Consider the following 57,671-nt stretch of genomic DNA (forward strand, 5'->3'; position numbering starts at 1 on the left):
GGGTGCGGGGGAGGGTTAGGCGGGGAGTTCGCCGCGGCCGGCGGCGTCCAGGGCGGCTTGGGCGGTGCGGGGCATGTGGATCACCCCGGCGCGCTCCAGTTTGGCGAGCTCGGAGCGGGCCATCGAGTACGCGGTCAGCCGCTCGGCGTCGCTGTCGGAGTCCCGTGCCGTGGTCAGCAGCTTGATCACCCGCTCCACGGTGCCCCGCTCGGCCGGCGACAGCCCGGAGAGCCGGATCCGCTCAGCGGCGTCGCGCGCGGCGCGCCAGGCCCGCTCGGCGCGGTCGACGGCAGCGACGAACGCGGCCGCGTGCGCCTGGGCGGGGCGGGCGTCGGTCTCCAGCGCCTGCGCCTCGGCGAACGCCTCGACGAACCGGCCGGTGCTCGGCACGGTCACGTCGGCGAGCGCGGGCAGCCGCAGCACCTGCATCGGGTCGCACTCGTAGGCCGCGTATTCCTGACGCAACCGGTCGAACCGGGCGCGCGCCTGCGGCCAGGGCGGGGGGACGGGCCGCGGCGGTGGCGGCGGGTAACGCCGCCCCAGCGGCGCCATGCCGGCCGCACCCGAACGGCGCAGCGCCGCATGCCGGCGCCGATTATGGGCGATCAACCCGGCGGTCGTGCCCGCCACCAGGACGGGTACCGCGACCCAGGCCAAGATCGCGATGACGGCCAGGATCATGATGAACGCCATCGCGGAGCCTCCGATCACGAGGGCGGCCGGCACCAGGAACCACGCCACCGGGACGTCCCCCGGGGTGGCCCGCGGCGCCCCGCCCCACGATCGGCCGTCCCACGGCGCGCTCCGTCGCCCCGGCCCGAGGACTCCGGGCCAGGGGCCGCCGAACGGCCCGTCCGGGTGGTGGTGATGGGCCGTCCCACGGCGTCCGGGCATGCCACGGCGTCCCGGTGGACGTCCCCACCCGCGTGTCATGACTCCTTGGTACCCGAACCCGGTCGGGGCGCGCACGGGGCCGATCGAGTGCGTCGCATGTAGCGTTCGCCGCGGATCGCCGGATGGCGAATCGCATGCCGGCAGGACGAGAGGGGTCGGGAGTGTTCCGCAAGGTGCTCGTGGCGAATCGTGGCGAGATCGCCATCCGGGCGTTCCGGGCGGCGTTCGAGTTGGGTGTCTCCACGGTCGCGGTCTTCCCCTACGAGGACCGCAACTCCCTGCACCGCGCGAAGGCCGACGAGTCGTACCAGATCGGCGAGGAGGGCCACCCGGTCCGCGCGTACCTCTCGGTGGACGAGGTGATCAAGGCAGCACGCAAGGCGGGTGCGGACGCGATCTACCCCGGTTACGGCTTCCTGTCGGAGAACCCGGACCTGGCCGAGGCGTGCGAGGAGGCCGGTATCACCTTCGTCGGTCCGCCGGCGCGGGTGCTGCACCTGACGGGCAACAAGTCGCGCGCCGTGGCCGCCGCCCGCGAGGCCGGAGTGAACGTGCTGCGGTCGACCGAACCCTCCGACGACGTCGACACCCTGCTCGCGGCGGCCGACGAGGTCGGCTTCCCGATCTTCGTCAAGGCTGTCGCCGGTGGTGGTGGGCGCGGGATGCGCCGGGTCACCGAGGCCGGCGAGCTGCGCGAGGCCGTCGAGGCGGCGATGCGCGAAGCCGAGTCGGCCTTCGGCGACGCGACCGTGTTCCTGGAGCAGGCCGTGGTCAACCCGCGGCACATCGAGGTGCAGATCCTCGCCGACGCCGAGGGCAACGTCGTGCACCTCTACGAGCGGGACTGCTCGGTGCAGCGCCGCCACCAGAAGGTCATCGAGATCGCGCCCGCGCCGAATCTGGACCCGGAGCTGCGCGACCGGATCTGCGCCGACGCCGTCGCCTTCGCCACGCACATCGGCTACGTCAACGCCGGCACCGTCGAGTTCCTGCTCGACGAGAACGGCCATCACGTGTTCATCGAGATGAACCCGCGCATCCAGGTCGAGCACACCGTCACCGAGCAGGTCACCGACCGTGACCTCGTGATCGCGCAGCTGCGCATCGCGTCCGGCAAGACCCTGCCCGAGCTGCGGCTCAACCAGTCCGACGTCACGCTGTCCGGGGCGGCGTTGCAGTGCCGGATCACGACCGAGGACCCGTCCAACGGGTTCCGTCCCGACACCGGGACGATCAGCGCCTACCGCTCCCCGGGCGGGCCCGGGGTGCGTCTCGACGGCGGTACCACGCACACCGGTGCCGAGGTCAGCGCCCACTTCGACTCGATGCTGGTCAAACTGACCTGCCACGGCCATGACTTCAGCAACGCCGTGCGCCGCGCCCGCCGGGCGATCGCGGAGTTCCGCATCCGCGGTGTCGCGAGCAACCTGCCGTTCCTCGCCGCCGTGCTGGACGACCCCGATTTCCAGGCCGGCCACGTGACGACGAGCTTCATCGACGAACGCCCGGAGCTGCTGCGCGCGCGCCAGCCCGCCGACCGCGGCACCCGGCTGCTCACCTACCTCGCCGAGACCACGGTCAACAAACCCAACGGGGCGCGGCCCAAGGTCGTCGAGCCGGTGGACAAGCTGCCGGCGTGCGACCTGGAGGCGAAGGCGCCGGACGGGTCCCGGCAGCTGCTGCGTGAGCTCGGCCCGGAGGGCTTCGCCGCGCGGCTGCGCGAGCAGTCGGCGGTCGCGGTCACCGACACCACGTTCCGCGACGCCCACCAGTCACTGCTGGCGACCCGGGTCCGGACGCGGGACCTGCTCGCCGTCGCCCCGTACGTTGCGCAGACGACGCCGCAGCTGTTCTCCCTGGAGTGCTGGGGCGGCGCGACCTACGACGTGGCGCTGCGGTTCCTCGCCGAGGACCCGTGGGAGCGGCTCGCCGCGCTGCGCGAGGCCCTGCCGAACATCTGCACCCAGATGCTGCTGCGCGGGCGCAACACCGTCGGCTACACGCCGTACCCGGTGGAGGTCACCGACGCCTTCGTCGAGGAGGCCGCGCAGACCGGGATGGACATCTTCCGGATCTTCGACGCGCTCAACGACGTCGAGCAGATGCGTCCGGCGATCGAGGCCGTCCGCAACACCGGGACGGCCGTCGCCGAGGTCGCGCTGTGCTACACCGCCGACCTCGCCGACCCGTCCGAGCCGCTCTACACGCTGGACTACTACCTGCGGCTGGCCGAGCAGATCGTGGAGGCCGGCGCGCACGTCCTGGCGATCAAGGACATGGCCGGGCTGCTGCGCCCGCCCGCCGCGCGCGCGCTCGTCACCGCGCTGCGGGAGCGGTTCGACCTGCCGGTGCACCTGCACACCCACGACACCGCGGGTGGCCAGCTCGCGACGCTCGTCGCGGCGATCGACGCCGGGGTCGACGCCGTCGACGCTGCCGTCGCGAGCATGGCCGGGACGACCTCGCAGCCGTCGCTGTCCGCGCTCGTCGCGGCAACCGACCACACGGAGCGCGCGACCGGGCTGGACCTGCAGGCGGTGTCGGACCTGGAGCCCTACTGGGAGGCCGTCCGCAAGGTCTACGCGCCGTTCGAGTCCGGGCTGGCCTCGCCGACGGGGCGGGTCTACCACCACGAGATCCCGGGTGGGCAGCTGTCGAATCTGCGCCAGCAGGCCATCGCGCTGGGCCTCGGCGACCGCTTCGAGCTGATCGAGGACTGCTACGCCGCCGCCGACCGGATGCTCGGCCGGCTGGTCAAGGTGACGCCGTCGTCGAAGGTCGTCGGCGACCTCGCGCTGCATCTGGTCGGGGCCGGTGTGGAGCCCAAGGACTTCGAGGCCGAGCCCGGCAGGTTCGACGTACCGGACTCGGTGATCGGGTTCCTGCGCGGCGAGCTGGGCGACCCGCCGGGTGGCTGGCCGGAGCCCTTCCGCACCCGCGCGCTGGAGGGCCGCTCGCCGGAGAAGGAGACCGCCGAGCTGTCCATCGACGACCGCCGCGGGCTGCGCGACGAGCGGCGCGCGACCCTCAACCGGCTGCTGTTCCCCGCGCCGACCAAGGAGTTCGACGCGCACCGGGAGAGCTACGGGGACACCTCGGTGCTGTCGAGCAAGGACTTCTTCTACGGGCTGGAGCCCGAGATCGAGCACACCGTCGACCTCGAGCCCGGGGTGCGGCTGCTCATCGAACTGGAGGCGATCTCCGAGGCCGACGAGCGCGGCTACCGCAGCGTGCTGACGACGCTGAACGGGCAGCTGCGGCCGGTGTCGGTGCGCGACGAATCGGTGGCGACCGACGTCAAGGCTGCGGAGAAGGCCGAACGCGGCAACGACCGCCACGTCGCGGCGCCGTTCGCCGGGGTGGTGACCCTGCAGGTCGCCGAGGGCGACACGGTGGAGGCGGGGCAGACCGTGGCGACCATCGAGGCGATGAAGATGGAGGCGTCGATCACCGCGCAGCAGGGTGGCACGGTGGGCCGGCTGGCGATCGGGAAGGTGCAGCAGGTCGAGGGCGGCGACCTGCTCTTGGAGCTCGAATGACAGGTCGTGCGCGGAAATCGTCGCCTGAACAGCGTTATCCGCGCACAGGCGCATGCGCATAATCGCCGGGCGGGTCGGCGGGCGACGGCTCGCCGTCCCGCCCAAGGGCACCCGGCCCACGTCGGACCGGGTGCGGGAGGCGTTGTTCAGCGCGCTGGAGAACGACCCCGGGCTCGACGACGCCGCAGTGCTCGACCTGTGCGCGGGCTCGGGTGCGCTCGGGCTGGAGGCCCTGTCCCGGGGCGCCGGGCACGCCCTGTTCGTGGAGTCCGACCGGCGGGCCGCCGCCGTGCTCAAGCGCAACGTCGCGGACCTGGGGCTCGGCGGCGAGGTGCGGGCCGCCCCGGCCGGCACCGTGCTGGCCGGGCCCGCCGACCGCGCCTACGACCTCGTGCTCGTCGACCCGCCCTACGCCGTCACCGATGCCGAGGTCGCCGGTTGGCTCGCCGCTGCGTACGCGCACGGCTGGCTGGCCCCGGACGCCACGGTCGTCGTCGAGCGTGCGGCGCGCAGCGGACCGTTCGACTGGCCGGAGCCGATCCGCGCGGTCCGTGAAAGACGTTACGGCGACACCACCCTGCACGTCGGGCTTTGTTACGGTCCGGGTTCGTGAGCTACTCCCTGGTGGTGGCGTGATGAGGCGTGCGGTCTGTCCCGGTTCCTTCGACCCGGTGACCCTCGGCCACCTCGACATCATCGGGCGTGCCGCGGGCCTGTTCGACGAGGTCGTGGTCGCGGTCCTGGTCAACAAGAACAAGAAGAGCCTGTTCTCGGTGGACGAACGGATCGCGATGCTGGCCGAGACCACCGCCGACATGCCGAACGTCAGCGTCGACTCCTTCCACGGCCTGCTCGTCGACTACTGCAAGGCGCACGACGTGCGGGCGATCGTGAAGGGTCTGCGCGCGGTCACCGACTTCGACTACGAGCTGCAGATGGCGCAGATGAACCAGCGTCTCTCCGGGGTCGACACGCTGTTCATGTCGACGAACCCGGAGTTCAGCTTCCTGTCCAGCTCGCTGGTCAAGGAGGTCGCGACCTACGGTGGTGACGTCGCGCACCTGCTGCCCGCGACGGTGCACCGCCAGCTGCTGGAGCGCATCGCCGAACGGGCCTGAGCCCCGGACGGGCGCCCTTACCCGGGGGGTCAGGCCCCAGAACGTCGATCACCCGGTCGGAACTTGACACGCGGGCGCCACGCCGAATACGGCCAATCGGTGCGTACCGGTGGCAGGATCCGTCGCGTGTACCGGGTCTTCGAGTCGCTGGACGCGCTGGTCACGGTCGTCGAGGAGGCGCGCGGCGTCCCCATGACGGCCAACTGCGTGGTTCCCCGCGGTGACGTCCTCGAGTTGCTCGACGACGTCCGGGAGGCGTTGCCGGGCGAGCTGGACGACGCCCAGGACGTGCTCGATCGCCGCGACGAGGTCCTCTCCGAGGCGGAGCGCGAGGCCGAGGAGGCCCGCTCGTCGGCGGAGGCCGATGCCGAGCAGATGCTCGCCGATGCCCGCGCGGAGGCGGAACGGACCATCTCCGCGGCCCGCGAGGAGGCCGAACAGATGGTGGCGCAGGCCCGGCACGAGGCCGAGCGTGCGATTGCCGAGGGCCGCCGGCAGTACGCCGAGCTCACCGACCGGGCCCGCGACGAGGCCGACCGGCTGGCCCACGCCGGGCGGGCGGCCCACGACCGCTACGTCGCCGACGGGCAGGCCGAGCAGGCCCGGCTGGTCTCGCAGACCGACGTGGTGCACGCCGCGAACAGCGAGGCCGCCCGGATCGTCGACGCCGCCGACGCCGAGGCCGACCGGCTGCGCCGCGAGTGCGACAGCTATGTCGATGCCAAGCTCGCCGAGTTCGAGGACGCGCTGACCAAGGCGCTGCGCACCGTGAGCCGCGGCCGCAGCCAGTTGTGGCGTGGCGGCTCGCCCGGCGGGATGTCGAGCGGGGCGCCGAACGGGCGGTCCGGGACGGGGATGGATCTGATCGACTGACCCGGCGGATCGTCCGGGTCATCACTTTTCGATCACCATCGTTCTGACCCAGCGTGCTCGTCGCGCTACTCTGCGCACGTGGCGCGCCGCGTCGAACCCGATCCGCTGACGTGGTGGGAGAGGTACGGCCACCGGCTCTCCGCCCGCCCGGAGACCGCTGTGGATCCGGGGCCGGACGCCACCTCACCAGCGCAGCCAGGGGGAACGGTGGAGCCGTCGCAGGTCCGGAACGAGGCCGAGCTGGCGACGGCGGCGCAACTGCGGGACGACGCGATCCTGCGGGCGCGTGCCGATGTGCCGTCGCAGGGCTGGCGCCGGCTCGTGCACGCGGCCAGCCGCGGGGTCGTCAACCCCGGCCCCGGGCCGGGGGAGCAGGAGCTGCGCGCGCTGCTCGAACGGATCCGCAGCCCCCTGGAGTCCCCGCGCCGGATCGCGGTCAGCTCGATCAAGGGCGGCGTGGGCAAGACGACCGTCGCCAGCTGCCTGGGGCTGGTGCTGGCGGAGCACCGCGGCGACCGGGTGATCGCGCTGGATGCGAACCCGGACGCCGGCACGTTGGCCGACCGGCTCACCGGCGAGTCCGCGGTCACCGTGCGCGACCTGCTCGACGACCTCGACCACGTCGGCTCCTGGACCGACGTCTCGCGCTACACCAGCCTGGCGGGGCGGTTGCAGGTACTCGCGTCCGAGCAGGACCCGGCGGCCAGCGAGGCGTTCAACCGCGACGAGTACGAGCGGGTCTGCGAGGTGCTGGTCCGCTTCTTCACCATCGTCATCACGGACTCCGGGACCGGGCTGGTGCACTCGGCCATGAAGGGGACGCTCGAGCTCGCGGACAGCCTGATCGTGGTGGGCGCGCCGACGGTCGACGGGGCCAGCCGGGCGAGCAAGACCCTCGACTGGCTGCTGGCGCACTCCTACGGCGATCTGGTCGCCGACGCGGTCGTGGTGCTCTCCTGCGACCGCAGCAGCGCCGAGATCGACCGGACCCGTATCCGGGAGCATTTCGAGTCGCGCTGCCGGGCCGTCGTCGAGGTGCCGCACGATCCGCATCTGGCAACCGGCGGCCGGGTGACGTTGGGCCGCCTGCGACCGGCCACCCGGGACGCCTTCTACGAACTCGCGGCGCTGATTGCGGACGGCTTCACGCCGGGAGACTGATAGGCCGGTCACCCGGCTTTCGAATCGATCACGTTCCACTACAGGGGGAGATTGCCGGTGAGCGGCAAGGAAAGTGAGCCGGTGACCGACGCCGGCCCGGGCGAGCGCGAGCCGGGCGCAGGCGGTGACGCCGGCGACGGCTGGATCGCCGGCGCGTGGTCGGCCGAGGGCTGGGTCTCGGCCACCACGGTCGGGCCCGACCCCGAGCCGGAGGACGACGAGACGCCGGTCGCCGCCCCGCGGGGCGCGGACGCCGCGTCCGAGCCCGGGGAGTCCACGATCGGCGAGACCGCGGACGACGCCACGGCTGGTGACCTCGCGCCCGACGCCGCCGTCGACGCCGCCGTCGACGCCGAGGCAGACGCGACCGACAGCGCCGTCGACAACGATGCCGACGGCAAGGCCGACCGCACAGCCGACGGCGACACCGATGTGGACGTCCCGCCGGTCGCTGCCGAGCCGGTGATCGCGCGGCACGCTGCCGCGGCGGGGGCGGCCGCCGGGACGACGCCGACCGCGCTGTCGGGCGAGCCCACACCCGCACCGGCTCGGGAGAGCCGGCCCACGCCGGCCCCGAGCCGGCCGCGGCCCCGGCCCGACGCGGCGACCGCGGCCGAGCTGACCGAGGACGCGATCGTCCGGTTCCGGGGCGACCGGCCGACTCAGGGCTGGCGCGGCACGCTCTACGGTCTGACCGGGGGCCTGATCAATCCCGGCATCGGCCCCGTCGAGCGGGCCCGGCAGGAGCAGCTGCGCCGGATCCGCCGACCGCTGCCCGGCTCGCACCAGATCGCGGTCAGCTCGATCAAGGGCGGGGTGGGCAAGACCAGCGTCGCGGCCTGCCTGGGGCTCGTGCTGGCGGAGAACCGCGGCGACCGGGTGATCGCGCTCGACGCGAACCCGGACGCGGGCACCCTGGCCGACCGGCTCACGTCGGAGGTCTCGGTGACCGTCCGGCACCTGCTCGACAACATCGAGGCCACCCACTCGCTGACCGACGTCGCCCGCTACACGAGCCTGGCCGGGCGGCTGCAGGTGCTGGCCTCCGAGCAGGACCCCGCGATGAGCGAGGCCTTCAATCGCGAGGAGTACGAGCGGGTCTGTGAGGTGCTGACCCGGTTCTACAACATCGTGATCACCGACTCCGGGACCGGGCTGGTGCACTCGGCGATGGAGGGCACCCTGGCCCTGGCCGACAGCCTCGTCGTGGTCGGCGCGCCGACGGTCGACGGCGCGAGCCGGGCCAGCAAGACGCTGGACTGGCTGATCGCGCACGGGCACGCCGCCCGGGTGGCCAACGCGGTCGTGGTGCTGTCCTGCGACCGGGTCAGCCGCGAGGTCGACCGGGCCCGGGTCCGGGAGCACTTCGAGGCCCGCTGTCGCGCGGTCGTCGAGGTGCCGCACGACCCGCACCTGGCCACCGGCGGACGGATCGAGCTCTCCCGGCTGAAGCCGGCCACGCACGACGCATTCCTGGAACTGGCCGCGCACCTGGCCGACGAGTTCGGTGCCGGGCAGCGGCCCGTGGAGGTCTCCCGCGCCACGGTGCCCAGCTACCCCTGATCCTTGCGGGCCGGCGTCACCGCCGTCCGGGCCCGGCACCAGTCGACCACGGCGCGGACGACCTGCGGGGCGATCGGGTCGCGCAGTTCGGCCTTGTACTTCCTCAGTGACGGGGCGCCGGGCTGGACCCGCAGGGTGTGGCTGACGCCCCGGGCGAGGTGGATCTGGACCGGGCCCGGTACCTGCCGGGCGATCTCGTCGAGATCGGCGGGATCGACCTGCAGGTCGTTGCTCCCGGTGAGCGCCAGGACCGGGACCCGGACCCGGGCCAGGTCGGTGCGGGGATCGTAGGCGAGGAACTCCCGCAGCCAGCGCGCGTTCAGCCGCGCCAGGCCCAGCCGGGCCACGTCGGTGGTGGTCGCCTTGATCTTCGCATGGTTCTTCGCGACCTTGGCGCGCACGTCGATGTGCAGCAGACGCAGCAGGCCGCGCACCGGGCCGGGGAGGGTCGCTCCGATCCGGTCGGCCTGCCAGAGCAGCAGTTGCTCTCCGGGCGTGGCGCTCCCGCTGAGCAGGACCAGCCCGGCGACCGGCGCGCCGCGCCCGGCCATCGCGGTGACCAGCAGCGCGCCCTCGCTGTGCCCGGCGGCGAGCACCCGTCCGGCGTCCACCTCCGGGCGGGCGGCGAGGGCGGCCAGCGCGGCGCCGGCGTCGTCGACGTTGTCGAACAGGCCCGCCTCGCGCCAGTCGCCCGGGCTCTCGCCCACGCCCCGCTTGTCGTAGCGCAGCGATGCCAGGCCCGCCGCCGCCAGGGCGTGCGCGAGCTGGCGGGAGACCTCGAAGCGCATCGTGCGGTGGTCGGAGTTCCGGTCCAGCGGGCCCGACCCGGAGACCAGCAGTACCGCGGGGAACGGTCCGTCGCCCTCGGGGAGGGCCAGCGTGCCGGCCAGTGTGTGGCCCGCGGAGTCGAAGCGCAGCGACGTCTCATGCATCAGCGGCTCGCCGCGGTCAGCCGGTCGACGAGCCCGGCGGGGTCGGCGACGTCGAGCAGGAGCGTGTCGTAGTGCTGCCCGGTCAGCGACACGCGCACGGCCGGGCGGTCGCGCCGGACGCTGACGAGGGCCTTCTCGCCGGGGCGCCGCCAGGTGCCGATCTTGCGGACGCCGGGCAGACTCAGCCCGGGGGCGCGCAGGCCGTGGGTCGCGCCGAGGCCGTCCGCGACGACCTCGGCGCCGCGGACGGCGGACAGTGGGATGCGGATGTCCCGGACCAGTCCGGCGAGCTTCTCCCCGGGAGTGAAGGTCACTTCGAGCGCGTCACTGGTCACCTGTGCGGTGGTCATGGCACTATCGTTCTCAGAGACGAGAACGATGTCAATAGTGAGAATGATGGGAGTCCGTCGTGGGGTCAGCCGACGTGCTGCTGCACCCGGTCCGGCTGCGGATCGTGCAGGCGTTCCTCGGTGACCGGTTGCTCACCACCTCCGACCTGCGGGAACAGTTGCCGGACGTGCCGGTGGCGACGCTCTACCGGCACGTCGCGGCCCTGGTCGCCGGGGACGTGCTGCAGGTGGTCTCCGAGCGCCGGGTCCGCGGCAGCGTCGAGCGCACCTACCGGTTGCCGGTTGGTGCCGGGTCGGTCGGCCCGGAGGAGGCGGCGACGCTGAGCGTCGAGGAGCACCGGCAGGGCTTCTTCGCCTTCGTCGCCGGCCTGCTCGCCGACTTCGACCGCTATCTCGAGCGCGGCGACGTCGACCTCGGCCGCGACCTGGTCGGCTACCGGCAGGCCGCCCTGTACCTCTCCGACGACGAACTGCGTGAGCTGATCACCGAACTCGGCGCGGTGCTGGCGCCGCGGCTGGCCAACAAGCCGGCCGGCGGCCGGGTCCGGCGGATCTTCAGCACGGTGCTGATGCCGGGCGGGTGAGCGTCGCTCACCCGCCGTCGGGCCGGTGCCCGGGCACGGGCTGCAGCGGCAGGTGCACGTCCGCGACGCGTTCGACGGCCGCCGGGTCGCCGCGCAGGGCCGCGATGCGCCGTCGCGCGGCGCCACCGAGCATCACGATCGCCGCCAGCAGCACGACGATCCCGGCGGACCCGGCCGCCAGTCGACCGGTCCGGCCGAGCAGGTCCGCGCTACCGGCGAGAGGCGCGAGCGCGATCCGCTCGCCACGGTCCGGTGCAGGCTCGGTGGGCGGCGTGGCCACGTCGACGGCGGTCAATGCGCGAAGGGGGTCGACGACGCCGGCGCCGGCGATGTCGTCGGGCCTGCCGCCCCGGCTGGACTCCTTGGCGGGTTGCCCGTTCTCGTCCAGGGACGCGACGGCGAGGACCGAGGGGTAGGCGGCCGGCCACCACGTCCGGCCGGGTGCGGTCTCGTTCTCGTTGCCGGCAGCCGCGACCACCACGACGTCCCGGGATACGGCGTACTCGATGGCTGCGGCAATGCGTGAGTCGGTTCCGGAGACGGAGAACGAGAGGTTCATGACCCCGCCGGGAGCGCGGTCGGCTCGGTCACGGATCGCCCGGGCGATCCGGTCGAGTGGTGCGGTTGTGACGTCCCCGGCGTAGCGCACCGGCACGACGACCGCGCCCGGGGCCACGCCGACGATGCGGTCGTCGTCGGTCGGCCGGGCGGCGACGATGCCGGCGATCGGCGCGCCGTGGTTCTCGCAATCCTCGAGGGGCGTGTCGCTTCCCCGGGGCCTGGGTCCAGCACCTCGCCGTCGGCGACGTCGCCCTCGTGCGGGGCCGCCACCTCGTCGGGCGGGACGGGCCGTTGACCCTGGTGACCGAACGTGCTGTCGGCAAGTGCACAACGTGAGAATCATCTCCGCGAGCCTGGCCAGCCGGTTTGCCTCATCGACACCGCTTCATCACCCGGAGGGTGATTCGTCGTCGATGCCCGCGTGCAACGTCCGGGGCGCTCCGTGCCCGCAACCCGTGAGGAAGCCGTGTCTGCGCCGACCACGATCGGACCGCCGCCCACCCCCACCCGGACCGACCCAGAGCCGTTCCGGCCGGCCCACCTGACCCGGCCCGAGCACCTACGGACCGCAGCGCGCGGCGCGGGATGGATCCTGCTCGTCGTCGTCTGCTACGAACTGTCCGAATTCGGCGAGGCGCTCGGTGCTCCCGCCCCCGACCTGCTGGCCGGGTTGCTCGCCGGTCTGGTCCTGGCGCTGTCCGGGCTGGTCAACCGCTCGTTCCCGCGGGCCGCCACCCGCGCCTCCCAGGCCCTCGTGGGTGTGATCATGGGCAGCTACCTCGACACGGGCAGCGCGATCCCGGTCGGGGCGGCGCTGCCCCTCGTCGCGATCACCGCGGCCACCATCCTGCTCAGCCTCGGGGCCGCCGCGGTGCTGGCCCGGATCGGCAAGCTCGGCATGACCGACGCGACGCTGGGCATGGTCCCCGGCGGCTCGGCCGCGATCATCTCCTGCTCGGACGATCTCGGTGCCGACAGCAGACTCGTCGCGTTCGCGCAGTACGCGCGGGTGGGGCTGGTCGCCACGACCGCCCCGGCCGTGGTCATGGGTTTCGCCGCGATCGGCACCCGGCAGCCCGACGACGCCGCCGTTCAGTCGCTGCTGCCGATGCTGGACCGGCTGGTCACGGAGCCGGCCAACCAGGCCGGGCGGCTCGTCGTCCTCGTCGCGGTCTGCATGGTCGGGGTGAGCGTCGGGCGTCACCTGCGGCTGCCGGCCCCGCTGCTGCTCGGGCCGATGGTGGTCACCGCGCTGTTCGCCGTCACCGACGCGTCCAGCGGCTTCATCCCGGACGGCCCGCTCAAGGACATCGTGTTCGTCGTCGTGGGGCTCGAGGTCGGCCTGCGGTTCACCCGGAGGTCGGTACGGCACGCCGCCGGAGTACTGCACCACATCCTCGCCGCCATCGCGGTGGTCTGCCTCGCGTGCGCCGGGCTCGCCTGGCTGCTCGGCGCGCTCGTCGGCATCCCGTTCATCGAGGCCTATCTCGCCACCACCCCGGGCGGGATCAACGCGGTGCTCGCGACGGCGGAGTCGACCGGGACGAACGTGCCGCTGGTGTCGACGGTGCAGGGCCTGCGGCTGTTCGTCGTCTGCCTCGCCGTGCCGCCGATCATCCGCTGGCTCGACGCGGCCCGGCGCAGGGCGGCCGAGCGGGCCGGTGACACGGACCGTCAGCCGGTCGGCGCCACCACGTAGGGCGAGCGCGGCCGCACCTCGTCGCGGTGGACGCCGCTGCGGTCCTGCGGGTGCCCGGTCCCCGGGCATCCGCGGGGACGCGGGGGTCCCGCCGTTGCGGGGGTTCCGGGCGGGTTCGCCGGTCGTTGACGGCAAACCGCACGCCCAGGCCTATCCTGGATGAGGTCATGAACACGCACCGCACCCCTGCTGCTCAGCAGCCCCGCCCCGACACGGCCAGCCCGTGGGTCTTCAGCACCCGCGAACTGGGCCGTCGGCCCGGGAACATGCGCACCGTCGCCCGTACCGTCGCCGCACCCGACGCGCCCGCGCAGATCGGGCTGGAGAACGTCATCGTCGTGCCCGCCGGGTCGCCGGTCGAGCTCGACCTGCAGTTGGAGTCGGTGACCGAGGGCGTCTACGTCTCGGGGCGCGCATCGGCCGGGCTCACCGGTGAATGCTCGCGCTGCCTCGACGGGCTGACCGACACCGTCGAGGTCGAGATCGCCGAGCTGTTCGCCTACCCGGACAGCGTCACCGACGAGACCACGGACGCCGACGAGATCCCGCGGCTGGTCGACGAGTATCTGGACGTCGAGCAGGTGGTCCGCGACGCCGTCGTGCTGGCCCTCCCGCTGGCCCCGCTGTGCGATCCCGACTGCCCCGGGCTGTGCCCGGAATGCGGCGGCCGACGGGCCGATCTCGGCCCCGGGCACGGGCATGAGACACTGGATCCCCGATGGGCCGCTCTGCGTGAGCGGCTGCCGTCTGCCGATTAGCCCCCAAGCATTTCAGGAGATTCGCCGTGGCCGTACCCAAGCGCAGGATGTCGCGGTCCAACACGCGCTCGCGCCGGGCGCAGTGGAAGGCCGCTGCGCCGACCCTGGTCGCCTGCTCGAACCGCGCCTGCCGCGAGCCCAAGCCGCCGCACGTCGCGTGCCCGACCTGCGGCACCTACGACGGCCGCCAGGTCGTCCGTCCGGCCTGATCTCGACCGCGTGGCGGAGCGTGGCGTTCGAGGGCCCGTGGAGGACCGCGGGCCCCTGTTGCGTGCACTCGGCGTCGATATCGACGCCGAGTTGCTCACGCTTGCGCTGACGCACCGGTCCTACGCCTACGAGCACGGTGGGTTGCCCACGAACGAGCGTCTGGAGTTCCTGGGCGACTCGGTGCTCGGCGTGATCGTCACCGAGCGGCTCTACCGGGACCACCCGGATCTGCCCGAGGGGCAGCTGGCCAAGCTGCGGGCCAGCGTCGTGAACATGCACGCGCTGGCCGGGGTGGCCGCCGAGCTGAGCGCCGAGGAGGACCTGGGCCTCGGGGCGTACCTGTACCTCGGACGCGGTGAGGAGCTCACCGGTGGGCGGACGAAGGCGAGCATCCTGGCCGACGCCACCGAGGCCCTGATCGGCGCCGTGTACCTGCAGCACGGCCTGGAGACCGCCCGCCAGGTCGTGCACCACCTCTTCGACGGGTTGCTGCGCAGCGCCCCGCTGCTCGGCGCCGGTCTGGACTGGAAGACCAGCCTCCAGGAGCTCACCGCCTCGGCCGAGCTCGGCGTCCCCGAGTACCGGATCGCCGAGGACGGCCCCGACCACCTCAAGGTGTTCACCGCGACCGCCGTCGTCGGCGGGCGCGAGCTGGGTTCGGGCGACGGGCGCACGAAGAAGGAAGCCGAGCAGAAGGCCGCCGAGCTGGCCTGGCGCACCCTGACCGCCGAGGCCGACGGGTCGGCCAACGGCTCGGGCCCCGGGGGCTCCGTCATCCCCGGCAGAGGCTCCGGCGCCGCGCACTCCTAGCCGGTCCGCGCCGCCCATGCCCGAACTTCCCGAGGTCGAGGTCGTCCGTCGCGGCCTGGCCGATCACGTACTCGACCGGCGCATCGCCTCGGTGTCCGTCGAGCATCCCCGCGCCGTGCGCCGCCACCTCGCCGGCTCGGACGACTTCGCGGCCCGGTTGACCGGTCGCACGATCACCGCCGCCCGCCGCCGCGGCAAGTACCTCTGGCTGGAGCTCGACTCGGCCGGGGCCGGTGACGATGCGATCCTCGCTCATCTCGGGATGAGCGGGCAGATGCTGGTCGCCGACGCCGGCCGGCCGCGGGAGAAGCACCTGCGGATCCGGTTCGACTTCGCCGACGGCGGGCCCGAGCTGCGGTTCGTCGATCAGCGCACGTTCGGCGGGCTGAGCGTGCACCCGCTCGCCCCGGCCGCCGGCGGCGGTCTGCTGCCCGAGCCGGTGGCGCACATCGCGCGGGACCCGATGGATCCGGTGTTCTCCCTGGACGACGCCGTGGCCGGCATCCGCCGCCGGCGCACCGGCCTCAAACGCGCCCTGCTGGACCAGACCGTGGTCTCCGGTATCGGCAACATCTACGCCGACGAGGCACTGTGGCGGGCCAGGCTGCACTGGGCGCGGCCCACCGAGACACTGACCCGGGCGCAGGGCCGCAGGGTGCTGTCCGCCGCGGCCGAGGTCATGAACGAGGCCCTCGAGCAGGGCGGGACGTCGTTCGACACGCTCTACGTCAACGTCAACGGCGCCTCGGGCTACTTCGACCGGTCGCTCGACGTCTACGGCCAGGCCGACCGCGCGTGCCGGCGGTGCGGCACCCCGATCCGCCGGGACCCGTTCATGAACCGGTCGTCGTTCAGCTGCCCGCGCTGCCAGCCGCGCCCGCGCCGCGCGCACTCCTGACTCGCGTATCGATTCCCGCGCTGCCCATCAGGAACGCGTCAAGATCCGGGGGGCGGTGCGCCCGCGGGGACACGGTCGGCCGGTTCGGTACGCGGATCGGCGGGGGCAGCGATGGCGGCGAAGGTGGCCGGCAGGGGCCGGGCCGGTACGGCGCCGGCCGAGGATGTCCGATCCGGCGAGGACAAGCACCGGTTGACGGCCGTCACCGGCCTGGCCGCGCTGGGGCTGGATGCGCTGGCGTCCTGCGCGTACGGCCCGGAGGCGATCGTGCTGGCGCTCTCCGCGGGCGGGCTCGCCGCCATCGGCTACGCGCTGCCGGTGACGCTGGTGATCGTCGGGCTGCTGGCGGTGCTGGTGGTCTGCTACCGGCAGGTGATCGCCGCCTACCCCGACGGCGGCGGTGCCTACACGGTGTCCCGGGACAACCTCGGCATGCGCGTCGGCCTGGTCGCGGCGGCGTCGTTGATCGTGGACTACGTGCTCAACGTCGCGGTCTCGGTGGCCGCCGGGGTGGCCGCGCTGACCTCGGCGTTCCCCATGCTGTTGCCCTGGACCGTCGAGCTGTGCCTGCTCGTGCTGCTGCTGGTCGCCGTGGTGAACCTGCGTGGCGTGGTGGCCGGCGGGCGGCTCTTCGCGGCCCCCGCCGCCGTGTTCGTCGCCGCCCTGGTCGTCGTGATCGTCGTCGGGTTGCTGCGCGGTGCCCCGGTGGAGCCGTTGCCGCCCATCGATCCGATCGTCGCGCCGGAGACGGTCGGGGTGCTGCTGCTGCTCGCGGCCTTCGCCAACGGGTGCGCGGCGCTGACCGGTGTCGAGGCCATCGCGAACGCCACCCCGGCCTTCCGGCGACCGCGCCGGACCCGGGCCCGCCGGGCCGAGGCCGGGCTCGGTGTCGTGCTGGGCTCACTGCTCATCGGGCTGGCCGTGCTGGTCCAGCACTTCCACGCCGGCCCGGTGTCCGGCCGCACTCTGCTCTCGCTGCTGGCCCAGGGCTCGGTCGGGACGGGCTGGCTGTACCTGGTCGTCCAGCTCTCGACGATGGTGCTGCTGTGCCTGGCCGCGAACACCTCCTACGGCGGCCTGCCGGTGCTGGCCGCGCGGGTGGCTCAGGACAACGCGCTGCCGCACGTGTTCGGGCTGCGCGGCGACCGGCAGGTCTACCGGGCATCGATCCTCGTGCTGACGGTGCTGGCCGCGGCGCTGCTCGTGTTCTCCGCGGGCGTGGTGCAGGTGCTCGTGCCGCTGTTCGCCATCGGGGTGTTCATCGGCTTCGCGCTGTGCCAGGCCGGCATGTTCCGGCACTGGTGGACCGTGCGGGGCCCGCGGTGGCGCAACCGGGCGGCGCTCAACGTGCTCGGCGCGCTGCTGACCGGGGCCGCTGCGCTGATCGTCGGGGCGGAGAAGTTCCACGCGGGGGCGTGGATCATCGTGCTGGTCATCCCGCTGCTGTACACCATGTTCCTGTTGGTGCGCCGGGCCTACCGGCGCATCGGGGCCGTGCTCGAGGTGGGCGCGTGCCCGCCGCGGCCGCGGCCGGCCGCCTCGGTCGTCGTGGTGCCGGTGGTCAGCATCAGCCGGCTCGCCGAGGAGAGCCTGTCGACGGCGCTGTCGATGGGTGACCGGGTGGTCGCGGTGCACGTCGTGCTCGGGCTGGAGGCCGACGACCTCGCCGCGACGGCCGAGCTGGAACGCCGGTGGCGGGAGTGGGCACCCGACGTCACGCTCGTGCTGCTCAGCGCCACCGACGACGCGGGGCGGCCCAGCCGGGTGGTGGCCCCGGCCGTTTCGGCCTACCTGCGGAAGCTGACCGCGAGCGGCCGGGAGCGGGTCATCCTGCTGATCGGGGAGGTCACCCCGGACCACTGGTGGCAGGCGGTCCTGTTCAACCGGCGCGGTGGTGCGGTGGCCCGGCACGCGGGGCGCAACAGCAGGGCGGTGGTGTGCCGGTTCCGCTTCCGGTTGCTGCCCCGCACGACCGGGACGGCGATGGGCCCGCGGCGTTCCCGGGTGCTCGTGCTGCCCCGCGGCGCCGACGACCCGCGGCTCGGCCCGTGGTGAGGCCTACAGCCAGCCGCGCCGCTTGAACACCAGCCACAGCAGGAACCCGAGTACGACCATCAGGCCGATGGCATAGGGGTAGCCCGCGGGCCAGTTCAGCTCCGGCATGTCATGGAAGTTCATCCCGTAGATCGAGGCGACCGTGGTGGGTGCGAAGAGGATCGCCGCCCACGACGAGATCCGCTTGACCTGCTCGTTCTGGTCGTAGCCCGCCTCGGTGAGCCGGGTGATCTCGTCATTCTGACGCTGGGCGACCAGCGCGGTGTTGACGGTGAGGATGTTGGTCAGCAACTGCCGGAAAGCCTCGGTGCGCTCGCGTACGCGGGTCGCGTGGTCGGCGACGTCGCGGAAGGCGCGGCGCAGCTCCGGATCGGTGGCGTCGCCATCCTTGCCGAGGCGTCCGCGCAGCTCCGTGAAGATCTCGGTGAGCGGCTCGACGGCCCGCTGGAACTCGATGACCTCACGGGTGAGCTGGTAGATCCGCCGGGAGGCGTTGGGGTCGCCGTCGAAGACCTGCACCTCGATCTCGTCGATGTCGTTCTGCAGGCCGTCGAGCACCGGCGCGTAGTCGTCGACGACCTTGTCGAGGACCGCGTAGAGCACCGCGAACGGGCCGTGGGCGAGCAGTTCGGGATTGTTCTCGAGGCGGTGCCGGACCTCCGCGAGGTCGGGTTCCTCGGCGTGCCGGACGGTGACGACGAAGTCGGGGCCCAGGAACAGGTGCACCTCGCCGATCTCGATGACCTCGACCGGGTCGACGTAGCGGGCCGGGCGCAGCACGGCGAACTGGATCTGGCCGTAGCGCTCGAACTTGGGCCGCTGGTGGGCGCTGATCGTGTCCTCGACGGCCAGCTCGTGGAGGTGGAACTCCTTCGCCACCGAGTTGATCTCGTCGACGCTCGGCCGCAGCAACCCGATCCAGCCGAAGCTGCGACCGTCGCCGGGGCAGCGGCGCAGCTCGGCGTAGGCCTGGTCGAGCGATGCCGGCTCCACGGCGCGGCGCCCGTCGACGTAGACCGCGTTGTCGACAACGGTCACGGCGGGCTCCTCGCTCAGTCGGCGGCGGGAACCCTCCTGCTCGGAGGCGCCGGGCCGGTGCCCGGACCAGGGGGTCCGCCGGGAGCAGGGTAGCTGCGCCGCCGGCGGGAGGGGCGCTGTGCTGTCCGGAGCGCCACGGCGAACCGGGCGATCAGCGCAACGAGGCATACGGCGCCCAGAACGACGAGCTCCGGTCGGGTGCCGCCGAGTTGGCCGAACCGATTGACCTCGAACCCGTCGTAGACCGCCCAGCACTGCGCGGCGGCCGCGAGCGCGCCGGGTGCGGTGGTCAGCAGGGCGACACCTGCCGCGGCGGCGGCCGCGAAAACCAGACCGGTGACACGGGTGTCGCCCAACGTCGACGCGACCACGGCGGCCACCACGCCGACGGGCAGCCCGAGCGCGCCGCCGGCCGGGCCGCTGATGACCGCGGGCTGGTACCACGGCCGCCGTCCGGGATCGCCGGGACGCCGGCCGTGGGGTACGGGACGGGGGACCAGCACGGGATACACACTGCCCCCGGCCGGACGGCTGACGGTGATTCCTGACGCGATCCTGGCGCCGGTCGGCCGGGTGTTGACGGGGCGGTGGCGTGGTCGAGCCGGGGTGCGAGCAGGACCGACCGTCACCGACCGTCATCGACCGGTGTTCCCGGCCCGCGACGATGCGGGCCAGGGTGGCGGCACCGCATCGCCTTCGCGATCGGAGGCGGCCGCGCCGTGCACGAGGTGAGCATCGAGTGCCACGAGTGCCTCGTACCGGCGGTCCACGTCCGCCCGGTCGGATTCGTCGGAGACCGAGGACAGGCACGCCCGGCGGATCTTCGTCGCCTGGTCGAGCAGAACCTGCTTCTGCCCGGCGTGCGAGGTCTGCTCCATGATCTTGGCGAGCGCATCGAGCTGCCTGATCATCACCGCCGGCATCCCGTGCCCGGCCTGCCGGATCTTCTCGAACGAGCGCTCTACGAGGCGGTCGTAGCTCGCCTGGTCCGAGATGACCCTGACGAAGCCGTGCCGATCGCGGTGCACACCGTTCGGGCGCCATACGTTCGCGATCTTGCACAGGCAGTCGCCCAGCCAATCGATGCAGGTCAAAGCGGTGAACGTGTCATTGACTGCGGAAGACAGTGCCCGCAGGGCGATCTCGACGAGCTGGTCGAGGCCGAACGACACATCCTGGGTGAGCATGCGGTACGGCCCGATGACCTGAGCGCGTTCCAGATGGTGGCCCACGTGCGCGGCCGCCGCCGCCGGCAGCACGACGGCCAGCGGGTGTCCCCGCACCATGAAGTGCCCGGGCCGATAGGGCAGGTGGATCACCGCGTCGACCTCCGCCGCGATACCCACGAGCGTCCGGTGGCGGATGAACTGCAGGTAACCACTCGCCGGTGTCGCGATGACCCCGCCGAACCGATCCATCGCGCGGATCAGATCGTCGACGGACGGTCCGCTCTCCTGCTCCGGGACGGTTGATTCGATGCTGTCGGCACTCTGTGCCTCGAGCGCCGTGGACAGGTCCTTGGCGATGCCCGCGATCACGTGCGGCAATTGGATCTGGTTCGCGATGTGGTTGATGAAATAGATGAGAACCGCGAGATCGGCGACCGCCAGCACGAACGACACGAGGATCGAAATGTGCGGGACGAAGTCCCCGTGCCGGCCCGGGCTGATCGACACCAGCACCAGGATGGCGTAGACGAAGGTCGCCACGAAAGTGCCGAGCGTGACCTGGGTGCCACGGTCCCGGATGAAGTTGCGCAGCATTCGGGGCCCGAACTGGGTCGAGGCGAGCGTCAGCGTGACGATGGTGATCGAGAAGACGATGCCCACGACGGTGATGACGGCCGCGGCGATCGTCGTCAAGATCTGCCGGGCTGCGTCGGCCGTCCCGTTGACCATCCAGCTCGGCGAGGTCAGGATCCCGTCGTACACGGCGCGGTCCAGCTCCACGGTCGCGGCGAACAGGGCGGTCGCGGCGAGGACCTCGAGGGTCGGGACGAACCACAGGTTCGTCCGCAGCGCCTCCCGGCGCCACTCCGACTCGAACCACAGGTTCGTCCGCAGCGCCTCTCGGCGCCGCGCCGACGTGACGGGGAACCGGCGGGTCACCGGCGGGATCTCGTGACTGGGCGTCCACGCCGACGGCTGGATGCGACCCGATCAGCGGTACCGAACAAGGTGAACCTCGCAGAGATCGCTCAGGATGCCGACCAGGCTTCCCGGCTCACCGAGGGCTCACCCTACCAGGTGATCTGTGCGCCACAGCGCATGTCGCGGCCCGGGTGACCGCTTGCGGGGCGTGAATTCGGGGCGATCGCGCGCGACCGCGGAATCATCACCTGCCGGCCGCAGCACCTTCTGCCGGAAATGGGCGAATGCGCCGTGGCGATGGTCGGTGGGAGGTGGGACCGCCGGGTGGCGTGACCGCCGCTGCGGCGGCGTCAGTGTCGGCCCGCGCCGCATCTGGGTCGCGTCAACATCGGTCACCGGGCGTGGCATCACGGGCGTCGAGGGGCCATATCTGTCCTGTCGGCGTCCGGGAGCGGGCGCCAGAGAACGTCGGAGGCTGCGGTGATCCTGCCCGGGCGCCACCCGCGCGGAACCGGCCTCGCCGTGCCCGGCCCGCGGTGGGCCGACCCGTGATCCCGATCCTGGTGGTGGACTCCGAGGGGCTCGCACCCTCGCTCGCTGTCAGGGTGCTGCGCCGCGGCGGCTTCGCCGTCGAGACCGTCCGCACCCTGCCCGAGGCCACCCTCGTGCTACGGCGCCGGGCGGTGCACGCGGCCGTCCTCGATACCGGTGTCACCGGCGCAGCCACCGCCGTCGCGCGCCTGCGGCTGCACACCTCCGTCCCGGTGCTGGTGCTGGTGCCGGCCGCACACGACGCTGCCGCCGAGACGATCGCCATCCTCGATGCCGGCGCCGACGACGTCCTGGTCGAGCCCGTCGACGTGGCGGAGTTCCTGGCCCGGCTGCGGGCGGCATTGCGGCGGACCGCTTACCGCGACCAGCCGCCACCGGTGGTCACCGACGACTTCGTCATCAACACGGCCGCCCGCCGGGTCCGGCTCACCGGCGGCGCCGAGATCCGGCTGACCGCCAAGGAGTGGCGTCTGCTCGGCGCCCTCGTGCATCGCGCGGGGCAGGTGATCGCCCCCGACCAGCTGCTGCGGGAGATCAGCGGTGGCGACGTCGTCGGCGGGGGCAGATGCCTGCGGGCGTGCCTGTGCAGCCTGCGGCGCAAGCTCGAACCCGATCCGGCCCACCCCCGCTACCTCATCTCGCACCCGGGGCTGGGGCTCGTCTTCGTCGCACGCGACCGAGGGGCGACGGGCGGGCGCGCGCCCGCCGGACCCGGCGCCACGTGACGCCACCGGCACCGTGTCACCGGCATCACACCCTCCGTGCCCGCCGCTAACAGCACGTCAAGATCGGGCATCTCGGGCGTCAAGCGGGCGTCTCGACCGCGCCCACCGCGCGTGGGTGGGCGCACGCTGCCTCGACCCGCCGGAGGTACCGGCGGACGGTTGCGAGGAGTGCACTGTGGCCGACCTGCTGTTCGCGCTGCTGCTGATCGGGGGTTTCGCGGTGCTGGTCCTGATCCTGCGCGGGTTGGAGCGGCTGTGAACAACCTGGCCAACGTGGTCGGGGGCGTCGTCGCCCTCGGGCTGCTCATCTACCTGTTCATCGCCCTGATCCGTCCGGAGCGCTTCTGATGTCCGACACCGCGGCCGGCCTGTTGCAGGTGGCGGCGCTGCTGGTGCTGCTCGCAGTGGTCTACGTGCCGTTCGGCAACTACCTCGCGCGGGTCTACACCGGTGCGAAGCACTGGCGGGTGGAGAAGGCGCTGTACCGCTTGGCCCGGGTCAACCCGGACGCCGAGCAGCGCTGGACCACCTACGCCAGCGGCGTGCTCGGCTTCTCGTTCGTCTCGATCGTGCTGCTCTACCTGCTGCAGCGGTTGCAGCCGTTCCTGCCGTTCGCGTTCGGCCGCGGGTTCGACGGCGACACGATCCCGCCGGCGATGGCGTTCAACAACGCCGTCTCGTTCATGACCAACACGAACTGGCAGTCCTACACCCCGGAGCAGGTCGCGGGCCACAGCATCCAGATGCTCGGCTTCACCGTGCAGAACTTCGTGTCGGCGGCGGTGGGCATGGCGGTCGCGGTGGCACTGTTCCGCGGGTTCGCGCGCTCGGGCACCGATCGGCTCGGCAACTTCTGGGTCGACCTCGTACGCGGCACCGTGCGGGTGCTGCTGCCGATCGCGTTCGTCGCCGCGATCGTGCTGGTGGCATCCGGCGTGGTCATGTCGCTGCGCTCGGGTGTCACGGTCACCACCGTCGACGGCAGCCGGCACACCCTGGCCCTGGCGCCGGCGGCGTCCCAGGAGGCGATCAAGGAGCTCGGCACGAACGGCGGCGGGATCTTCAACGCCAACTCCGCGCACCCGTTCGAGAACCCCGGCGCTCTCACCAACCTGCTGGAGATCTTCCTGCTGCTGTGCATCCCGGTGTCGCTGACCCGCACGTTCGGCAAGATGGTCGGCAACGCCCGGCAGGGCACCGTGCTCGTCGCGGTGATGGGCGTGCTCTGGGGCTCGCTGCTCGCCATCTCCTGGTGGGCGGAGACCCATCCGAACCCCGGTGCGGTGGCCACCCGGGCCGCCGGATCGGCCCTGGAGGGCAAGGAGGTCCGCTTCGGGATACCGGCCTCGTCGCTGTTCGAGATCTCCACCACCGGCACCTCGACGGGTGCGGTGAACTCGATGCACGACAGCTTCACCGGCGCAGGGGGCGGCGCGGCGCTGCTCAACCTGCTGCTCGGGGAGATCGCTCCGGGCGGGGTCGGCACCGGGATGTACGCCATCCTGATCTTCGCCGTGATCGCGGTGTTCCTGGCCGGGCTGATGGTGGGGCGCACTCCGGAGTACCTGGGCAAGAAGCTGGGCCGGGTGCAGGTCACCACGGCCGCCGTGTCGATCCTCGCCATGCCGACCCTGGTGCTGCTCGGCGCGGGCCTCGCCATCGCACTGCCGAGCACACTCAACGCGCTGAACAACAGCGGTGCGCACGGCTTCTCCGAGGCCCTCTACGCCTACGCCTCGGCGTCGAACAACAACGGCAGCGCTTTCGCCGGCATCACCGTGACCAGCGACTTCTTCCAGTCCACGCTCGGCATCGCGATGCTGTTCGGCCGGCTGATCCCGATCATGGCGGCACTCGCCCTGGCCGGTTCGCTCGCCACCCAGAAGCGGCTCGAGCCGGGGGCGGGCAGCCTGCCCACCGACGGTCCGCTGTTCGGTGTACTCGTCGGCGGGACGATCCTGCTGGTCGGGGCACTGGTCTTCTTCCCGGCCCTGGCGCTGGGCCCGATCGCAGAGGCTCTCTCATGAACACCGACACGACCGTCGCCCCGAAGCGGCCGGAGCAGACCGCCGTGGAGCGGTCGTCGCGGGCCGCGGTGTCCGCCGGGGCCTTCAGCGTTCGACAGATGCTGGCCTCGACCCCGGACGCGCTGCGCAAGCTCAACCCGCGCGCCCAGCTGCGCAACCCGGTCATGTTCGTCGTCTGGGTCGGATCCGCGCTGGTCACGGTGCAGGCCATCGTCCAGCCGTCCACCTTCGCGTGGTGGATCGCGGTGTGGCTGTGGTTCACCGTGCTGTTCGCCAACCTGGCCGAGGCGGTGGCCGAGGGCCGGGGCAAGGCGCAGGCCGAGTCGCTGCGGCGGACCCGGAAGGAGACCGTCGCGCGGCGGCTGCGCCCGGACGGTTCGGAGGAGCAGGTGCCCGGCACCGAACTCACGATCGGTGACCGGGTCGTGGTCGAGGCCGGCGAGACGATCCCGGGCGACGGCGACATCATCGAGGGCATCGCGACCGTCGACGAGTCGGCCATCACCGGCGAGTCGGCGCCCGTCATCCGGGAGTCCGGCGGCGACCGCAGCTCGGTCACCGGCGGCACGACGGTGCTCTCCGACCGGATCATCGTGGAGATCACGACCAAGCCCGGGGAGTCGTTCGTCGACCGGATGATCGCGCTGGTCGAGGGGGCTTCCCGGCAGAAGACACCCAACGAGATCGCACTGACGATCCTGCTCGCCGCGCTGACGATCATCTTCTTGCTCACGGTCGTCGCGCTGCAGCCGATGGCCGGCTACGCCGGTGCGCAGCAGTCGCTGATCGTGCTCACCGCCCTGCTCGTCTGCCTGATCCCGACGACGATCGGCGCGCTGCTCTCCGCGATCGGCATCGCGGGCATGGACCGGCTCGTGCAGCGCAACGTGCTGGCCACGTCCGGGCGGGCCGTCGAAGCCGCCGGCGACGTCGACACCCTGCTGATGGACAAGACCGGCACCATCACCTTCGGCAACCGGCAGGCCACCGAGCTGATCCCGCTCGACGGGGTGTCGATCGCCCGGCTGGCGGCGGCGGCCCGGTTGTCCAGCCTGGCCGACCAGACCCCGGAGGGCCGCAGCATCGTCGAGCTCTGCGCGCGCGAGCACGGCCTCCCGGCCGAGGCGACCGCCGATGAGGCGGTCGCGGAGTTCGTGCCGTTCTCCGCACAGACCCGGATGTCCGGGCTGGACGTCGACGGCCGCTCGATCCGCAAGGGTGCGGCCAGCGCGGTCGCGGCCTGGGCGTCGGGCAACGGAGCCCGCGCCACGAGTTCACCGGAGGTCACCCGGCTCGTCGACGAGATCGCCGAGCAGGGCGCGACCCCGCTCGTCGTCGCCGAGGCCGGCACCGCCGCCGGCGGGGACGGTGCCCGGCTGCTCGGCGTCATCCGGCTCTCCGACGTGGTCAAGCCCGGTATCGCGCAGCGCTTCGCGGAGCTGCGGGTGATGGGCATCCGCACGGTGATGATCACCGGCGACAACCCGCTCACCGCCCGCGCGATCGCGGTCGAGGCGGGCGTGGACGACTACCTCGCGGAGGCCACGCCCGAGGACAAGATGGCGCTGATCCGCAAGGAGCAGGAGGGCGGGCGGCTGGTCGCGATGACCGGCGACGGCACCAACGACGCGCCCGCTCTGGCCCAGGCCGACGTCGGCGTCGCGATGAACACCGGGACGGCCGCGGCCAAGGAGGCCGGCAACATGGTCGACCTGGACTCCGACCCGACGAAGCTCATCGAGATCGTCGAGATCGGCAAGCAGCTGCTGATCACCCGCGGGGCGCTCACCACGTTCTCGGTGGCCAACGACCTGGCCAAGTACTTCGCGATCCTGCCGGCCATGTTCGCCGTGATCTACCCGGGGCTCGCCACGCTGAACGTCATGCACCTGGCCACGCCGAGGTCCGCGATCCTGTCCGCGGTCATCTTCAACGCGCTGATCATCGTGGCGCTCATCCCGCTGGCCCTGCGCGGGGTCCGCTACCGGCCCTCGAACGCCGCATCGCTGCTGCGCCGCAACCTGCTGATCTACGGGCTGGGCGGCGTGGTGTCGCCCTTCGTCGGGATCTTCCTCCTCGACCTGCTGGTCCGACACATCCCGGGGATCTGACGATGCTCACGACGCTATGGCGGCAGACCGCCACCGGGCTGCGGCTGCTGATCCTGCTGACGGTGCTGTGCGGGGTGGTCTACCCGCTGGCGGTGTGGGGCGTGGCGCACCTGCCGGGCCTGTCCGGGCGGGCCGAGGGGTCGGTCGTCACCGCGGGCGGCGCCCCGGCCGGCTCGTCGCTGATCGGGGTGGACCCGGTGGCCGCCGACCCGAACAACGACCCGTTCTTCCACACCCGCCCGTCCGCCACCGCGCAGGACGTGCTCGGGCCCGGGGACACCACGACCTCGGGCGGGTCGAACCTGGCCGGTGACTCGACCAAGCTGCTCCAGCAGGTCGCGCAACGCCGGGCGGCGATCGCGGCCCGCGAGGGCGTGGCTCCCGAGCAGGTGCCGCCGGACGCCGTCACGGCCTCGGCCTCCGGGCTCGACCCGGACATCAGCCCGGCGTACGCCGCGCTGCAGGTGCCGCGGGTCGCGCGGGTCAACGGGCTGCCGGTGGGGCGGGTGCAGGCCCTGGTCGCGGAGGCCACCGACGGCCGGGCCCTCGGGTTCCTCGGCGAACCGACGGTGAACGTCACCGAGCTGAACCTCGCGGTGCAGCATGCCGTGAGCGGTAAGTAGTGCTCCGGCACCACCTACCGCTCACGGGCGCGTCAGCGCTGCGGCTCGAGGATCACCACCGGGATGTCCCGGTCGGTCTTCGTGGCGTACTCGTCGTAGGCGGGCCAGATCTCGGCCATCTTCGGCCAGAGCCGGGCCTTCTCGTCGGCGTCGGCGGTGCGCGCCTTCGCGGCCAGCTTCTGCGGCCCGACCTGGATCTCGACGTCGGGGTCGGCCTGAAGGTTGAGGTACCAGACGGGGTGGTCCGGAGCGCCGCCCTTGGAGGCGACGATGACGTAGTTGCCGTCGTCCTCGCCGTAGATCAGCGCGGTGCGCCGCGGCGTGCCGGTCCTGCGGCCGGTCACGGTGAGCAGCAGCGTCGGGACGCCGTTCCACTCGTGCCCCTCGGTGCCGCCCGACTCGTCGTACTGCTTGATGTGTTCGTTGACCCAGCCGACCGGGCTGTCGACCGGCTCGCCCTGCGGTTCACTCATGATTCCTCCTGCGACACGGATGCCGGGCATGATCGTTCCCGAGCCTACGGCCGGGTGCGCGGCCGGGCACGACGATCACTCGGTCCCGGCCTCCGTGGGCGCCGACAGCCGGACCTCCTCCACGTCGTCCGCCCCGCGTCGCCCGGATCGGCCACCTGCAGCCCGTGCGCGTTCTCCGTGGACGCACCCCCTGCCCCTCACCGGGTGACGGGGCATCGCGCGTGACGGGAACGACGCTCGACAAGGGCGTTGCGCGACGGAGAATGGCATCGTGACACGGCGCGGTGAGCTGCGCATCTACCTCGGGGCCGCCCCCGGGGTGGGGAAGACCTACGCCATGCTCGGCGAGGGACGGCGGCGGGCCGAACGCGGCACCGACGTCGTCGTCGGCCTGGTCGAGACGTACGGCCGGGCCAAGACGGTGGCGATGCTGGAGGGCCTGGAGACGGTGCCGCGGCGCACGTTCGCGCACCGCGGCACGCAGCTCGAGGAGATGGACGTCGACGCGGTGCTGGCCCGCCACCCGACGGTCGTCCTGGTCGACGAGCTCGCCCACACCAATGCCCCGGGCTCGCGTAACCCCAAGCGCTGGCAGGACGTCGAGGAGCTGCTCGAGGCCGGCATCGACGTGCTGAGCACGGTCAACGTGCAGCATCTGGAATCGCTCAACGACGTCGTGGAACGCATCACCGGGGTCCGCCAGCGCGAGACGGTGCCCGACGAGGTGGTGCGCCGCGCCGGGCAGCTCGAGCTCGTCGACATCACCCCGGAGGCGCTGCGCCGCCGGATGGCGCACGGCAACATCTACGCCGCGGAGAAGGTCGACGCCGCGCTGGCCAACTACTTCCAGCCCGGCAACCTCATCGCGTTGCGTGAGCTCGCGCTGCTGTGGGTGGCCGACGAGGTGGACGAGGCGCTGCAGCGCTACCGCACCGACAAGCGGATCACCGATGTGTGGGAGACCCGGGAGCGGGTGGTGGTCGCCCTCACCGGCGGGCCGGAGAGCGAGACGGTGCTGCGCAGGGCCGCCCGGATCGCCAAGCGTGCCGGGCAGGCCGATCTGCTCGCCGTGCACGTGCTGCGCGGCGACGGGCTGGCCGGCCCGCCGGTCGGGGCGGTGTCCGGGCTGCGCCGGCTGGCCGACGGGGTCGGCGCGACCTTCCACACCGTCGTCGGCGACGATGTCCCGGCCGCGTTGCTCGACTTCGCCCGCGGGGTCAACGCCACCCAGCTCGTGCTCGGTACGTCGCGGCGCTCCCGGCTGGCCCGGTTGTTCGACCAGGGCATCGGCGCGCGTGTCGTGCAGGAGTCCGGACCGATCGACGTGCACATGGTGACCCACGACGCCGCCGGTGGCGGCCTGCATCTGCCGGCGTGGCGCAGCGGGCTGGCGCCCGGGCGGATCTGGGTCGGCTGGGTGCTCGCCGTGCTGGCGCCGGCGCTGGCCACCGGACTGGGCACCCTGCTCGACGGCGTCATCGGGCTGTCCACCGACGTCGTGCTGTTCTTCCTGGCCACGGTGCTCGTCGCCGTGGTCGGCGGGCTCGGCCCGGCGCTGCTCGCCGCGCTGCTGGGCGGGCTGCTGCTCAACTTCTTCCTGACCCCGCCGCTGTACTCGTTCACCATCGGGCAGAGCGCGAACGTGATCACGGTCGCCGCGATGCTGGTCGTCGCCGTGCTCGTGGCGCTGCTCGTCGACCGGGCCGCCCGGCGCGCCGAACAGGCCGCCCGGGCCCGCGCGGAGGCCGCCCTGCTGGCGTCGTTCGCGCGCAGCGTGCTCACCCGCACCGACCCGCTGCCACGGCTGCTGGAGAAGGTCCGCGAGGCCTTCGGGCTGCGGTCGGTCGCGCTGATCGAGAGGACCGCCGGCGGCGGGCCCGGCTGGACCCGGGTGGCGGTGTCCGGCCCGCCCGACTGCGGACGGCCCGACGAGGCCGACGTCGACGTCGAGGTGGAACCCGACCTGCACCTGATCGGCACCGGCCGGTCCCTGCCCGCGTCGTACACGCGGCTGCTGGAGACCGTCGGTGGTCAGGCGCTGCTGGCGTTGCGCAGCCAGCGCTCCGCCGCGGAGGCGGAGAGCGCCCGGCGCCGCGCCGAGGCCACCGAGACGCGCAGCGCCCTGTTGTCCGCGGTCGGGCACGACCTGCGCAGCCCGCTCACGTCGATCAAGGCCGCCGCCGGCAGCCTCCGCGACCCGAACCTGCTGCTCTCCGAGGACGACCGCGCGGACCTGCTGGCCACCGTGGAGGAGTCCGCCGACCGGCTCACCGGGTTGGTGGACAACCTGCTGGACTCGTCGCGGCTGGCCGCCGGCGCGGTCACGCCGCTGCTGGCCCCCGTCGGCTACGACGAGGTGGCCGCGCGGGCGCTGGTCGGGGTGGACGGTGCGGCCCGGGTGAGCGTGGAGATCCCCGAGGACCTGCCCGACGTCGTGGCCGACGCCGGGCTGCTGGAGAGAGTGGTGGCCAACGTGGTGGACAACGCGCTGCGGCACGGTGACGGGGCGCCCGTCGCGCTGCGCGCGAGCGCCTACGGCGATCGGGTCGAGCTGCGGATCGTCGACAGCGGGCCGGGGGTGCCGCGGGGGTCCCGCGACGGGCTGTTCGTGGCGTTCCAGCGGCTCGGCGACCGGGACCCGACGACCGGCGTCGGGCTCGGCCTCGCCGTGGCCCGCGGGTTCACCGAGGCCATGGGCGGCACCCTGTGCGCGGAGGACACCCCGGGTGGCGGGCTGACCGTCGTGGTGTCATTGCCGATCGCCGCCGCCCCGGCCGTACCGGCGGACGCCGCGGGGCCGCTGCGGTGACCAGCGATGCGGCGGGGACCGGGGTGCGGGTGCTCGTCGTCGACGACGATCCGCAGATCCTGCGCGCCCTGCGGATCAACCTGACCGCGCACGGCTACCACGTGCTCGTCGCCGCCGACGGTGCCGCGGCGCTGCGGGTGGCCGCCGACGGGCATCCCGACGTCGTCGTGCTGGACCTCGGTCTGCCCGACCTCGACGGCATCGACGTCATCGAGGGGCTGCGCGGCTGGACCGCGGTCCCGATCATCGTGCTGTCGGCACGCACCGACTCCTCCGACAAGGTGCGTGCCCTCGACGCCGGTGCCGACGACTACGTGACCAAGCCGTTCGGGATGGCCGAGCTGCTGGCGCGGCTGCGGGCGGCGGTGCGGCGTGCGTCCGCGGGCTCGGTCGACGGCGACGCGGTGGTGGACGTCGGGGCGTTCCGGGTCGACCTGGCCGCCAAACGGGTGGCCCGCGGTGACCAGGAGGTGCACCTGACGCCGACCGAGTGGGGCATCCTCGAGATGCTCGTGCGCCACCGCGGCAAGCTGGTCGGCCAGCGCGAGCTGCTCCGCGAGGTATGGGGCCCCACCTACGGCAAGGAGACCAACTACCTGCGCGTCTACCTCGCCCAGCTGCGCCGCAAGCTCGAACCGGAGCCGTCCCGGCCGCGGTACCTGATCACCGAGCCGGGGATGGGGTACCGGTTCGACGGGTGACGCCTCATGATCGCCGGTTTCGGGACATGCGCGGCCATGGGCGGCCGCAATGTCCCGGATGTGCTGATCATGCGGCGGCCGTGAGCGTGGCGCGGACCTCGTCGAGGACTCTCGCGGGTTCGTTCGCGAGGTCGTGCCAGGTGAAGCGCAACAGGTCCCAGCCGGCCCGGACCAGCGCGTTGCCCTTACGGCGGTCGGTGCGGAAGCGCTCGGCGTCGACGTGCCAGGCCCAGCCGTCGACCTCGACGGCGACCCGCACGGCGGGAAAGGCCAGGTCGATGCGGTAGGCCCCGAAGGGGTGACCCGTGGTCCAGCCGGTGATTCCGGCGTTGCGCAGGATCGTGACGAGCAGCCGCTCGGCGGCAGAGTCGGCCCGGTCCGCCGCGGCGATCAGCAGGTCACCGGCCGCGCATGAGCCCCGGCGGCCCATGTTGCGGCAGAACGCCCGGTAGACCGCGGGGAACCGGACGTGACGCTGCAGCGCGCGGTCCAGGAATATCGATCCGCTGCGGGACAGTGCGACGGCCGTCTCCAGGGCGGTCAGCGGGGCGTCGGTGAGCCAGACGTCCCGGAGCCCGATCAGATCCGGCGGCGGCAGGTCGCGCCGCCGGATCCGGATCCCGGGTTGGGGACGGGGCTTGGCCCGCGCCGGGACCGTCACCTCGATCACCGCGGGCGCCTTCGGCAGCATCCCGTGCCAGTACGCTGCGGCCGGCCCGGACACCGCGGCGTTCTCACCTGCCCACAGGCCTGCCGCGCGGACCCGCACCTCGTCGGTCAGCCGGTGCCCACCGAGCAGGTAAACGCCGGTGTGCAGGGCCCGCCACCGGCCGGAGGCGACGCGGCGTCGCACTGTGCGGCCCGACATGCCGTGCTCAAGCGCCTGCCCGAGGCTCAGCACACCGGCCTGGCGTCTCAGCAGATGATCGATGGACATGCGGCCAGGATCGGGTGACCCGGCTTCGGGCGGGCCCGATTCGGTGAAATCGCCGCCCATGATCGGCGTTCCCGGGACCTCCCGGCCAGGGATGGCCGGAACGTCCCGCAAAAGGCGATCTTGGCGGGCTTCAGCGGCCGAAGTCCTGGGTCCAGTAGTCGCCGCGGGAGTCGTAGCCGACGCCGATGGTGGTCAGTGAGCAGTCCAGGATGTTCGCGCGGTGGCCGGGCGAGTTCATCCAGGCGTCGACGACGGCGGCGGCGTCGGGCTGGCCCTGGGCGATGTTCTCCGCGCCGGGCGCGGGATAGCCCTCGGCCTGCAGTCGGTCGCCGAACGAGCTGCCGTCGCTCCCGGTGTGCGAGAAGTAGTTGTTCGACGCCATGTCGGCGCTGTGTTGCTGGGCCGCGGCGGTGACGCGGGCGTCGACCTGCAGTGCGCCGCAGCCGGCCCGGGCGCGCTGCGCGTTGGTCAGCGCGACGACCTGGGCGGCCGGGGTGCCCGCCGGTGCGGCGGCCGGGGCCGGAGCGGGCCGCTGCGCGGTGGTCCGCACCGCGGCCCGGGTCGTCGTGGCCGGGACCGGGGTGGTGGTACCTACCGGCGCCGTCGTCGTCGGCGGCGCGGTAGGCGTGGCCGCCGGCGTGGTCGTGGCCGGCGGTGGCGCGGCGAGCGCCGGCGGCGGAGCCGGGGCCGCGGTGACCCGGGCGGCGGGGGTGAACGTGGGTGCCGGCGTCTCGGCGCCGGCCGGCCCGCCGAGCGCGGCGGTCCAGGACCCCGGGAGCGCCGAGGCCCCGACGGTGGCGCCGAGTCCCGCGAGGAGGGCGCCCATGGTGAGCCCGACCAACAGCACCCCGCCGCGCATCCATGATCGAGTCACGGCGCGGTAACGTAGCAGCACTGTGAGTATCAACTCGGATTCCGCCGTTCGGCTCACCGCATGGGTCCACGGGAAGGTACAGGGAGTGGGTTTCCGCTGGTGGACCCGCTCCCGCGCGCTCGAGATCGGCCTCGTCGGACAGGCCCGGAACCTCCCCGACGGGCGGGTCGCGGTGGTTGCGGAGGGTGATCGGGCGGCGTGCGAGCGGCTGCTCGAGGCGCTGCGCAGCGGCCACACCCCGGGCCGGGTGGACCAGGTCGTGGAGCAGTGGACGCGGGCGCGCGGGGGGTTCTCCGGATTCGTCGAGGCCTGACACCGAGCCGAGAACGGCGCGCTACTCGGCGTCCGGACGCCGCCCGGTAGCCTTCGTGGCCACCTGCCCCCCGGGAGACCACGCACCGTGTACCTCAAGAGCCTGACGTTGAAGGGCTTCAAGTCCTTCGCCTCGGCCACGACGCTGCGCCTGGAACCGGGCATCACCTGCGTGGTCGGGCCGAACGGCTCGGGCAAGTCCAACGTCGTCGACGCGATCAGCTGGGTGCTCGGCGAGCAGGGTGCCAAGGCGCTGCGCGGCGGCAAGATGGAGGACGTGATCTTCGCCGGCACGGCCGGCCGGGCGCCGCTGGGCCGCGCCGAGGTCACCCTGACCATCGACAACTCCGACGGCGCGCTGCCCATCGAGTACTCCGAGGTCTCGATCACCCGCCGGATGTTCCGCGACGGCGCGGGCGAGTACGAGATCAACGGCTCGAGCTGCCGGCTCCTCGACATCCAGGAGCTGCTCAGCGACTCCGGCATCGGCCGCGAGATGCACGTCATCGTCGGGCAGGGCCAGCTCGACTCGGTGCTGCAGTCCAAGCCCGAGGACCGTCGCGCCTACATCGAGGAGGCCGCGGGCGTCCTCAAGCACCGCAAGCGCAAGGAGAAGGCGCTGCGGAAGCTCGACGCGATGCAGGCCAACCTGACCCGGCTCACCGACCTCACCGCCGAGCTGCGCCGCCAGCTCAAGCCGCTGGGCCGGCAGGCCGAGATCGCCCGGCGCGCTCAGGCCGTGCAGGCCGAACTGCGGGACGCCCGGCTGCGGATCGCCGCCGACGACCTGGTCACGCTGCGCGACTCCCTCGCCCGGGAGGAGGCCGACGAGGCCGCGGCCCGGGCCCGGCGCGCGGAGGTCGAGGAAGAACTCGTCGTGGCCCGCGAAGCGCAGGAGTCGTTGGAGGAGGCGCTGGCGGCGGACGCGCCGCGGCTGGCCGCCGCCCAGGACGTCTGGTACCGGCTCTCGGCGCTGGCCGAGCGGTTGCGCGGCACCGTGCGGCTGGCCCAGGAGCGCGCCCGGCACCTGGCCGACGCCGCCGCGGAACGGGCCCCGGGCCGCGATCCCGACGAGCTGGAGCGCGAGGCCGACGCGGTCGCCGAGCAGGAGGAGGAGCTGGTCGCCGTCGTCGCGGAGGCCCGCCGCCGGCTGGCGGAGGTGCTGGAGGAACGCGCCGAGCACGAGCGCACCCTGGCCGCGGCCGAGCGGGCCCACCTGGCCGCGGTGCGGGCCATCGCCGACCGCAAGGCCGGGCTGGCGACGCTGGCCGGGAAGGCCGAGGCGCTGCGCAGCGGCGCGGCGGCCACCGCCGAGGAGATCGAGCGGCTCTCCGACGCCCTCGGTGAGGCGCAGGCCCGTACCGAGCAGGCCGTGGCCGAGCTGGAGGCCGCCCGCGACGAGTTGGGCGTGCTCGACGACGGCGACTCCGACCTCGGCGATCGCGTGGCCGCCGCGGCCGAGGTGCACCAGAGCGCCCGCGAACGTGTCGCCGAGTTGGTGAAGCGGGAGCGCGAGGTCGAGCAGCAGCGGGCGCACTGGCGGGCCCGGGTCGACGCGCTGTCGGTGGGCCTGGCTCGCAAGGACGGCAGCGGGGCGTTGTTGTCCGGCGACCTCGACGGAGTGCTCGGCGCGGTGTCCGGGCTGCTCAGCGTCGACCCGGCGGCCCGCACCGCACTCGCCGCCGCGCTGGGCGAGCTCGCCGAGGGCGTCGCCGTCGACTCACCGGACGCCGCGGTCGCGGCGCTGCGCAGGCTGCGCTCCACCGACGCGGGGAGCGCGACGCTGCTCGTCGGCGCCCCGGGCGAGGCGGCCGCGGCCGGCGAGCCCCCGGCCGGGCGATGGGCGTCGGCGCTGGTCACGGCGGCGGAGCCGCTCGCAGGCGCGGTGCGCCGGGTGCTGCGCGACGTCGTCGTGGTCGACGACCTGGACGCCGCCCGCGCGCTGGTGGACGCCCGCCCGGAGCTCACCGCGGTGACCCGGGACGGCGACGTGCTCGCCGCCGGCCGGGCCCGCGGCGGCTCCGGCGCGGCGTCGAGTGCGCTGGACGTGCAGGCCGCGGTGAACGAGGCGCTGGAGGCCCGGGAGAAGGTCGAGCAGGAGCTGGCCCGGCTGCGCCCGGCGCTGGACGGGGCACGCGCCGAGGAGGCCGCCCGGCAGACCGACCTGGAGGCCGCCCGGCAGACGCAGAAGGCCGCCGAGTCCCGCCGGTCCGCGGCGAGCAACCAGCTCGGGCGGCTGGAGCAGGTCGTCCGGTCGGCGGAGGCGGAGGCGCAGCGGCTGCTCGAACGCCGCGACGCCGTCGAGGCCCGCCGCTCCGACGCGCTCCTCGCGCTGGAGGCCGCCGAGGAACAGCTCCTGGTGGCCGAGGGCGAGCCGCTCGACGACGAACCGGACACCGAGATCCGGGACGCGGCCGCCGACGCGTTGGCCGCGGCGCGCTCGGAGGAGGTCGAGTCGCGGCTGACGCTGCGCACCGCCGAGGAGCGGGCTCGCGCGATCGCCGGCCGGGCGGAGTCGCTGCGCCGGCAGGCCGCGTCGGAACGGCAGGCGCGGGCGCGGGCCGCAGCGGCGCGCGCCGAGCGCGAGCGCGGGGCGGCGGTCGCGGCCCTCGTGGTCTCCGCGGGTGAGGCCGCGCTGGAGCGCATGGAGGTGTCGCTGGCCGAGGCGGCCACCGAGCGGGACGCGGCCGCGGCCGCCCGGGCCGAGCGGGAGACCGCGCTGACCGCGGCGCGCAGCACGTCGATGCGGCTGACCGCGCTGCTGGAGAAGCTCACCGACGCCGTGCATCGCGACGAGGTGATGCGCGCGCAGTCGCGGCTGCGGCTCGAGCAGCTCACCGAGAAGGTGCTCGCCGATCACGGCATCGGCGTGGAGGACCTGGTCGCCGAGTACGGGCCGAACGTGGCCGTGCCGCCGAGCCCGGCGGAGCTGGCCGAGTACGAGGCGGCCAAGGAGCGCGGGGAGGACGTCGTCGCCCCGCCGGCGATGCCGTTCGACCGGGCCGCGCAGGAGCGCCGGGTCAAGCGCGCGGAGAAGGACCTCTCGTTGCTGGGCAAGGTCAACCCGCTGGCGCTGGAGGAGTTCGCCGCGCTGGAGGAGCGCTACCGGTTCCTGTCCACCCAGCTCGAGGACCTCAAGAACACCCGGCGCGACCTGCTCACCGTGGTCCGCGAGGTCGACGACAAGATCCTCGAGGTGTTCACGTCCGCCTACGCCGACGTGGCCCGCGAGTTCGAGATCGTGTTCTCCACGCTGTTCCCCGGCGGCGAGGGCCGGCTCGTGCTCACCGACCCCGACGACATGCTCACGACCGGCATCGAGGTGGAGGCGCGGCCGCCGGGCAAGAAGGTCAAGCGGCTGTCGCTGCTGTCCGGCGGGGAGCGTTCGCTGACCGCGATGGCGCTGCTGGTCGCGATCTTCCGGGCCCGGCCGTCGCCGTTCTACATCCTCGACGAGATCGAGGCCGCCCTCGACGACGTCAACCTGCGGCGGCTGATCAGCCTGATGGAGGAGCTGCGGTCGACGAGCCAGCTCATCGTCATCACGCACCAGAAGCCCACCATGGAGGTCGCCGACGCGCTCTACGGCGTGTCGATGCGCGGCGACGGCATTACCACGGTGATCTCGCAGCGGCTGCGTCCGGCGTCCTAGCGTCGACGATCATGGGTGCCGGGCGGCCTCGGGACGCCCGGCATGACAGGCTTGACGGGTGACCACGGAGACCCTGTGGATCGTCGTAGCGGTCATCGCGGCGGTCCTGCTGATCGCTCTCATCCTCGGGCTGGTGATCGGCCGGCGGCGGCGGATCAGCCTGCGCGAATCCGACGAGCTCGAGCGCCCGACCGGCCCGGAGATCAAGCCGCCACCGCGCGGAGGCACGTACCAGGCCGGCGGCGGGTTCAACTTCTCCACCGGGGCCCAGACGCCGCCTGCCCCCGCGCCCGCGCCCGCGCCTGCTCCTGCACGTGACACGGCCCCGCCGACGGTCGAGGACCGGGCGGCGACGGAGGCCCCGCCGGCCACCGAGGTGCGGGAGAGCGCTCCCGCGGACACTGCGCCGCCGGTCACCCGGCCCGCCGAGACGGCGGCCCCGGTGACCCCGCGTGCCGAGACCGCGCCGCCGGTGACCCCGCGTGCCGAGACCGCGCCGCCGGTGACCCGTCCTGCGGAGACCGTGGCACCCGAGGCCGGGCCGCGAGCGCCCGAGGCGGCTGCGCCGGAGGCTCCCGCGGCGGAGAAGGCCGCTCCCGAGGCTCCGGCCGCGGAGAAGGCCGCTCCCGAGGCTCCGACCGCGGAGAAGGCCGCGCCCGAGTCTGCGCCGCCGGAGGCCCCGGCCGCCGAAACGGCCGCGCCCGGAACCACCGCGCCCGGAACCACCGCGGCCGGAACCACCGCGCCCGGAACCACCGCGCCCGACACGACCACCCCGGCCACCCGCCCGGCGGACACCGCGCCGCCGGTCACCCGCACCGCACCGCCGGCTGCGGCACCGGAGGAGCCGCTTTCCACCAACGGCGCCGCCCCCGCGGCGACAGCCCCACCGGCCACTCCGGCCCCGGAGGTGGCTCCCGCCCCGGAGGCCGCACCGCTCGCCCCGACCGAGCCCATCGAGCCCCCGGGGGGCCGCCTCGAGCGGCTGCGCGGGCGGCTGGCGCGGTCCCGGTCGGGCTTCGGGCAGAGCCTGCTCGGCCTGCTCGGCGCCGGTGAGCTGGACGAGGAGTCGTGGGAGGACGTCGAGGCCACGCTGTTGCAGGCCGACCTCGGTCCTGAGATGACCATGGAGCTCGTCGAGACGTTGCGCACCGAGCTGGCCAGCCGCGGTGTCCGCACACCGGAGCAGGCCCGCCAGTTGTTGCGGGAGGTGCTGACCGACGCGCTGCGCCCCGACCTCGACCGTTCGGTGCGCGCGCTGCCGCACTCCGGGCGCCCGGCGGTGCTGCTCGTCGTCGGCGTGAACGGCACCGGCAAGACCACCACCACGGGCAAGCTGGCCCGGGTGCTCGTCGCCGGCGGCCGGCACGTCGTCCTGGGTGCCGCCGACACGTTCCGGGCCGCCGCGGCCGAGCAGCTCGGCACCTGGGGGGAGCGGTCCGGTGCCGCGGTGGTCCGGGGCGCCGAGGGCGCCGACCCGGCCGCCGTCGCGTTCGACGCGGTCAAGCGGGCCGCCGACGACGGTGCCGACGCCGTCCTGCTCGACACCGCCGGCCGGCTGCACACCAAGACCGGCCTGATGGACGAGCTGGGCAAGGTCAAGCGCGTCGTCGAGAAGCGGGCCGAGGTCGACGAGGTGCTGCTCGTGCTCGACGCCACGACCGGGCAGAACGGGCTCACGCAGGCCCGGGTGTTCGGCGAGGTCGTCAAGGTCACCGGCATCGTGCTGACGAAGCTCGACGGCACGGCCAAGGGGGGCATCGTCTTCCGGGTCCAACGCGAGCTCGGCGTTCCGGTGAAGCTGGTGGGTCTCGGGGAGGGTCCGGACGACCTGGCGCCGTTCGAGCCCGCCGCGTTCGTCGACGCGCTGCTCGACTGAGAACCGGATTCAGTGACGCGGTAACCGGCTCGTAACCCGCGGACGACGCTCGTTCATCGCGCGGAAACAGCTCACGCGCATGTCCGAAACATGGCACTTCGATTATTCCCGGCAGTTGCCGCTGGCGCAGGCGGCGTAGACGGGAGGGAGTTCCGTGGGCGCGTTGAACAACGGCGATACCGCGTGGATGCTCGCCAGCTCGGCGCTGGTGCTGCTCATGACGCCAGGACTGGCGCTGTTCTACGGCGGCATGGTCCGCAGCAAGAGTGTGCTCAACATGATGATGATGAGCCTCGGGTCGATGGGGCTCATCGGCGTCCTCTGGGTGCTCTACGGGTATTCGGTCGCCTTCGGCAACGACGTGGGTGGGGGCCTGCTCGGCAACCCGGCGGAGTTCGCCGGCCTGAAGGGCCTGTTCGTCGGGACCTACACCGGTGACGCGGTCTCCTACCCGCTGTCCGGGTCCATCCCGGCGCTGGTGTTCGTCGCGTTCCAGGCCACCTTCGCGATCATCACCGTGGCGCTGATCTCGGGTGCGGTCGCCGACCGCATGCGGTTCGGTCCCTGGCTGCTGTTCGCCGGCATCTGGGCGACGGTCGTGTACTTCCCGGTCGCGCACTGGGTGTTCGCGTTCAGCAGCTCGGACGGCTCGGTCATCGGTGGCTGGATCGCCAACGACCTCAAGGCGATCGACTTCGCCGGCGGCACCGCGGTGCACATCAACGCCGGTGTCGCGGCGCTCGCGCTGGCCGTCGTCCTCGGCAAGCGCCGCGGCTGGCCGCGGGAGCCCATGCGGCCGCACAACCTGACGCTGGTCATGCTCGGCGCCGGCCTGCTGTGGTTCGGCTGGTTCGGGTTCAACGCCGGTTCGGCCCTGGGTGCCAACGGCACGGCGGCGTTCGCATTCGTCAACACCATCGTCGCCACCTCCGCCGCGATGCTCGCCTGGCTGCTGGTCGAGCGGATCCGGGACGGCAAGCCGACCAGCCTCGGCGCCGCCTCCGGCATCGTGGCCGGCCTGGTCGCGATCACCCCCGCCTGCTCCTCGGTGTCGCCGCTGGGTGCGATCGCGGTCGGCGCCATCGCCAGCGCGTTGTGTGCCCTGGCCGTCGGGTGGAAGTACCGGTTCGGCTACGACGACGCGCTCGACGTGGTCGGGGTGCACCTGGTCGGCGGTATCGCCGGCACGGTGCTGATCGGCTTCTTCGCCGATCCGGGTTCGCCCGCCGCGGTCGCCGGCCTGTTCTACGGCGGTGGTGTCGACCAGCTCTGGCGCCAGGTCGTCGGGGCCCTCGCGGTGCTGCTCTACTCCGGCATCGTGACCGCGATCATCGCGGTCGTCGTGAAGGCGATCGTCGGCCTGCGGGTCAGCGAGGAGGACGAGGTCACCGGCATCGACGAGACCGAGCACGCCGAGACCGGCTACGACTTCTCGAGCCTCCGGGGCGGTGGCGGCCTCGGGACGCCGCGTCCGCCGGCGGCGGCGCCCGCCGGCCAGGTTCGGACAACCGCAGGCAAGGAGAGCTGAGCGATGAAGCTGATCACGGCGATCGTCAAGCCGTTCGTACTGGAGGACGTCAAGGGCGCCCTGGAGCAGGTCGGTGTACTCGGCATGACCGTCAGCGAGGTGCAGGGCTACGGCCGGCAGAAGGGCCACACCGAGGTCTACCGGGGTGCGGAGTACTCGGTGGATTTCGTGCCGAAGGTCCGGGTGGAGGTCGTCGCCGACGACGTCCTCGCGGACAAGGTGGTCGATGCCGTGGTCGAGGCCGCGCGCACCGGCAAGATCGGTGACGGGAAGGTCTGGGTGACCCCGGTCGAGACCGTGGTCCGGGTCCGGACCGGCGAGCGTGGGACCGACGCGATCTGAGAACCCGACGGGTGCCGGGGCCCGCCGCGCCGATCGACGGCACGGCGGGCCCGGGCGCTTTCCACCGCCGCTGTGGGCTTTGTCCTGATCCACCGTTACGGCCGGGTCCGCCGTGTCGCTGCAGGGGGCGTTGAGAGGAATGCCGAAGGTGCACATCGAGGTGGTCGTGGACGACGCCGTCGGGGAGAGGACGATCGAGGCCATCGTGCAGTCGGCACGCACCGGCAAGATCGGGGGCGGGAAGATCTGGGGGAGCCCGGTCGACAGCGTGATCCGGGTGCGGACCGGTGAACGGGCGCCGACGCGCTGTGACTGACCTGGAGCGACTGACCTGGAGCGACGCCGTGGGGAGCGTTCGGCGATGACCGTGACGGGGCCGGGCTCGGCTCAGGACCTGGTGCGAGCCAAGCGGGTGCTGCTCGAGGCGAGCGGCAAGCGCCGGCTGAGCCCGGAGGCGCTGCGCGTGGCGCTGGCCGACCTGCACGACTTCTGGCTGTCCTCCCGCGCCGCGGCGATCGGGCTGACCGACCGGGCCGCACTCATCGCGGTCGGTGCGCTGGGCCGCCGGGAGCTGGCCCCGTACTCCGATCTCGACCTGGTGTTGCTGCACGACGGCCGCAAGGACATCGACCGGCTGGCCGAGCAGATCTGGTATCCGCTGTGGGACGCCGGCATCGGACTCGACCACTCCGTGCGCACCCCCGGGCAGGCGGTTCAGGTGGCCGCCACGGATCTGCGCGCCGCGTTCGGGCTGCTCGAGGCCCGGCACATCGCGGGCGATCCGGCGTTGTCGGACAAGGTGCGCCACGCCGTGCGGCAGGCCTGGCGGGCGGGTATCCGCAGCCGCTTCGACGAGATCGCCGACGGTGCGGCCGACCGCTGGGCCAAGATCGGCGACGTCGCGCACCGGGTGGAGCCGGACCTGAAGAACGGGCACGGCGGGCTGCGCGACATCCAGCTGATCGACGCGCTCGCCGCCGCCCAGCTCGTCGACCGCCCGGCCGGCGACGTGCTCCAGGCCCGGGCACTGCTGCTCGACGTGCGCACCGAGCTGCACCGGCTGGCCGGCCGGGCGCGCGACGTGCTGCGCGCGCAGGACGCCGACGAGGTGGCCTCGGTCCTGGACATCGGCGACCGGTTCGAGCTGGCCCGGGCGGTGTCCGGGGCGGCCCGCGCGGTCGCGTTCGCCGTCGAGGTCGGGCTGCGCTCGGCCCGCGCCGCGCTGCCCCGGCGCGGGCTCGCCGCGCTGCGCCGGGCCCCGGTGCGCCGCCCGCTGGACTCCGGCGTCGTCGAGCACGGCGGCGAGGTGGTGCTGGCCCGGGACGCGTCGGCGCCGCGGGACCCGGCGCTGGTGCTGCGGGTGGCCGCGACCGCCGCCCGCACCGGCCTCCCGGTTGCCGCAGGCACCCTGCACCGGCTCGCCGAGACCGCCCCCGAGCTGCGGGAACCCTGGCCGCGCGCGGCGCTGGGCGAGCTGCTGTCGCTGCTGGGCGCCGGCCGCGGGATGGTCGACGTCGTCGAGTCGCTGGACCGGACCGGGCTGTGGGGGAGGCTGTTCCCCGAGTGGGGCGCGGTGCGCGACCTGCCGCCGCGGGACCGCGCGCACGTCTGGACCGTGGACCGGCACCTGGTCGAGGCCTGTTCCGAGGCCGCCCGGCTGACCACCCGGGTTGCCCGGCCCGACCTGCTGCTCATCGGCTCGCTGCTGCACGACATCGGCAAGGGTCGCGGCGGCGACCACTCGGTGGTCGGCGAGTCGCTGGCGCTGCAGGTCGGGCGGCGTCTGGGGTTCGGCGAACCGGACGTCGCCGTGCTGGGCGCGGTGGTCCGCCACCACCTGCTGCTGCCGCACACCGCGACCCGGCGTGACCTCGACGACCCGGCGACGGTCTCCCGGGTGGTCGACACCATCGACGGCAACGGGCTCGTGCTCGATCTGCTCGAGGCGCTCGCCGAGGCCGACTCGCTGGCCACCGGGCCGGGCGTGTGGAGCCCGTGGAAGCGCACGCTGATCCGGGACCTCGCCGGCCGCTGCCGGGCGGTGCTGGCGGGGGAGCCGCTGCCGGTGCCGGGCCCGCCGAGCGCGTTGAGTGCGGAGCTGACCGCCGCCGTGATCGCCGACGACCGGCCCCACGTGCGGATGTGCGCGGTCGGTGAGCCGGCCAGCGTGGTGGTCGCGGTGCCGGACCGGCCGAACTCGTTGTCCGCCGCGGCCGGTGTGCTCGCGCTGCACTCACTGGAGGTGCATGCCGCCGAGCTGCACACCACCGGCACGGTCGCGGTGTACGAGTTCACGGTCTCGCCGCGCTTCGGCGGGCTGCCCGACCCGGCCCTGGTGCGGGCCGACCTGATCCGGGTGCTCGACGGCTCGCTGCGGCTGGCCGACGCGCTGGTCCGCAAGGAGCGCGACTACGCCCCGACGTCGCCGCCGGTCGAGTCCGCCGCGCCACCGCGGGTGCTCTGGTTCGACGACGAGGCCAGCGGCGCGGTCGTGCTGGAGCTGCGCGGCACCGACCGGATCGGGCTGCTGCACCGGATCGCCGCCGCGCTGGAGGGCTGCGGGCTGGACCTGCGCTGGGCGCGGGTGGCGACCCTCGGCGCGTCGGTGGTCGACTCGTTCGGCGTGGCCGGCCCCGGCCCCGGCGGACGGTTGCCCCGCGCCGACCGGCGCCGGGTCGAGCAGGCCGTGCTGACCGCGGCGCGGTGACCGCGGTCACCGGACATCCCCGGGAAACGCAGCCGTAACACAACGCGGGGGCTCGTTCACCCTGTGGTTACAGCGCGTCGCATTCAGGTAACAGTGCCCGCCGATGATCCCCGGAGCCGACAGCTCGGGAGATCGAATGGACACCGGAAATACGGCGTTCGTGCTGGTATGTGCGGCGCTGGTCATGCTGATGACGCCGGGACTGGCGCTGTTCTACGGCGGCATGGTGCGCGCGAAGAGCGTGCTGAACATGATGATGATGAGCTTCGTGACGCTCGGCGTCGTCGCGCTGATCTGGATGCTCTTCGGGTTCTCGCTGGCTTTCGGCGATTCCCACGGCGGCCTCATCGGCGGGTTCGCCCACGCCGGGCTGCGTGACTCCGGTGCCGTCGTCGGCGCCGCCGGGCACGGCATCCCGCTGCAGGTCTTCGCGATGTTCCAGCTGATGTTCGCGATCATCACGGGTGCGCTGCTGTCCGGTGCGATCGCCGACCGCGCCAGGTTCTGGTCCTGGACGGTCTTCGTCTCGCTGTGGACCGTGCTGGTCTACGTGCCGCTCGCGCACTGGATCTTCGCGTTCGACGGCTTCGTCGGTGAGCACGGCGGGTGGCTGGCCAACGAGCTCGGCGCCCTCGACTTCGCGGGCGGCACCGCGGTGGAGATCAACTCCGGTGCGTCGGCGCTGGCCCTGGCCCTGGTCCTGGGCCGCAGGCGGGGCTGGCCGCGCGAGTCGATGCGCCCGCACAACCTGCCGTTCGTGCTGCTCGGCGCCGGGCTGCTGTGGTTCGGCTGGTTCGGTTTCAACGCCGGCTCGGCGCTGGCCGCGGGCGCCGTCGCGGGCAACGCGTTCGTCACCACCGTGGTGGCGCCTGCGGCGGCCGTGCTGGCCTGGCTCGTCCTCGAGCACCGGCTCGACGGGCGCCCGACCAGTCTGGGCGCGGCCTCGGCGGCGGTCGCGGGTCTGGTCGGCATCACCCCGGCCTGCGGTTACGTCGACACCTTCGGCGCGCTGGTGATCGGGCTGGCCTGCGGGGTGGTGTGCCAGCTCGCGATCCGGCTGAAGTACCGGTTCGGTTACGACGACTCCCTCGACGTCGTGGCCATCCACGGCATCGGCGGCGTCCTCGGCATGATCCTCATGGGCCTGTTCGCCACCCGGGCGGTCAATCCCGCCGGCGCCGACGGACTCCTCTACGGTGGCGGCATCGGCCAGCTCGGCAAGCAGGTGGTCGCCGTGCTGGTGGCGGCCACCTGGGCTTTCGCGGTGAGCTTCGGGCTGGCCTGGCTGGTGCGCGCCACCATGGGCTTCCGGGTTGCCCCGGAGGTCGAGGCGGAGGGCATCGACGAGGCCGAGCACGCGGAGAGCGCCTACGAGTTCTCGCCGCTGACCACGAACAGCCGGGGATCCGGGGTGCTGGCGCGCCCGGTGGCGCACGAGGAGACGTCGACATGATGCTGGTGACCGCGATCGTCAAGCCGTTCGCGCTCGGCGACGTGAAGGTCGCGCTGGAGCGCCTCGGCGTGCTGGGCATGACGGTCAGCGAGGTGCAGGGCTACGGCCGGCAGAAGGGCCACACCGAGGTGTACCGCGGTGCGGAGTACTCCGTCGACTTCGTGCCGAAGGTCAAGATCGAGGTCGTGGTCGACGACGAGGTGACCGACAAGGTGATCGACGCCGTCGTGCAGGCCGCGCGGACCGGCAAGATCGGCGACGGCAAGGTGTGGACGACGCCGATCGACACGGTGGTCCGGGTGCGTACCGGGGAGCGCGGCAGCGACGCGCTCTGAGCTCGGCGGGCGCCGATCCCGCGCGCCGGCCGATCATCGGACAGGTGGAACGAAACCTCCGATCAGGGCGTTCCCCTCGTATGACCCACGTCCTGCGACGTACCGCCGGGTCCCCGGTCCGTCTCGTGCTGCGCGGGCGGTCCCTCGTGCTGGTGGCCGGGATGCCCGGGGCCGGCAAGAGCACGCTGCTGGCCGGCCTGCCCGTGCAGGAGGGCGTCGCGGTGCTCGACTCGCAGGCCCACCGCGACGCGCTGGCCCGGTTGCTGCCGCCCGGCACGCCGTACCGCCGCTACCGCCCGCTGGTGCACCTGCTGCACCGGCTGGCCATCGTGCGCGCCGCGCTGGCCGGGGCGCCCACCGTGCTGGTCCACCTGCCCGCCACCGGTGCGCTCACCCGGTCCGCGATCGCGCTGCTGGCGGCCCTGACCGGGCGGGCCGCGCAGCTCGTCTGGCTGGACGTCGATCCGGCCGACGCCCTGCGTGGCCAGGCACAACGCGGCCGGGTCGTGCCCGCCGGGTCGTTCGCCGGGCATGCCGAGCGGGCCGCCGGGATGGCGGAACGGCTGCGGTCCGGGGAGCCGCCCGCGGGCTGGGCCGGGGTCACCGTGGTGGATCGCACGATCGCCCGTCGGGGTCTGATAGTGGACACCGGCACACCACTCGACGAGCACAAGTAGGCTCTCAGGGGTGTTCGACACCCTCTCCGAGCGTCTCAGCGGGACGCTGCGCGACCTGCGCGGCAAGGGCCGGCTGTCCGACGCCGACATCGACGCCACCGCGCGGGAGATCCGCATCGCGCTGCTCGAGGCCGACGTCGCGCTGCCGGTCGTCCGTTCCTTCATCGCGAAGGTCAAGGAGCGTGCGAAGGGTGCTGAGGTCTCCCAGGCACTGAACCCGGCGCAGCAGGTCGTCAAGATCGTCAACGAGGAGCTCATCGGCGTCCTCGGTGGCGAGACCCGGCGGCTCGCACTGGCCAAGGAACCGCCGAGCGTGATCATGCTCGCCGGTCTGCAGGGCTCCGGCAAGACCACGCTCGCGGGCAAGCTCGCGCTCTGGCTGCGCAAGCAGGGGCACACCCCGCTGCTGGTCGCGGCCGACCTGCAGCGCCCCAACGCGGTCAACCAGCTCCAGATCGTCGGCGAGCGGGCCGGCGTCACCACGTTCGCGCCCGAGCCGGGCAACGGCGTGGGCGACCCGGTCGACGTCTCCCGCCGCGGCGTCCAGCACGCGCGCGACAAGATGTACGACATCGTCATCGTCGACACCGCGGGCCGCCTCGGTGTCGACGAGGAGTTGATGCGGCAGGCCGCCGACATCCGCGACGCGGTCCGGCCCGACGAGACCCTGTTCGTCGTCGACGCGATGATCGGTCAGGACGCCGTGGCCACGGCCGAGGCGTTCCGTGACGGGGTCGGCTTCACCGGCGTGGTGCTCACCAAGCTCGACGGCGACGCCCGCGGTGGCGCGGCGCTGTCGGTCCGCGAGGTCACCGGGCAGCCGATCCTGTTCGCCTCCAACGGCGAGAAGCTGGCCGACTTCGACGTCTTCCACCCCGACCGGATGGCCAGCCGGATCCTCGGCATGGGTGACCTGCTCACCCTCATCGAGCAGGCCGAGCAGGTCTTCGACGCCGAGCAGTCGGCGGCCACCGCGCAGAAGATCGGCACCGGCGAGCTGACGCTGGAGGACTTCCTCGAGCAGATGCTGACGATCCGCAAGATGGGCCCGATCGGCAACATCCTGGGCATGCTCCCGGGCGCGGGCCAGATGAAGGACGCCCTGGCCCAGGTCGACGACAAATCGCTCGACCGGCTGCAGGCCATCATCCGCGGCATGACCCCGGCCGAGCGGGCCGACCCGAAGATCATCAACGGCTCGCGGCGGCTGCGCATCGCCAACGGTTCCGGGGTGACGGTCACCGAGGTCAACGACCTGGTGAACCGGTTCTTCGAGGCCCGCAAGATGATGAAGCAGATGGCCGGCCAGTTCGGCTTCGGCGGCGGGTCGCGGCGGCAGTCGAAGAGCCGCAAGGGCCGCAAGGGCGCCAAGGGCCGCAAGGGCCCGACGCAGCCCAAGGTGCGCGGTGGCCTGCCCGGCGGGTTCCCGGACCTGTCGACGATGCCGCCGGGGCTGCAGGAGCTGCCGCCGGGCCTGGGCGGCATGGACCAGCTGCCGCCCGGCTTCGACCCGTCGAAGCTGAACTTCGGCAAGAAGCCGCGTTGACGGCGCCGGAGATCCCCGCGGCCGGATACCGACTGCGGGGTGTGCTGCTGCCCGGCGAGACCTCCGTCGAGTTGTACGTCGACGGGGCCGGCCGGATCACTGCAGAGCCGCTGCCCGGCGCCGAGCCGCTGATCGAGGCGGGCTGGATCCTGCCCGGCCTCGTCGACGCGCACTGCCACGTCGGACTGGGGCCCTCCGGCGCCGTGGAGCTCGACGAGGCCGAGCAGCAGGCGCGCACCGACCGCGACGCCGGCACGCTGCTCATCCGCGATTGCGGCTCGCCGACCGACACCAGCGCGCTGCAGGCCCGCGAGGACCTCCCGGAGATCATCCGCGCGGCCCGGCACGTCGCCCGCCCCAAGCGCTACATCCCGGGCCTCGCGGCCGAGCTGGACGATCCGGCGCTGCTGCCCGACGTGGTGGCCGAACAGGCTGCGGCCGGCGACGGCTGGGTCAAGCTGGTCGGCGACTGGATCGACCGCGGGACGGGCGACCTGGCCCCGTTGTGGCCTGACGACCTGCTCGTCGAGGCGATCGAGGCCGCGCACGCGGCGGGGGCGCGGGTCACCGCGCACGTGTTCGGCACCGACGCACTGCCGGGGCTGATCAACGCCGGGATCGACTGCATCGAGCACGGCACCGGGTTGACCGACGACCTGATCGCCGAGATGGCCCGCCGCGGCACCGCGCTGGTCCCGACGCTGATCAACGTCGAGACGTTCCCCGGGATCGCCGACAGCGCGACGAAGTACCCGGTCTACGCCGCCCACATGCGCGACCTGCACCGCACCGCGGGCGACGTGGTGCGCCGGGCCGCCGAGGCGGGTGTGCGGGTGTTCGCCGGGACCGACGCGGGCGGCGGGATCCGGCACGGCCGCATCGCCGACGAGATCGCGGCGCTGCACGCCGCGGGACACACCGACGCCCTCGGTGCCGCCAGTTGGGCGGCGCGGGAATGGCTCGGGCGGCCCGGTCTCGACGCCGGGGCGCCCGCCGACCTGGTGGTCTACCGGGCCGATCCGCGGGCCGACCTGGCGACGCTGCGGGAGCCCGCGCTGATCATGCTGCGTGGACGGGTGGTGCACGCGGCGGGTTGAGTGCCCTTCCCGGGAACGTGCCGAGGGGCCCGCCGCGAGGCGGGCCCCTCGTCCTGCTAACGGCCTAGCGGGTGGCCAGGGCCCCGGTGGCGGTACCGCCGCGGGAGGACTGGACCAGGTACTGGGTCTGCAGCCTGGTCGGGCCGGGCCGGACCCGCACCGACCAGGCCCCGGTGGTGTCGACGGGGGAGGTCCCGATCTTCACCCACGGCGCGGTCGCGTCGGGCCGGGTGTAGAGGACCACCACCGTGGCCGGGGCGAGGACCCCGGTGTTCCCGGCGATCGTCGCCGTCCCGTCGACGCGCAACTCGCTGCCCGTCCGGTGCCGGGCGCTGCCGACGGTCACCGTGTCCCGCGGGACGTCGATCGTGACCTGGGTGCTGGACGGGTTGGCGCCGTTGTTGGTGGTCGTCAGCCGGATGACCGCCGGCCCGGTCGGCTCGTTGCGCGGGGCGCTGTCGGAGGTGGCTGCCGCGAAGGCGACCGTGGCGGTCGGCTTGGCGATCTTCGGGTCGGAGAAGGTCACCGCGGGGCCGCTCACCTGGCTCCACTCGTACGTCGTGGAGTTGGTCGACTGGCCGCCGTCCAGGGTGAACGTGGCGCCGCGGAGCGCCGAGGTCGGCGTGGCGACGGCCTTCGCCTGCGGGGTGGCGCCGGCGGGAACCCCGCCGCCCTCCGCGCACGGTGCCGGGTCGCAGATCGGACCGGGATCGGGTGCCGGGCTGGTGATCGGAGGCAGGCCGGGCGGCGACTCGGTGCCCCCGCTGACGGTCACCGGCGCGGTCGCGCTGCCGGTGGGCGAGGTGACCTTCACCGTCATCGGCGGGGCCACGGTCGGGATGACCGCGCCGTCTTGACCGACGGGGACGTTGTAGCCGTTCACGGTGAGCGGCTCGCCGGTGGCCGAGGTCGCCTTCACGCGCAGGGACGCTCCGTCGAAGCTCGCCTCGGTGATCGTGATGCCGCTGGGCCGGGTGACGTCCACGACGCTCGTGCTCACCGGGTCGTCACCGATGTTACGGACGGTCACCTTGGCCGGCGGCGTGCCGTTCACCTTGACCCGGGCGTAGAACCGCTTCGACCCGGTGTCGGTGAGCATCGGGGTCGTCGTGATGACGGTGCCGTCGCCGACCACCTCGATGTCCCCGGAGTCGGCCTCGCTGGTCACGAAGACGTCGAGGAACTCCCCGTTCAGGACGGCCGCGTCGGCCTGCACGCCCTTGTTCGTCTGCAGCTTGCCCTGCAGGGAGAACAGGTCGGTCTCCACGGTCTCGGCCGGACCGCCCGGCGCGTTGCCCACCACGTAGGACACCGAGAACTTGTTGAAGTCGAACGGGCTGCCGGTGACCGTGTGCTCCACGTCGGGGTTGCCGATGTATCCGGCCGGGGCGTCGGCGCCCCAGCTCAGGAACGGGCCCAGGTTGCCCTTGAGCGCGGTCCGGAAGTTGCCCACGGCGGGCGAGATGTCCTCGGTGATACGGCCGGCACCGGTCTCGTCGGTGTCGACGTCGATCGCACCGTAGGGGTGCTTGAAGTGCAGTGTCGTGTTCGGCGGGAAGTCGCGCACGACGATGCGCTGGCGGGCGAAGGTGATCTGGTCGCCGTCGGTCACGGTGTTGGCGAAGGCGGCCTCGAGGCCGAGGGTGAGCGTCGCGCGGCCCGCGCCCGCGGCGGAGGTCAGCTGCGAGCCCGCCAGCATGTAGAAGGCCTCCTCGGGGAAGTTGTCCGGGAACGAGATCGGCGCGGTCTCGTTCGGGACGTCGCCCGGCAGGAAGCCGCACAGCGGGTTGGTGTGGTCCAGGCAGAGCTCCAGACGCGTCCCCTTGCTGTCCTCGTACCAGGCCGGGAAACCGTGGGCGCTGTTCACCGGCCCGACGGCGGTCAGCCCGCCCGGGTTCTTCGTCACCACGGCCGTGGCTGCGAGCGCAGCGGGCGCGGCGAGGACCGGCACGGCGAGTGCGGCGATCATCGCCGCGAGTCGTCTGGTGGTGAGGCGGCGGAGCAACCCCCGCCGCGGTGGCGCTGCGGCGCTGTCGTGCACGGACCTGTCCATCCCATCTCCCAGGTGCCTGAACTGCTCGCCTCCGCCGGCCTGTCCGGGCATGCGGAGCTGATCCGTGCCGATGGTCGATGAGTCCGGTTCGGCCGGGCAGCCGTTGGTGGGGGAGCGTGCAGCCCCTCAACTGAGGGGGCGCCGAGGGGAGCCGTCCGGACCACGCCGCCGACATACCTTCGGCCCAGCCGGCTCAGGCCCGTGGTCGGCTGGACGGCGCAGTCCCGATGGCCCGGCGCGTGCGCACACGTCGTGGCCGAGCGCTGCGGCCGTGGCGGTCCAGGTAGCGTCGGAGCCGTGGGATCAGTGGATGGGCGGCAGGGCGCGACGTCCGGCAGTGAGGATGCCCGGGTATCCGAGCCGCGCCCGCAGGCGCCCGCGTCCGCCGACAACGGCACGACGGTTCCCGCCGCGGCCGTCGACTCGCCCGCCGGAGCCGGAGAGTCCGCAGCAGTGGCTGGTCCCGGCGCGCCCACGTCGCCGCAGGGCGGCGTGACCGGGCAGGTCCCGCACGGGCGGGCGGAACCGGTGCCGGCCGCCCCGCCACCGGGCCCCGCGCCTGCGCCCCCGCCCGGCTGGGGCCCGCCGCCACCCGGCTGGGCCCTGCAGCCCCGCTGGGGTCCGCCGCCCGCGGGCTACCCGCCGCCCTTCCCGCCGGAACCGCCGGCTCCGCGCAAGCCGCCGCACCGCTGGGGCTTCGGTGCCTACGTGCTGGTCGAGCTCATCTTCCTGTCCGTGTCGGCGCTGCTCGGCTGGTTGGTGCTGGGCCGCGGCCAGGTGACGGTCGGCGCGCTGGCCCTCGGCCTCGCGGTTCCCACCGTGATCGCAGCGGCGGCGGCGTTGCTGATCACCCGGCTGCGCGGCAACGGCCCGCGAATCGACCTGGGCCTGGAGTGGTCGTGGCGCGACGTCGGGCTGGGCCTGGCGTTCGGCTTCGGCGGGCTCGTCCTGACGATCCCGGCCTCGATCGCCTACGCGGCCATCCTCGGCCACGACACGTCGTCGGCCGTGGGAGACCTGTTCAACGGTGTCCGGGCCGGTCCGGGGGCCGCGATCGGCGTCTTCCTCATCGTGGTGTTCCTCGCTCCGCTGTGCGAGGAGATCGTCTACCGCGGTCTGCTCTGGGGGGCGATGGAGAAGCACGGCGCGGGCCGCTGGCTGGCGTTCGCGCTGACCACGCTGCTGTTCGCGCTGGCCCACTTCGAGTTCACCCGCACGCCGTTGCTGTTCATCGTCGCGATCCCGATCGGGCTCGCGCGGCTGTACACCGGGCGGCTGCTGGCCAGCGTCGTCGCCCACCAGATCAACAACTTGCTGCCGGGGTTGGCGCTGCTGTTCGCGCTGCTCGGCGTCGCCCCGATGTGATCGGACTGCGGCCGCGGGACCGATCACCGAGCGGGGTGAGGCGGGCGTTATCCCGGCTCCGTTCGTCCGACGGGCGGGGCATCTGGCAGAATGGTCGATCGGCCCCGCGGCTGGCCCTCTACCGTGCCGCGGCCACAGACGTCGAGTGAAGCGCAGCCCGTACCCCCACGCGAGCCGCGCGGACTCATCGCAGCAGGACCCGATCCGCGAGGAGCAGTAAACAGCGTGGCCGTCAAGATCAAGCTGATGAGGCTGGGCAAGATCCGTCAGCCGTACTACCGCATCGTCGTCGCCGACGCGCGCACCCGGCGTAGCGGCCGGGCGATCGAGACCATCGGCAAGTACCACCCGAAGAACGAGCCGAGCCTGATCGAGGTCGACTCGGACCGGGCCCAGTACTGGCTGGGCGTCGGCGCGCAGCCGACCGAGTCGGTCCAGAACCTGCTCGAGATCACCGGCGACTGGCAGAAGTTCAAGGGTCTGCCGGCCGAGAGCCGGCTCAAGCCGCAGTCGGTGAAGGTCGACAAGCTCACCCGCTTCCAGGAGGCGCTCGCCGCGGCCGGCCAGGAGCCGACCACCGAGGCCACCACGCCGAAGAAGAAGGCCGACCGCCGTCCGAAGGCCGATGAGGCCGGTGCCGACGGCGAGGCTGCCGAGGCCACCGAGTCGTGAGCGTCCTCGCGGACGCCCTGGAGCACCTCGTTCGAGGGATCGTTGATCACCCGGACGATGTGCGGGTGGATCTCGTGACGAGCCGGCGCGGCCGCACCCTCGAGGTCCGGGTGCACCCCGACGACCTCGGCAAGGTGATCGGCCGTGGTGGTCGCACCGCCACCGCGCTGCGCACCGTCATCGGTGGCATCGGCGGCCGGGGTGTGCGGGTGGATGTCGTCGACACCGACCGCTGAGCTCCTGGTCGGCATCATCGTCCGACCACACGGCCTGCGCGGCGAGCTCGTCGTCGAGGTACGGACCGACTCCCCTGAGGAACGGTTCGCCCCCGGGACGGTGCTCGCCGCGCGCCGGGCCGGTGCGCCCGACGGTGTGCTGACCGTCGAGTCCTCGCGCCCGCACTCCGGGCGGCTGCTCGTGCGCTTCGTCGAGGCCACCGACCGCACTGCCGCTGAGGAGCTGCGCGGCACCCGATTGCTGATCGCCACCGATGCGCTGCCGCCGACCGGTGACCCCGACACCTTCCACATCCACCAGCTCGAGGGCCTGCGTGCCGAGCTGGAGGACGGCTCCGTCGTCGGCACCGTGCGCGAGGTCGTGCACGGCCCCGGCGGCGAACTGCTCGTCCTGGCCCGCCCCGACCGGCCCGACGCCCTGGTGCCGTTCGTGCTGGCCATCGTCCCCACCGTCGACCTGGACGGCGGCCGGATCGTGCTCACCCCGCCCGAGGGTCTGCTCGACGTCGACTGATCGGCCGCGTCGGCCGCCGTGCTCGTTGCCGCCGGCCTGGCCGTGTCCCTCTCCCTCCCGCGCGCCGCAGCGCGCGTTCCCCGTTCGCGGAGCGCCCTGACCTCGGTGTCAACTTTGGTTGACGCGGGCCGGAGGTCAACGTAGGTTGACGTCATGGCCGATGCGACGAAGGTGGCGGCGGCGGCGTCCAGCAAGGACCCGGCCGTAGGACTGGCGGCGGTGGCGTCCCTGCGCAACCTGCTCGAGTCGCTGGAGGAGCTGCAGGTGACCAACGCCCGCTCCCAGGGCTGGTCCTGGCAGCAGATCGCCGATGTCCTGCAGGTCAGCAGGCAGGCGGTGCACAAGAAGTACCGACGGTTCGGGTTCTGAGCTTCCAGGGGGCGACGATGTTCGAGCGGTTCACGGGCGAGGCGCGGCGGGCGGTCGTGATCGCCCAGGAGGATGCGCGCGAGCGGCGCGACATGATCCACACGGAGAACCTGCTCGTCGGCCTGTTCGGGGTGCCCGGCGCTCCGGCGGTCGCACTGCTCGCCGAGTACGGCGTCGACCGTGCGTCGGTGATCGCAGCCGTCGAACGGCTGCGCCAGGCCGGCGGCCCGGCCTCCGACGCCGAGGCACTCGCCACGCTGGGCATTGACCTCGACGAGGTCCGCAGGCAGGCCGAGGAGGCGTTCGGTCCCGGTGCGCTCGACCGGACCCGGGCGGCGCGCCGGCGCGGCCGGTTGCGCGGCGGACACATCCCGTTCCACCGGGACACCGAGAAGGCGCTCGAACTCGCGCTACGCGAGGCCGTCCGGCTCAAGCATCGCCACATCGGCACCGAGCACCTGCTCCTCGGGCTGCTGCACGCCGAGACCGGAGCCGCCCGGCACATCCTCGCCGCCCACGGCGTCACGCTCGACGGCATGCGGGCGGCGGTCGCAGGCCTGGGACGCGGCGCGGCCAGCGGCTGAGCCGCGGTCGGAGGATCCGGCGCGATCCGGCTCTGCGAGGATCCACCCAGTGCGGATCGACGTCGTCACCATCTTCCCCGGCTACCTGGCCCCGCTGCGCGAAGCGCTGCTCGGCCGGGCCATCGACGCCGGCCTGATCACGGTGGCCGTGCACGACCTGCGCCGCTGGACCCACGACGTGCACCAGGCGGTGGACGATGCGCCCTACGGCGGCGGACCGGGCATGGTCATGCGCCCGCAGGTGTGGGGGGAGGCGCTCGACGAGGTCGTCGGGCCGATCGACGCGGCCATGCCACCGCCGCGCCTGATCGTGCCGACCCCGGCCGGGCGGCCGTTCACCCAGGCGCTGGCCCACGAATACGCGGCCGAGCAACGGCTGGTCTTCGCGTGCGGCCGCTACGAGGGCATCGACCAGCGGGTCATCGACGACGCCGCGGCGCGGATGCCGGTCGACGAGGTGAGCATCGGTGACTACGTGCTGGTCGGCGGCGAGGCCGCGGTCCTGGTGATCGTCGAGGCGGTGGCCCGGCTGCTGCCAGGCGTGCTCGGCAACCCGGCCTCCGCGGAGCAGGACTCGTTCTCCGACGGGCTGCTCGAGGGCCCTGCCTACACACGCCCGGAGACCTGGCGCGGACGGTCGGTGCCCGACGTGCTGCGCAGCGGCAACCACGGCGCGATCGCCCGCTGGCGCCGGGACCGGTCACTGGAGCGCACCGCGGCGCGACGGCCCGACCTGCTCGCGGCCCTGCCGCCGGACGCCCTGGATCGGGCGGACCGGGCGCTTCTCGATACCCTGACCTCGCCGGAGACCGACCTTGACGGGGTGGGCTGACCGGCCGGTTTCACCCCCGCGATGCACGTCTGGCACTATGGACGGGTTGCCAGCGCCCGACGCACCCGCCGGGCCAGCCGGGCACCACCCCCCTCGAGTGGAGCGGTGCCCCTGCATGACCGCAATCAGACGAGGACGGACCTGCGCGATGAACACCCTGGACGCACTGGACGCACAGATGCTGCGCTCCGACATCCCCGACTTCCGGCCGGGTGACACGCTCAAGGTCCACGTGAAGGTCATCGAGGGCACGCGTTCGCGGGTCCAGGTCTTCCAGGGCGTCGTCATCCGCCGCCAGGGCTCCGGCGCCCGCGAGACCTTCACGGTCCGCAAGGTGTCCTTCGGGGTCGGCGTCGAGCGCACCTTCCCGGTGCACTCGCCGAACCTGGACAAGATCGAGGTCTTCACCCGCGGTGATGTCCGCCGGGCGAAGCTTTATTACCTTCGTGAGCTTCGCGGCAAGGCTGCGAAGATCAAGGAGAAGCGGGAGACCCCGAACGCGTCCTGACCATCACACTTCTGTGATGGAAAGGTGACGTAGCCTCGTGGGTGTGGCGCTACCCGAGCTTCCCGACGACCGCCGGGCGCAGCCCCAGCGGTACGCCCCGGCGAGCCAGTCGGCGCCCCACCCACCTGCCGCGCCTGGTCGGCCGTCGCCGCCGCGGCGGTACGAACCGCCGTCTCCCCCGGGCAACGGACGCCCCGGTCCGCCGCCGGTGGGCGGCGGACCGCGCAACGGCCAGGTAGCACCGCCGCGTGGTGGCCAGCCCGGTCCGCCGCCTGGGCGGCGGACCGAGCCACCCCGGCGGATCCCGCCTCCGGCCGAGCCGGCCGGGAGCGACCCGGAGCCGGAGACGACGCACATCCCCGCCGTCGACCCCCCTGCTGCCGACACCCCGGCCAGCCCGGGCCGGCACCGGCGCCGCGCCGGTGAGTCGCCCACGGGCCGTCCGGTCTCGTCCTTCCAGCAGGCCGATGCCGGCTCGGGGGAGGAGAAGGCCCGCCCGCCCCGCGGCGGGCGCCGGCGGCGGCCGACGTTCTGGAAGGAACTGCCGCTGCTCATCGTGGTGGCGTTGCTCCTGACGTTCCTCATTCAGACGTTCCTGGCCAAGGTCTACGTCATCCCGTCGGGGTCGATGGAGACGACGCTGCACGGCTGTACCGGCTGCGACAACGACCGGGTGCTCGTCGACAAGGTCAGCTACCGGTTCACCGACCCGGCCCCGGGCGACGTGGTGGTGTTCCGCGGCCCGGACAGCTGGAACAGCGAGATCACCGTCCAGCAGCCGAACAGCGCGCTGGTCCGCGGCCTGCAGCAGCTCGGCTCGCTGGTCGGCCTCGCCCCGCCCGACGAGAAGGACTTCGTCAAGCGCGTCATCGCCGTCGGCGGCCAGACCGTGTCCTGCTGTGACTCGCGCAACCGCGTGATGGTCAACGGCCAGCCGCTCGACGAGCCCTACATCTACTACCTGCCCGAGGCCGGCCCGGCGCGGCAGGTCCCGTTCGGGCCGGTCACGGTTCCCCCGGGGGAGCTCTGGATGATGGGTGACAGCCGCAACAACTCGGCCGACTCCCGGGTGCCCGGCCACGGCCCCGTCCCGGTGGCGAACGTCATCGGCAAGGCCCGGCTGATCGTGCTGCCGTTCTCCCGCTTCGGCTGGATCCCGTCCCCCGACCCGCAGACCACCGCCGTCGGCATGCCCGCCGGGGGCGGTCCGGCGAACTCGGGCGCGCCGCTGGCCCTCGGGATGCTCGGCACGCTGCCGCTGGCCGCCGGGCGCCGGTGGCGGGCCCGCTGGGAGGATGACGTGACGGGTTTCCTGCCGTCCCGCAGCGTGCCGCCGCGACGGCGCCCGCGCGGGCGCGGCCTGCGCTGACCGGGGGTTCTGTGCCGGTACGTCCCAACGGGCGCAAGCCCCGAGTCCCGTCCTTCGTGCTGCCGCCGGACTGGCGGCCTGCGCGCGCCGTCGTCCGCCGCTCGGCGGGCAGTTGGACCCTGCAGAGCACGCTGGACCGGCACGGCCTCGGGCCGGTCGCCGGCGTCGACGAGGCCGGACGAGGGGCCTGCGCCGGGCCGCTCGTGGTCGCGGCCTGTGTGCTGCGGCCCGGCGACGCCAAGCGGCTCGAGGGCCTGACCGACTCCAAGATGCTCACCGCGGCCGCCCGCGAGGAGTACTACCGGTTGATCGTCCGGAGGGCCGCCGACCACGCGGTCGTCGTCATCCCGCCGGCCGAGGTCGACCGGCGCGGCGTGCACGTCGCCAACATCGAGGGCATGCGGCGCGCCGTCGCCGGGCTGTCCGAGCCGCCGGGGTACGTACTGACCGACGGGTTCGCGGTGCGCGGGTTCGGTCGCCCGGCCCTGGCCGTGCCGAAGGGCGACCAGGTCGCGGCGTGCGTCGCGGCCGCGTCCGTGCTGGCCAAGGTGACGCGGGACCGGATCATGGTCGAGTTGGACGCGCAGCTGCCGCAGTACGGGTTCGCGCTGCACAAGGGCTACTGCACGCCTGTTCACGACGCCGCGCTGGCGGAACACGGTCCGAGCGCGGTGCA

General features: G+C 73.2%; 54 protein-coding genes (1 of these 54 running past the window's edge). 43 read left to right on the forward strand and 11 right to left on the reverse strand.

What is annotated here, in order from left to right:
* Positions 1-15 precede the first annotated feature (15 nt).
* A complete protein-coding gene (locus HF526_RS16220; protein ID WP_169382289.1) occupies positions 16-741 on the reverse strand; it encodes a hypothetical protein in 726 nt (241 codons plus the stop codon).
* 314 nt (positions 742-1,055) lie between these two features.
* Between HF526_RS16220 and HF526_RS16225 the strand changes: the two genes are divergently transcribed.
* The 6 genes from HF526_RS16225 to HF526_RS16250 all read left to right on the forward strand — a co-directional run bounded on the left by HF526_RS16225 (position 1,056) and on the right by HF526_RS16250 (position 9,148).
* On the forward strand, positions 1,056-4,433 hold the full coding sequence (locus tag HF526_RS16225) for a pyruvate carboxylase (RefSeq protein WP_169382353.1): 3,378 nt from the start codon (positions 1,056-1,058) through the stop codon (positions 4,431-4,433).
* 52 nt (positions 4,434-4,485) lie between these two features.
* Positions 4,486-5,046, forward strand: a complete 561-nt coding sequence (gene rsmD, locus HF526_RS16230) for a 16S rRNA (guanine(966)-N(2))-methyltransferase RsmD (RefSeq protein ID WP_169382290.1) — start codon at positions 4,486-4,488, stop codon at positions 5,044-5,046.
* A gap of 22 nt (positions 5,047-5,068) precedes the next feature.
* Positions 5,069-5,551: a pantetheine-phosphate adenylyltransferase gene (coaD, locus tag HF526_RS16235; protein WP_169382291.1), complete on the forward strand. Its 483-nt coding sequence runs from the start codon at positions 5,069-5,071 to the stop codon at positions 5,549-5,551.
* A gap of 126 nt (positions 5,552-5,677) precedes the next feature.
* Positions 5,678-6,424 (forward strand): DivIVA domain-containing protein, encoded by a 747-nt coding sequence (locus HF526_RS16240; RefSeq protein WP_169382292.1) that lies wholly within the window; start codon positions 5,678-5,680, stop codon positions 6,422-6,424.
* A gap of 78 nt (positions 6,425-6,502) precedes the next feature.
* On the forward strand, positions 6,503-7,585 hold the full coding sequence (locus HF526_RS16245) for a MinD/ParA family ATP-binding protein (RefSeq protein ID WP_338051519.1): 1,083 nt from the start codon (positions 6,503-6,505) through the stop codon (positions 7,583-7,585).
* Between the two features lie 57 nt (positions 7,586-7,642).
* Positions 7,643-9,148, forward strand: a complete 1,506-nt coding sequence (locus tag HF526_RS16250) for a MinD/ParA family ATP-binding protein (protein WP_338051520.1) — start codon at positions 7,643-7,645, stop codon at positions 9,146-9,148.
* On the opposite strand, the gene HF526_RS16255 is transcribed toward HF526_RS16250, so the two are convergent.
* Positions 9,139-10,080, reverse strand: coding sequence for an alpha/beta hydrolase family protein (locus HF526_RS16255; protein ID WP_169382293.1), 942 nt, complete (start codon positions 10,078-10,080; stop codon positions 9,139-9,141). The two genes, HF526_RS16250 and HF526_RS16255, sit on opposite strands and share 10 nt — an antisense overlap.
* On the reverse strand, positions 10,080-10,430 hold the full coding sequence (locus HF526_RS16260; RefSeq protein ID WP_169382294.1) for a hypothetical protein: 351 nt from the start codon (positions 10,428-10,430) through the stop codon (positions 10,080-10,082). Before HF526_RS16260 ends, HF526_RS16255 begins: the two co-directional genes overlap by 1 nt.
* Before the next feature lie 59 nt (positions 10,431-10,489).
* Between HF526_RS16260 and HF526_RS16265 the strand changes: the two genes are divergently transcribed.
* Positions 10,490-11,014, forward strand: coding sequence for a helix-turn-helix domain-containing protein (locus tag HF526_RS16265; RefSeq protein WP_169382295.1), 525 nt, complete (start codon positions 10,490-10,492; stop codon positions 11,012-11,014).
* Between the two features lie 7 nt (positions 11,015-11,021).
* Here HF526_RS16265 and HF526_RS16270 read toward each other — a convergent pair whose 3' ends face one another.
* Entirely contained in the window at positions 11,022-11,918 is an 897-nt protein-coding gene (locus HF526_RS16270; protein ID WP_169382296.1) for a S8 family serine peptidase, read from the reverse strand.
* 123 nt (positions 11,919-12,041) lie between these two features.
* On the opposite strand from HF526_RS16270, the gene HF526_RS16275 reads away from it, so the two are divergent.
* From HF526_RS16275 to HF526_RS16300, 6 genes are all read left to right on the forward strand, one after another.
* Positions 12,042-13,274 carry an AbrB family transcriptional regulator gene (locus HF526_RS16275; RefSeq protein WP_169382297.1) on the forward strand — a complete coding sequence of 411 codons (1,233 nt, stop codon included), beginning with the start codon at positions 12,042-12,044 and terminating at the stop codon, positions 13,272-13,274.
* Between the two features lie 167 nt (positions 13,275-13,441).
* Entirely contained in the window at positions 13,442-14,032 is a 591-nt protein-coding gene (locus HF526_RS16280) for a YceD family protein (protein ID WP_169382298.1), read from the forward strand.
* 26 nt (positions 14,033-14,058) lie between these two features.
* The gene (gene rpmF, locus HF526_RS16285; protein ID WP_169382299.1) at positions 14,059-14,241 is read left to right on the forward strand and encodes a 50S ribosomal protein L32; all 183 of its coding nucleotides are present in this window, start codon (positions 14,059-14,061) and stop codon (positions 14,239-14,241) included.
* 10 nt (positions 14,242-14,251) lie between these two features.
* Complete coding sequence (gene rnc, locus HF526_RS16290) at positions 14,252-15,052, forward strand: ribonuclease III (protein ID WP_169382300.1); 801 nt, start codon at positions 14,252-14,254, stop codon at positions 15,050-15,052.
* Between the two features lie 16 nt (positions 15,053-15,068).
* Positions 15,069-15,950, forward strand: a complete 882-nt coding sequence (gene mutM / locus HF526_RS16295) for a bifunctional DNA-formamidopyrimidine glycosylase/DNA-(apurinic or apyrimidinic site) lyase (protein ID WP_169382301.1) — start codon at positions 15,069-15,071, stop codon at positions 15,948-15,950.
* A gap of 111 nt (positions 15,951-16,061) precedes the next feature.
* Positions 16,062-18,005 (forward strand): APC family permease, encoded by a 1,944-nt coding sequence (locus HF526_RS16300; RefSeq protein ID WP_169382302.1) that lies wholly within the window; start codon positions 16,062-16,064, stop codon positions 18,003-18,005.
* Positions 18,006-18,008: 3 nt separating this feature from the next.
* Here the strand turns inward: HF526_RS16300 and HF526_RS16305 are convergent, their stop codons facing one another.
* From HF526_RS16305 to HF526_RS16315, 3 genes are all read right to left on the reverse strand, one after another.
* Positions 18,009-19,043 (reverse strand): CorA family divalent cation transporter, encoded by a 1,035-nt coding sequence (locus HF526_RS16305; RefSeq protein WP_169382303.1) that lies wholly within the window; start codon positions 19,041-19,043, stop codon positions 18,009-18,011.
* 14 nt (positions 19,044-19,057) lie between these two features.
* Positions 19,058-19,546, reverse strand: a complete 489-nt coding sequence (locus tag HF526_RS35435) for a hypothetical protein (RefSeq protein WP_169382304.1) — start codon at positions 19,544-19,546, stop codon at positions 19,058-19,060.
* A 132-nt stretch (positions 19,547-19,678) separates the two neighbouring features.
* Positions 19,679-21,151 (reverse strand): DUF2254 domain-containing protein, encoded by a 1,473-nt coding sequence (locus HF526_RS16315; RefSeq protein ID WP_211177314.1) that lies wholly within the window; start codon positions 21,149-21,151, stop codon positions 19,679-19,681.
* A gap of 530 nt (positions 21,152-21,681) precedes the next feature.
* Here HF526_RS16315 and HF526_RS16320 point away from each other — a divergent pair.
* From HF526_RS16320 to kdpC, 6 genes are all read left to right on the forward strand, one after another.
* Positions 21,682-22,410, forward strand: coding sequence for a winged helix-turn-helix domain-containing protein (locus HF526_RS16320; RefSeq protein WP_169382305.1), 729 nt, complete (start codon positions 21,682-21,684; stop codon positions 22,408-22,410).
* Between the two features lie 115 nt (positions 22,411-22,525).
* The gene (locus HF526_RS16325; protein ID WP_169382288.1) at positions 22,526-22,669 is read left to right on the forward strand and encodes a hypothetical protein; all 144 of its coding nucleotides are present in this window, start codon (positions 22,526-22,528) and stop codon (positions 22,667-22,669) included.
* Complete coding sequence (kdpF, locus tag HF526_RS16330; protein ID WP_169382306.1) at positions 22,666-22,758, forward strand: K(+)-transporting ATPase subunit F; 93 nt, start codon at positions 22,666-22,668, stop codon at positions 22,756-22,758. The genes HF526_RS16325 and kdpF overlap by 4 nt, the downstream gene beginning before the upstream one ends.
* Positions 22,758-24,437 carry a potassium-transporting ATPase subunit KdpA gene (gene kdpA, locus HF526_RS16335; RefSeq protein ID WP_169382307.1) on the forward strand — a complete coding sequence of 560 codons (1,680 nt, stop codon included), beginning with the start codon at positions 22,758-22,760 and terminating at the stop codon, positions 24,435-24,437. The genes kdpF and kdpA overlap by 1 nt, the downstream gene beginning before the upstream one ends.
* Positions 24,438-24,535: 98 nt before the next feature.
* Positions 24,536-26,548 (forward strand): potassium-transporting ATPase subunit KdpB, encoded by a 2,013-nt coding sequence (gene kdpB / locus HF526_RS16340; RefSeq protein ID WP_239028770.1) that lies wholly within the window; start codon positions 24,536-24,538, stop codon positions 26,546-26,548.
* A gap of 2 nt (positions 26,549-26,550) precedes the next feature.
* Positions 26,551-27,171: a K(+)-transporting ATPase subunit C gene (kdpC, locus tag HF526_RS16345; RefSeq protein WP_169382309.1), complete on the forward strand. Its 621-nt coding sequence runs from the start codon at positions 26,551-26,553 to the stop codon at positions 27,169-27,171.
* Between the two features lie 32 nt (positions 27,172-27,203).
* On the opposite strand, the gene HF526_RS16350 is transcribed toward kdpC, so the two are convergent.
* A complete protein-coding gene (locus tag HF526_RS16350) occupies positions 27,204-27,644 on the reverse strand; it encodes a nitroreductase family deazaflavin-dependent oxidoreductase (RefSeq protein WP_169382310.1) in 441 nt (146 codons plus the stop codon).
* A gap of 271 nt (positions 27,645-27,915) precedes the next feature.
* On the opposite strand from HF526_RS16350, the gene HF526_RS16355 reads away from it, so the two are divergent.
* Both HF526_RS16355 and HF526_RS16360 read left to right on the forward strand, forming a co-directional pair.
* Entirely contained in the window at positions 27,916-30,453 is a 2,538-nt protein-coding gene (locus HF526_RS16355; protein ID WP_338051521.1) for a sensor histidine kinase, read from the forward strand.
* Complete coding sequence (locus HF526_RS16360; RefSeq protein WP_338051522.1) at positions 30,450-31,154, forward strand: response regulator; 705 nt, start codon at positions 30,450-30,452, stop codon at positions 31,152-31,154. The genes HF526_RS16355 and HF526_RS16360 overlap by 4 nt, the downstream gene beginning before the upstream one ends.
* 67 nt (positions 31,155-31,221) lie before the next feature.
* Here HF526_RS16360 and HF526_RS16365 read toward each other — a convergent pair whose 3' ends face one another.
* Both HF526_RS16365 and HF526_RS16370 read right to left on the reverse strand, forming a co-directional pair.
* Positions 31,222-32,091: a type IV toxin-antitoxin system AbiEi family antitoxin domain-containing protein gene (locus HF526_RS16365; RefSeq protein WP_169382311.1), complete on the reverse strand. Its 870-nt coding sequence runs from the start codon at positions 32,089-32,091 to the stop codon at positions 31,222-31,224.
* 130 nt (positions 32,092-32,221) lie between these two features.
* Positions 32,222-32,965, reverse strand: a complete 744-nt coding sequence (locus HF526_RS16370) for a CAP domain-containing protein (RefSeq protein ID WP_338051523.1) — start codon at positions 32,963-32,965, stop codon at positions 32,222-32,224.
* A gap of 22 nt (positions 32,966-32,987) precedes the next feature.
* On the opposite strand from HF526_RS16370, the gene HF526_RS16375 reads away from it, so the two are divergent.
* From HF526_RS16375 to HF526_RS16430, 12 genes are all read left to right on the forward strand, one after another.
* Positions 32,988-33,278 (forward strand): acylphosphatase, encoded by a 291-nt coding sequence (locus HF526_RS16375; RefSeq protein ID WP_169382312.1) that lies wholly within the window; start codon positions 32,988-32,990, stop codon positions 33,276-33,278.
* Positions 33,279-33,365: 87 nt separating this feature from the next.
* The gene (gene smc / locus HF526_RS16380; RefSeq protein ID WP_169382313.1) at positions 33,366-36,929 is read left to right on the forward strand and encodes a chromosome segregation protein SMC; all 3,564 of its coding nucleotides are present in this window, start codon (positions 33,366-33,368) and stop codon (positions 36,927-36,929) included.
* Between the two features lie 58 nt (positions 36,930-36,987).
* Positions 36,988-38,808: a signal recognition particle-docking protein FtsY gene (gene ftsY / locus HF526_RS16385; RefSeq protein WP_169382314.1), complete on the forward strand. Its 1,821-nt coding sequence runs from the start codon at positions 36,988-36,990 to the stop codon at positions 38,806-38,808.
* A 163-nt stretch (positions 38,809-38,971) separates the two neighbouring features.
* Positions 38,972-40,336, forward strand: a complete 1,365-nt coding sequence (locus HF526_RS16390; RefSeq protein WP_169382359.1) for an ammonium transporter — start codon at positions 38,972-38,974, stop codon at positions 40,334-40,336.
* 3 nt (positions 40,337-40,339) lie between these two features.
* On the forward strand, positions 40,340-40,678 hold the full coding sequence (locus tag HF526_RS16395; protein WP_169382315.1) for a P-II family nitrogen regulator: 339 nt from the start codon (positions 40,340-40,342) through the stop codon (positions 40,676-40,678).
* Between the two features lie 148 nt (positions 40,679-40,826).
* Positions 40,827-40,994, forward strand: coding sequence for a P-II family nitrogen regulator (locus HF526_RS16400; protein ID WP_338051524.1), 168 nt, complete (start codon positions 40,827-40,829; stop codon positions 40,992-40,994).
* A gap of 45 nt (positions 40,995-41,039) precedes the next feature.
* On the forward strand, positions 41,040-43,385 hold the full coding sequence (locus HF526_RS16405) for a [protein-PII] uridylyltransferase (protein WP_169382317.1): 2,346 nt from the start codon (positions 41,040-41,042) through the stop codon (positions 43,383-43,385).
* 136 nt (positions 43,386-43,521) lie between these two features.
* Positions 43,522-44,838: an ammonium transporter gene (locus HF526_RS16410; protein ID WP_169382318.1), complete on the forward strand. Its 1,317-nt coding sequence runs from the start codon at positions 43,522-43,524 to the stop codon at positions 44,836-44,838.
* Positions 44,835-45,173 carry a P-II family nitrogen regulator gene (locus tag HF526_RS16415; RefSeq protein ID WP_169382319.1) on the forward strand — a complete coding sequence of 113 codons (339 nt, stop codon included), beginning with the start codon at positions 44,835-44,837 and terminating at the stop codon, positions 45,171-45,173. Before HF526_RS16410 ends, HF526_RS16415 begins: the two co-directional genes overlap by 4 nt.
* An 80-nt stretch (positions 45,174-45,253) precedes the next feature.
* Complete coding sequence (locus tag HF526_RS16420) at positions 45,254-45,850, forward strand: AAA family ATPase (protein WP_239028762.1); 597 nt, start codon at positions 45,254-45,256, stop codon at positions 45,848-45,850.
* Positions 45,851-45,860: 10 nt separating this feature from the next.
* The gene (gene ffh, locus HF526_RS16425) at positions 45,861-47,396 is read left to right on the forward strand and encodes a signal recognition particle protein (RefSeq protein WP_169382320.1); all 1,536 of its coding nucleotides are present in this window, start codon (positions 45,861-45,863) and stop codon (positions 47,394-47,396) included.
* A complete protein-coding gene (locus HF526_RS16430) occupies positions 47,393-48,493 on the forward strand; it encodes an amidohydrolase family protein (protein ID WP_169382321.1) in 1,101 nt (366 codons plus the stop codon). Before ffh ends, HF526_RS16430 begins: the two co-directional genes overlap by 4 nt.
* A gap of 64 nt (positions 48,494-48,557) precedes the next feature.
* On the opposite strand, the gene HF526_RS16435 is transcribed toward HF526_RS16430, so the two are convergent.
* On the reverse strand, positions 48,558-50,546 hold the full coding sequence (locus tag HF526_RS16435) for a hypothetical protein (protein WP_169382322.1): 1,989 nt from the start codon (positions 50,544-50,546) through the stop codon (positions 48,558-48,560).
* 297 nt (positions 50,547-50,843) lie between these two features.
* Between HF526_RS16435 and HF526_RS36955 the strand changes: the two genes are divergently transcribed.
* The 10 genes from HF526_RS36955 to HF526_RS16485 form a co-directional block, all read left to right on the forward strand.
* The gene (locus HF526_RS36955; RefSeq protein WP_338051525.1) at positions 50,844-51,911 is read left to right on the forward strand and encodes a CPBP family intramembrane glutamic endopeptidase; all 1,068 of its coding nucleotides are present in this window, start codon (positions 50,844-50,846) and stop codon (positions 51,909-51,911) included.
* 225 nt (positions 51,912-52,136) lie between these two features.
* Positions 52,137-52,583, forward strand: coding sequence for a 30S ribosomal protein S16 (gene rpsP / locus HF526_RS16445; RefSeq protein WP_169382323.1), 447 nt, complete (start codon positions 52,137-52,139; stop codon positions 52,581-52,583).
* Positions 52,580-52,819, forward strand: a complete 240-nt coding sequence (locus HF526_RS16450; RefSeq protein WP_169382324.1) for an RNA-binding protein — start codon at positions 52,580-52,582, stop codon at positions 52,817-52,819. Before rpsP ends, HF526_RS16450 begins: the two co-directional genes overlap by 4 nt.
* Positions 52,797-53,333 carry a ribosome maturation factor RimM gene (gene rimM, locus HF526_RS16455; protein ID WP_169382325.1) on the forward strand — a complete coding sequence of 179 codons (537 nt, stop codon included), beginning with the start codon at positions 52,797-52,799 and terminating at the stop codon, positions 53,331-53,333. The genes HF526_RS16450 and rimM overlap by 23 nt, the downstream gene beginning before the upstream one ends.
* 153 nt (positions 53,334-53,486) lie before the next feature.
* The gene (locus HF526_RS16460; RefSeq protein WP_169382326.1) at positions 53,487-53,702 is read left to right on the forward strand and encodes a helix-turn-helix domain-containing protein; all 216 of its coding nucleotides are present in this window, start codon (positions 53,487-53,489) and stop codon (positions 53,700-53,702) included.
* A 17-nt stretch (positions 53,703-53,719) separates the two neighbouring features.
* A complete protein-coding gene (locus tag HF526_RS16465) occupies positions 53,720-54,286 on the forward strand; it encodes a Clp protease N-terminal domain-containing protein (protein WP_211177316.1) in 567 nt (188 codons plus the stop codon).
* 49 nt (positions 54,287-54,335) lie between these two features.
* Complete coding sequence (gene trmD, locus HF526_RS16470; protein ID WP_169382327.1) at positions 54,336-55,118, forward strand: tRNA (guanosine(37)-N1)-methyltransferase TrmD; 783 nt, start codon at positions 54,336-54,338, stop codon at positions 55,116-55,118.
* Between the two features lie 148 nt (positions 55,119-55,266).
* Positions 55,267-55,626 (forward strand): 50S ribosomal protein L19, encoded by a 360-nt coding sequence (gene rplS / locus HF526_RS16475; protein WP_169382328.1) that lies wholly within the window; start codon positions 55,267-55,269, stop codon positions 55,624-55,626.
* 208 nt (positions 55,627-55,834) lie between these two features.
* A complete protein-coding gene (gene lepB / locus HF526_RS16480; RefSeq protein WP_338051526.1) occupies positions 55,835-56,995 on the forward strand; it encodes a signal peptidase I in 1,161 nt (386 codons plus the stop codon).
* Positions 56,996-57,051: 56 nt separating this feature from the next.
* On the forward strand, positions 57,052-57,671 hold the 5' portion of the coding sequence (locus HF526_RS16485; RefSeq protein ID WP_169382364.1) for a ribonuclease HII. Its footprint extends 133 nt past the window's final position; only the first 620 of its 753 coding nucleotides appear in the window; it begins with the start codon at positions 57,052-57,054; its stop codon lies off the right edge, out of view.

Source organism: Pseudonocardia acidicola (assembly GCF_012911935.1).
In the GTDB taxonomy this organism is placed as follows: Bacteria; Actinomycetota; Actinomycetes; order Mycobacteriales; family Pseudonocardiaceae; genus Pseudonocardia; species Pseudonocardia acidicola.

Bases quoted from the DNA above. Each gene is read 5' to 3' on its own strand.
- HF526_RS16350 (WP_169382310.1), bottom strand. From the start codon at position 27,644: ATGAGTGAACCGCAGGGCGAGCCGGTCGACAGCCCGGTCGGCTGGGTC.
- HF526_RS16460 (WP_169382326.1), top strand. From the start codon at position 53,487: ATGGCCGATGCGACGAAGGTGGCGGCGGCGGCGTCCAGCAAGGACCCG.
- HF526_RS16260 (WP_169382294.1), bottom strand. From the start codon at position 10,430: ATGACCACCGCACAGGTGACCAGTGACGCGCTCGAAGTGACCTTCACT.
- HF526_RS16415 (WP_169382319.1), top strand. From the start codon at position 44,835: ATGATGCTGGTGACCGCGATCGTCAAGCCGTTCGCGCTCGGCGACGTG.
- HF526_RS16410 (WP_169382318.1), top strand. From the start codon at position 43,522: ATGGACACCGGAAATACGGCGTTCGTGCTGGTATGTGCGGCGCTGGTC.
- HF526_RS16365 (WP_169382311.1), bottom strand. From the start codon at position 32,091: ATGTCCATCGATCATCTGCTGAGACGCCAGGCCGGTGTGCTGAGCCTC.
- HF526_RS16255 (WP_169382293.1), bottom strand. From the start codon at position 10,080: ATGCATGAGACGTCGCTGCGCTTCGACTCCGCGGGCCACACACTGGCC.
- coaD (WP_169382291.1), top strand. From the start codon at position 5,069: ATGAGGCGTGCGGTCTGTCCCGGTTCCTTCGACCCGGTGACCCTCGGC.
- HF526_RS16435 (WP_169382322.1), bottom strand. From the start codon at position 50,546: ATGGACAGGTCCGTGCACGACAGCGCCGCAGCGCCACCGCGGCGGGGG.
- mutM (WP_169382301.1), top strand. From the start codon at position 15,069: ATGCCCGAACTTCCCGAGGTCGAGGTCGTCCGTCGCGGCCTGGCCGAT.
- kdpA (WP_169382307.1), top strand. From the start codon at position 22,758: ATGTCCGACACCGCGGCCGGCCTGTTGCAGGTGGCGGCGCTGCTGGTG.
- HF526_RS16465 (WP_211177316.1), top strand. From the start codon at position 53,720: ATGTTCGAGCGGTTCACGGGCGAGGCGCGGCGGGCGGTCGTGATCGCC.
- kdpB (WP_239028770.1), top strand. From the start codon at position 24,536: ATGCTGGCCTCGACCCCGGACGCGCTGCGCAAGCTCAACCCGCGCGCC.
- rplS (WP_169382328.1), top strand. From the start codon at position 55,267: ATGAACACCCTGGACGCACTGGACGCACAGATGCTGCGCTCCGACATC.
- HF526_RS16395 (WP_169382315.1), top strand. From the start codon at position 40,340: ATGAAGCTGATCACGGCGATCGTCAAGCCGTTCGTACTGGAGGACGTC.
- HF526_RS16300 (WP_169382302.1), top strand. From the start codon at position 16,062: ATGGCGGCGAAGGTGGCCGGCAGGGGCCGGGCCGGTACGGCGCCGGCC.
- HF526_RS16270 (WP_169382296.1), bottom strand. From the start codon at position 11,918: ATGATTCTCACGTTGTGCACTTGCCGACAGCACGTTCGGTCACCAGGG.
- HF526_RS16420 (WP_239028762.1), top strand. From the start codon at position 45,254: ATGACCCACGTCCTGCGACGTACCGCCGGGTCCCCGGTCCGTCTCGTG.
- kdpC (WP_169382309.1), top strand. From the start codon at position 26,551: ATGCTCACGACGCTATGGCGGCAGACCGCCACCGGGCTGCGGCTGCTG.
- HF526_RS16405 (WP_169382317.1), top strand. From the start codon at position 41,040: ATGACCGTGACGGGGCCGGGCTCGGCTCAGGACCTGGTGCGAGCCAAG.
- rsmD (WP_169382290.1), top strand. From the start codon at position 4,486: ATGCGCATAATCGCCGGGCGGGTCGGCGGGCGACGGCTCGCCGTCCCG.
- HF526_RS16280 (WP_169382298.1), top strand. From the start codon at position 13,442: ATGAACACGCACCGCACCCCTGCTGCTCAGCAGCCCCGCCCCGACACG.
- rimM (WP_169382325.1), top strand. From the start codon at position 52,797: ATGTCGTCGACACCGACCGCTGAGCTCCTGGTCGGCATCATCGTCCGA.